Origin of the sequence: Streptomyces silvisoli (assembly GCF_029269905.1) — a bacterium.
Lineage (GTDB): Bacteria > Actinomycetota > Actinomycetes > Streptomycetales > Streptomycetaceae > Streptantibioticus_A > Streptantibioticus_A silvisoli_A.
Genome location: NZ_JARJBC010000001.1, coordinates 225823 through 283493 on the forward strand (window position 1 = coordinate 225823; position 57671 = coordinate 283493).

A 57671-nucleotide genomic window follows, 5' to 3' on the forward strand; every position below is an offset into this window, starting at 1 on the left:
CACAGCCGGTCGGCCGCCTCTACGGCGTCGGCCTCGGCCCCGGTGATCCGTCCCTGATGACCGTACGGGCGGTCGAGGTCATCGCGGGCGCCGACGTCATCGCGTACCACAGCGCCCGGCACGGCCGTAGCATCGCCCGCTCCATCGCCGAACGCCATCTGCGCCCCGAGCACATCGAGGAGCCGCTGGTCTACCCGGTCACCACGGAGACCACCGACCACCCCGGCGGCTACCGGGGTGCGATGGAGGAGTTCTACGCCGAGGCCGCCGCCCGGCTGGCCGTACACCTGGACGCCGGACGCTCGGTCGCGGTACTGGCCGAGGGCGACCCGATGTTCTACGGCTCGTACATGCACATGCACAAGCGGCTCGCCGACCGCTACCCGACCGAGGTGGTGCCCGGCGTCACCTCGGTGAGCGCCGCCGCGGCCCGCCTGGGGCGGCCGCTGGTGGAGGGCGAGGAGGTGCTGACCGTACTGCCGGGCACCCTCCCGGAGGACGAACTGGCCGCCCGGCTGGCCAGCGCCGACTCCGCCGCCGTGATGAAGCTCGGCCGCACCTTCCCGGCGGTGCGGGGCGCACTGGAGCGGGCGGGTCGGCTGGCCGACGCCCACTACGTGGAGCGCGCCACGATGGGCGGCGAGCGGATCGCACCGCTCGCCGACGTCGACCCCGAGTCGGTGCCGTACTTCTCGATGGCCGTACTGCCCAGCCGGATTGACACCCCGCCGACGACCGATGAGCGCGCCAAGGGAGAGGTCACCGTCGTCGGGCTCGGCCCGGCCGGTCCCATGTGGCTTACCCCGCAGGCCCGTTCGGCGCTCGCCGCGGCCGAGGACCTGGTCGGCTACACCACCTACATGGACCGCGTACCGCGCCGGCCCGGCCAGCGGCGGCACGCCAGCGACAACCGTGTGGAGGCCGAACGCGCCGAGTTCGCCCTGGACCTGGCCCGGCGCGGCCGCAGGGTCGCGGTGGTCTCCTCCGGCGACCCGGGGGTGTTCGCCATGGCCACCGCGGTGCTGGAGGCGGCGTCCGCCGATCCGTACCTGGACGTGCGGGTACGGGTGGTGCCCGGGGTGACGGCCGCGCAGTCCGCCGCCGCGCTGGCCGGTGCGCCGCTCGGCCATGACTACGCCGTGGTCTCGCTCTCCGACCGGCTCAAGCCCTGGCGGATCATCGAGGAGCGGCTGCGCGCCGCCTCGGCCGGCGACCTGGTGCTGGCGCTGTACAACCCGGCGTCCCACAGCCGCAGGACACAGTTGGAGAGCGCGCTGAAGGTACTGCTGGAGACCCGCGCGCCGGAAACCCCGGTGGTGGTCGCCCGGGACGTCGGCGGTCCGGAACAGGCGGTGCGGTTCCACACGCTGGACACCCTCGACCCCGCGACGGTCGACATGCGCTGCATCCTGCTCGTCGGCTCCTCGCAGACCCGAACGGTGCGCCGCGGCGACGGCACGACGGTGGTGTGGACGCCGCGCGACTACCCCTCCGAGGGGTAGCCCCGGGTTTCCGGGTGCGGGAGGTTCGGCACCGCCGGTCCGGTTCGTCGTGGTCGCTCGCCGTCGCGGCGGGTGTCGGGGCTCGCCCCCGGCTGTTCGTTCCGCCGCGACGGCGAGCAACCACGAGGTGGGAGTTCGGCGGTGCCGCACCCCGCTGAGCCGTACAAGGCCCGCCGAGGGTGCTACCCCAGGGAGCCAAGCCAGGCGACCGCCCCAGCCACGTCCGGGGCGACGGGCGCGCCGTCGGGGACGGGGGGCCGACGCACGACAACGACCGGCACGCCCGCTTCGCGGGCGGCCGTGAGCTTGGCGGACGTCGCAGGGCCGCCGCTGTCCTTGGTCACCAGCACCTCGATACGATGGCGCCGGATCAGCTCGGACTCGCCCTCGACGGTGAACGGGCCCCGGTCCAGCAGGACTTCCATCCGTGCCGGACAGGGCGGCTCGGGAGCGTCGACCGAGCGGACCAGGAACCACAGTTCGTCCAGCCCGGCGAAGGCCGCCAGTCCCATCCGGCCGGTGGTGAGGAAGACCCGCCGCCCCAGCGACGGCAGCAGGTCCGCCGCCTCGGCCAGCGAGCCGACCTCGTGCCAGCGGTCGCCGGGACCGGACACCCACCCGGGACGGCGCAGGGCGAGCAGGGGAGTATGGGCGAGGGCGGCCGCCTCGGCCGCATTGAAACTGATCTTCTCGGCGAAGGGATGAGTGGCGTCGATGAGCGCGTCAACCCGGTGTTCGCGCAGCCACTGCGCCAGGCCCTGGACGCCGCCGAAGCCGCCGATGCGCACCTGCCCGGCGGGCAGCCTCGGCTGGGCCACCCGCCCGGCCAGCGAACTGGTGACCAGCAGCCCGGGGTCGGCGGCCAACTCGGCGGCGAGCCGTCGGGCCTCCGTCGTACCGCCGAGGACCAGCACATGCCGCCGGGCGCTCATCGGACCGTCCGGTGGCTGAGGGTACGAAGCCGAAGGGCGGCCGGTCGGCACAGCTGGAGCGCACCGGTCTGCGGCACGGCTGGACCACGGGCGCCTGCGCCACGGCGGCCACCACGGCCGCGTACACCGCGCTGCTGACCGGGCAGTTCCCCGACCCGGTGACCATCACCCTGCCCAAGGGGCAGCGGCCGGCCTTCGCCCTGGCCGCCGAGGAGTTGGCGGACGGGCGGGCGATGGCCGCCGTGGTCAAGGACGCCGGGGACGACCCGGACGTCACTCACGGTGCGCTGGTCAGGGCCACGGTGCGGCACGGCGGCCCCGGCACCGGCGTGGTCTTCCGGGCCGGTCCCGGCGTCGGCACGGTGACCCGGCCGGGACTGCCGCTGCCGGTCGGCGAACCCGCGATCAACCCGGTGCCCCGCCAGATGATGCGCGAGCACATCGCCGAGGTCGCCCGGGCGCACGGTGGAACGGCGGACGTCGAGGTCGAGGTCTCGGTGGACGGCGGCGAGGAGATCGCCCGATCCACCTGGAACCCCCGGCTGGGCATTCTCGGCGGGCTGTCCATCCTGGGCACGACCGGGATCGTCGTGCCGTACTCCTGCTCCGCGTGGATCGACAGCATCCGGCGCGGCGTGGACGTCGCCCGCGCCGCCGGGCGGACCCATGTGGCCGGATGCACCGGGTCGACCTCCGAGAAGGTCGCGATCGCGGTGCACGGCCTGCCGGAGGACGCGCTGCTGGACATGGGCGACTTCGCCGGCGCGGTGCTGAAGTACCTGCGGCGTCATCCCGTGCCGCGGCTGACCATCGCCGGTGGCTTCGCGAAGCTGTCCAAGCTGGCCGCTGGCCATCTCGACCTGCACTCCTCTCGTTCCCAGGTGGACAAGGGCTTCCTCGCCGAGCTGGCCCGCCACGGCGGCGCCGACGACGAGCTGGCCGCCGCCGTGGCGGGCGCCAACACCGGCCTGGAAGCGGTCCAGTTGTGCGCCGCGCGGGGCGTGCCGCTGGGCGACCTGGTGGCCGCCGCCGCCAGGACCACCGCCCTCGGCGTGCTGCGGGAGGCCCCGGTCGCGGTCGACGTCATCTGCGTCGACCGCGCCGGAACCATCGTCGGCCGGGTGGAACCCGCCGCCTACGGCTGATCGCAGGCGTCGTGCCGCTCGCGCTCGGCCGAGTACAGATGGCTGTCGCGGAACTGCTCGGCGCCGAGCGTACGGCCCACCAGGATCACCGCGGTGCGCACGATGCCCGCCGCCTTGACCTGTTCGGCGATGTCGCCGAGCGTGCCGCGCAGTACCAGCTCGTCCGGTCGGCTGGCCATCGCCACCACGGCCGCCGGGCAGTCGGCCCCGTAGTGCGGCAGCAACTCCGTCACGACCCGGTCGACGTACCGGGCGGCCAGGTGCAGCACGAGCAGTGCGCCACTGCGGCCGAGCGTCGCGAGGTCCTCGCCGTCGGGCATCGGCGTGGCGCGGTGCGCCAGCCGGGTCAGGATCACCGTCTGCCCGACCGTGGGGACGGTCAACTCCCGTTTCAGCGCGGCCGCCGCCGCCGCGAAGGACGGCACACCGGGCACCACCTCGTACGGCACGCCCGCCGCGTCGAGACGGCGCATCTGCTCGGCGACCGCGCTGAACACCGAGGGGTCGCCGGAGTGCAGCCGCGCCACGTCATGCCCCTGCTCGTGGGCGCGCACCAGTTCCGCGGTGATCTGGTCCAGGTTGAGCTGGGCGGTGTCGACCAGCCGGGCGTCGGCCGGGCACTCGGCGAGCAGTTCGCGCGGCACCAGGCTGCCCGCGTACAGGCAGACCCCGCAGCGGGCCAGCGTGCGCTGGCCGCGCACGGTGATCAGGTCGGCGGCGCCCGGCCCGGCGCCGATGAAGTAGACCGTCAATGTTTCTCTCCTCGGGCCACGCGGACGCGGCCGATGATGGGCGGCGGCACCGAACTCTACTGAGCCGGGACGGCGAACCGCCGGTCGGGGCCGGGCTGGACCCCCTGGCCTTTCGCACATCAGCGCACGTCACGCAGCAACTCCAGGAACCGGCCGTGCAGTCGCCGACCGGTGACCAGCAGGCTGTCGGACCCGGCCGTCCACGGTGCGCCCTGGGTGTCGGTGACGCAGGCTCCGGCCTCGCGGGCGACCAGTGCGCCGCCGAGCAGATTGGTGTCGTCCGTGCCGTACATCCAGAAGGCGTCCAGCCGTCCGGCCGCGGTGTCGGCGAGCTGCCAGGAGGTGGGGCCGAGGTTGCGGACGGCGCTGACCTCGGGCAGCAGCGCGCTGTGGGACTGCCCGGCGCGGGCTGTCGCGGCGGGCTGTTCGGCGGCGAACGGGGGATGGCTGGTGGCGATGACCGTCGCGGACGTGTCGGCCTTGGCCGACGGCACGACCGGCGCACCGTCGCGGGTGGCACCGTGGCCGACCGCCGCGGCGTATGTCTCACCCAGCGGCGGGGAGTGCAGCACCGCGGCCACCGGCACCCGGTCCCGCACCAGGGTGATGGTGACGCACCACTGCGGCAGCCCCTGGAGGTACTGCACGGCGCCGTCCACGGCGTCGGTCACCCACACCTCACCCAACTCCGGGAGTCGTAGTTCGAGTTCGTCCGCCCACTGCGCTCCCGGCCGCAACCGGGCCAGTTCCACCCGCAGCGCCTCGGCCGCCGGGCCGTCCACCGCCGCGAAGGCGGCCCGCAGTTCGGGCAGGGTACGGGCGGGGGCCGGGCGCTGGCGATCCAGCAGCCGCTTGCCGATGCGCTGGGCGACGGCGGTGAGGGGCGCGAGCAGATCGACGTCCGGCATCAGTGTTCTCCTTGGGTCGGTGGACGGATCTCCACCCTCGCTGCCCGCATCCGCCGACCGGCGCTCCAGACGCTCCAAGTGAGCGAAAATGCTCCCCATGACCACAAAAACGGCGATTGACGTCCTAGATGAGCGGGACAAACGGCTTGTCGCCGCCCTGCAGTGCGACGGCCGGTTGCCGGTGGAGCGGGCAGCGACCGTACTGGGCATCAGCCCGCGCACCGTACGACGGCGTTGGTCCGCGCTGTTCGCCGACGGGACCGTCAGCGTGGTCGTCGCACCCCGACTCCCGGACGGGGCAAGGGTGATGCTGCTGCGCATCCGGGTGCTGCGCGGCCGTCTGGACGCGGTCACCGCAGCGCTGGCCGCCCGCGACGACATTCCGCTCATCGACGTCTCCGCCGGGGGCGACGAGATCAGCGCCATCGCGCTGACCGGCCCGGGGCCGCGCAACCGGCTGGTGCTGGAGCAGCTGCCCGCGACCTCGGCGGTCACCTCGGTCACCGCGCAGACCGTGCTGCATGTCTTCCGTGAAGCCGCCGACTGGCGCCTTGACGTGCTCACCGCGCGGGAGCGGGCGGCGCTCACCCCGCGCGGACGCGCCGGATCCCCCGGAGTTCCGGACGAGACCGACCAACTGCTGCTCGCAGCCCTCGCGGACGACGCCCGCGCGTCGGCGGCGTCCCTCGCCGCCCGTACCGGCCTGCCCGACTCCACTGTCCGCCGCCGGTTGACCGCCCTCACCGCCCACGGCGCGCTACGCACCCTGGTCGTGGTGGACCCCCGTCGCCTCGGCCTCGCGGTGGACGCCAACGTATGGCTCCAGGTACCACCCGACCACCTGGACAACGTCGGCCGCCGCCTCGCCCGGCACCCCGCCGTGCACGGCGCCCTGGCCACCACCGGCCAAGCCAACCTGCACGCCGCCCTCTGGCTTCCCGACCTCGAATCCCTCTACCGCTTCACCACCGAGGACCTCTCCGGCCTGGGCATCCAGTCCGCCGACACGGTCCTGGTCGGCACACCCGTCAAACGCCCTGGCCACCTGGCCTACCCCAACGGCCCCAGGCCGTCGAGCAGTCGGGCCTGATGGCCGCGCTCGTGCTGCTGTTGATGCGGCGACCAAATCGGGCCAACTCTGGGGTGGTTGGCTGAGGAGTGATGTCGGGGGCGGGACGTGATGGGTGGGAAGCGGGTAGCTTCGGCGGGCGGAAGACTTTGCGTTCCCTTGTAGATCCTTGTAGTTCACATCCCGTTAACTCGATGCTAAGGAAGCACCATTGCTCCGCCACCGGTTCCGCTGTCTGACGCCCTGTGCCGCCCTTCTGAGTGCCGTGCTGGCCGCGCTCCCCGCCGCGCCGGCGCGGGCCGCGGTGCCCACTGCGCATCTCGACGCCGTGCAGCGCAACTTGCGCGAGGTCTCGCCGGGGCTCGAAGGGCAGGTGTGGGAGCGCAGCGGTGGCAACAGCCTGGACGCACCCGCCGGCGCCCCGGGGGGCTGGCTGCTTCAGACGCCCGGATGCTGGGGCGACCCCAAGTGCGCGGACCGGGTGGGTACCCGGCGGTTGCTCGCCAAGATGACCGAGAACATCTCCAAGGCCCGACGCACCGTTGACATCTCCTCACTCGCGCCACTGCCGAACGGCGCCTTCCAGGACGCCATCGTCGAGGGACTGAAGGCGGCCGTGGCGGACGGGCACAAACTGCGGGTGCGCGTGCTGGTCGGAGCCGCGCCGGTCTACCACCTCAACGTGATACCGGCGCTGTACAGGAACGAGCTGGTCGACAGGCTCGGCAAGGCCGCCGACAACATCACCCTGAACATCGCTTCGATGACCGCGTCGAAGGCATCGTTCTCCTGGAACCACACCAAGCTCATCGTGGTGGACGGCGAGTCCGTGATCACCGGTGGCATCAACAACTGGAAGGACGACTACATCGACACCACCCACCCCGTGTCGGACGTCGACCTGGCGCTGCGTGGACCCGCCGCCCGTACCGCAGGAAAGTACCTGGACACGTTGTGGACCTGGACCTGCCGGAACTCCGGCAACCCCAACGCGGTCTGGCTGGCCGCCTCCAGCGGAGCCGCCTGCATGCCCAGCCTGGAGAAGGACGCCCACCCCGAACCCGTCAAGGCGCGGGGAGACGTCCCGGTGATCGCGGTCGGTGGACTGGGCGTCGGCATCAAGGACTCGGACCCGGCATCGTCGTTCAAGCCCACGCTGCCCACCGCGCCGGACACCCGGTGCGGTATCGGTGTGCACGACAACACCAACGCGGACCGCGACTACGACACCGTCAACCCGGAGGAGACCGCGCTGCGTTCACTGATCGCAAGCGCGCACAGCCGGATCGAGATCTCCCAGCAGGACCTCAACGGCACCTGCCCGCCGCTGCCGCGCTATGACATCCGGCTGTACGACACCCTGGCCGCCAAGCTCGCCAAGGGAGTGAAGGTACGGATCGTGGTCAGCAACCCGGCGAACCGCGGACTGGTCGGCAGCGGCGGCTACTCGCAGATCCGGTCACTTTCGGAGATCAGCGACACGCTGCGCGAACGCCTCGCCCGCATCACCGGTGACCGGCGGACCGCGGACGTGAAGATGTGCGCCAACCTGCAACTGGCCTCGTTCCGCAGCGCCCCGACGGACAACTGGGCCGACGGCCGTCCGTACGCACTGCACCACAAGGTGGTCTCCGTCGACGACTCCGCGTTCTACCTTGGCTCCAAGAACCTCTACCCGTCCTGGCTGCAGGACTTCGGCTACATCGTCGAAAGCCCGGCCGCGGCACGGCAGTTGCGGACCCAACTGCTCGACCCCGAGTGGACGTACTCGCGGGGGACCGCGACGGTCGACTACACGCAGGGCGTCTGTCCCCGCTGACGCGGACGAGAGAGCGGACCGCCCGTACGGACGGTCCGGACCGCGTCGGCCCGTACGGCCCCGTCAGGAGCGCAGCCGGAGGGTCGCCCGCTCCATCCGCAGTCGCTCCCGCTCGGTGACCGCCGACGAGAACGCCCAGGACACCGCCGTGGCCTCCGCGTCCCCGCGCCCGTCGGCGCGCTCCGCCATCGCCCGGTCCAGCAGCCGAACCGCCTCCAGCCGCCCCCGCTCGCGGTTCTCGATCTCCGTCGTGGAGTCGCCAACCGTCGCCACCCGGCTACATCGCGCGCACCACCAGCGATCCGGCGCGCTGGTGGGCGGGGACTTCATCACCGTCCGGCAGTTGGGGCACCTCACCGGAAGCTCCTCCTCGACATGGCCGCACGACGCGCACACCCAGCCGTCGCGCTGCCGCCACATGGTCCGCAGGCATCGCGGACAGCCCGCCGTGGCGATCCCGGTCGGGCCCATCACCGGTGGATCCGGCGTCGAATCCGCGTACTCGATGATCTGCGCCCGCAGCCGGGCATCCACCGTGTTCGCCATCCGCAACAGATGCGCGGTACGCGACCGTGCCTCATCCGCAAAATCCGTCATGGTTCGGGCAGGTTACGCCGGTACGACCCGGCGCAAGTGCCTTGTCCGGGGACGATCACGCGGAGGAGTGACGACGTGCTGTGGGTCACCGGTGGATCGACGGGTGCGGGACGTGGCGCGGTGTGCACGTCAGCGGTGGTGGGCCTGGACGGACGCTTTCACCAGGGATTTCGGTGCTGACGATCCGGTAGCCGAGGACGCCACCGATGCGGCGGGTCGTCAGGTTTTTCCGATTTATATCAGTTTTATGGTGATTTGCTTGTAGATGTCGTGGAAATGGGCACACCCTGGAGTGGAGGAGTGGCAACCCGCCGCGTCCATAGAGGTAAGGAGAGCGCCATGCGCAAGCCGATACGGCGCCTCGCCGTGGCTGCGGCCACCGGGGTTCTCACGGCCGGTGCGTTCGCGACCGTCGGCGGCCTGGCAACCGCATCAGCGACACCGCACACGACCCACGTCGCCACCGTGAGCGTTCGCGGCGGAGACGGGGGCTACGGCTGGGGCCACGGGCACGGCTTCGGCCGGGGGTTCGACCATGGCCGCGGTTGGGGCGGCGGCTACTGGGGCGGGGGCTGGGGTGGTGGCTACTGGGGCGATGACTGGGGCGGGGGCTGGGGCGGAGGCTGGGGCGGAGGCGACTGGGGCGGTGGTTGGGACTGACCACGGCAACTGTCACAGCCCAGGCGTTCCGGCCTGAGCAACGCTGGTGAGCGGTTGGCAGACGCGGGAAGCGCAAAGCGCCCCCGCACCGCCAACCGCTCCGCCGTGCAGGGCCCGGGGACAGCCCGGTTGCCGCATCGGCCTGATGACCCATCACGGGTGTCCGGTACTCACCCCGGATCCGGTTACGAGGTTTGCCGCGGGACCGCCTGGTCAAGGCAGCAGCTATGAATGATCACAACACGGGGCAGGCGGCGGACGCGGCGCGCGGCTACTACGAAAGCGCTGACGTCGACGCTTTCTACGCCTCGGTATGGGGTGGCGAGGACATCCACACGGGAATCTACGCGCAGCCGCACGAGGCGATCGGCGCGGCCTCCCGGCGCACGGTCGAGCGGGTGGCGGCGAAGGCGGCCGACCTGCTGGGGCCCGGCCGCAGCGTGCTGGACATGGGGTCCGGCTACGGCGGCGCGGACCGCTACCTCGCGGCGAACTTCGGCTGCCGGGTCGTCGCGGTCAACATCAGCGAGTCCCAGAACCAGCGGCACCGCGAAGCCAACGCCGCCCGCGGCCTCGACGGACTGATCGAGGTCATCACCGGATCCTTCAACGACGTTCCGGCGCCTGACCGGTCCTTCGACGTCGTGTGGTCCCAGGAGGCGCTGTGCCACAGCGGTGACCGGGCGAGGACACTGAGTGAAGCGGCACGCTTGCTCAAGCCGGGTGGCGCGTTCGTCTTCACGGACATCATGGCCACCGAGAACGCGCCCGCGGAAGAACTGGCACCGCTCGCGGAGCGCCTCGCGATGGGGCAGTTCGCCACACCCGGCTTCTACCGCGGGCGACTTGGCGAACTGGGATTCTCACCGGTCGAGTTCGAGGATCTGAGCGAGCATCTGCTGACGCATTACGTCCGGCTCGACGAGGAGGTCCGCAAGCACGCCGAGGAGCTGACGGACGTCATCAGTGCCGACTATCTGGACCGGCTGCGGGAGAACCTTCCGCTGTGGATCCGAGCCTGTGGAAACGGTCATCTGGCGTGGGGAGTCTTCCGCGCCGTCACCGCCGCTGGCGCCCAGTAGTCGTCGCAGGTCAGGCGCGTTTTTTCGGCCGGTTATGTGTACCGGAAAAGGGTATGCGCACCTCGTCAGTGCAAAGCGGACCTGGAGGACACCATGATCGTCCTCGGCATCATTCTGCTGATCGTCGGCTTCCTGCTGAAGATCGCCATTCTGTGGACCATCGGCATCATCCTGCTCGTCATCGGCGCGATCCTGTGGCTGCTCGGCTCGCTGGGGCACGCGGTGTTCGGCCGACGGCACTACTGGTAGGCGTTGCCGGCACCGGGAAGGGAGCCGACCCATCAGGGTCGCTTTCCTCGTGGCCACCGAAGGCGTCGAGCAGATCGAGCTGACGGATCCATGGGAAGCGGTGTACGAGGCCGGCGGCACGCCCTGTCGCGGCGATCTGCCACGGCCCGTGGACGCTGGTCGAGGCCGACGTCGTACGTGGCCGTACCCTCACGTCCTGGCCCAGCATCAGGACCGACATCCGCAACGCGGGTGGCAACTGGGCCGAAGTGACTGGACCGATCCGGCCAGCGGCCGGGGCCTGGCACACCCGCAGCGCGGACGGCAGCTGGTAGCCGCTATCGCGGGTCCTCCGGTCGCTGGCGGCGCGTGTTGTCGCCCGGTGCGAGCCGGGCGACGACCTCGGTCAGCTCCTCGCAGGCCTCCTGGATCCTGCGCAGGGTGCTCTGCTGCTCGGTGATCAGCGCCGCCAGCAGCAACGCGGTCAGCGCGGCGGAGCCGTTGAACGCCTGGAGGTTCACCATCACCGCGAACAGCCCGTGGTGCGCGAACGGCCCGGTCCGATGGGTCGCCGCCAACACCGCCAGCACGGACATGAACAGCACGCAGGGCGCCGCACCGGCCAGTTGGAAGCGCAGTGCCGCCCAGATGAGCACGGGAAAGACCAGGAACAGCAGCGACATCCGGGTGGTGGTCACCAGCAGCGTCACCACTGCGGCGCAGGCGAGCAGCGCCGCGGCCTCCGCCCACCGGTACACGTGCACGTCGCGGGGCCAGCGCGCCCGACGGGCGACGAGCAGCAGTGGTGTGACTACCAGGACTCCCATCGCGTCCCCGGCCCACCAGGCCGCCCATGCCCCCCAGAACCGGCTGGCCGGCAGGAAGTGGGAGGCGACCAGCGAACCGGCCCCCACGGTCGCGCTGACCAGCATCCCGGTCAGCGCGCCCAGGAACACCAGCACGACCCCGTCCCGCAGCCGGTTCAGATCCAGTCGGAACCCGGCCCGCCGGAGCATCAGGAAGGCGCACACGGGAGCCAGCGTGTTCCCCACCATGATCCCCGCGTCAACGGGCGTCAGCTGCCCGATCGACCAGGTGACCGCCAGTGCGCCCAGTGTGATGCCCGGCCAGATCCGCGGCCCCATCAGCAGCAGGGCGGTCAGCGCGATCCCGGTGGGCGGCCACAGAGGGGTGACCACCGCCCCCGCGACGATGACCCGCTGCAACAGACCGAGGCGGCCGGTCACGAAGTAGGCGGCGGCTACGACAAGGATCCGCAGGACCGTCCCCGCGAGCCGCCGGGCTTCCTCGTTGCGCACCACAGCAGCCATCAGACAGCCTCGTCAGCCGCCGTCGCCCGTGACACGCGCGGTGGGGGCGGTTACGTCACCCCGTGCCCACGGCTGAGCACCAGGACCGCGGCGTCATCCGTGTGGCCGGTGAGGTCGGCCACCTTGATCACCTGACTGGCCAGTTCGCCGGGATCGCCGCCGACCCCGTCCCGGGCCAGCCGCGCCACCTGCTCGATGCCCGCCTCGATGGAGAACGACGGACCTTCGACCACCCCGTCCGTGAAGAGTACGAGCACTTCCGTGTCCGACATCCGGCGCGTGGTGACTGGATACGCCTCCCCGGGCAGTATGCCAAGCGGTACGCCGCCGGCGGGCTCCAGGATGCCCCAGTCGCCGTCCGCGGTGGCCCACACCGCGGGGACGTGCCCGGCGCGGGCGTCGGCCAGCTCTCCGGTGGCCGGATCGAAGCGCAGGAAGCTACAGGTCGCGAAGAGGCCGCAGCTCATCGACAGCAGCAGATCGTTGGCCCGGCTCAGCACCTCGCCCGGGTCGTCGACCCCGGCGGCCACCGCGCGCAGCCCGATGCGGATCTGCCCCATGAACGCCGCCGCCTCGACGTCATGGCCCTGTACGTCGCCGATGGAGAACCCGACGGCGCCATCGGGCAGCCAGAAGCCGTCGTACCAGTCACCGCCGATGTCCAGGCCGTGCCGGGCGGGCGCGTAGCGGGCCGCGGAGCGCAGTCCGGGCACGTCCGGCAGCACGGCTGGAAGCAGTTCGCGCTGCAACGCGACGGCCAGGTCCACCCGTGCCTTCTGCAGCTCGGCCCGCTCCAGCGCCTGGGCGGTCAGCCGCCCGAGCGCGGTCAGCAGGTCGTCGGCGGACCGGGTGGGACGGCGTCGGGTCATGGACCCTCCGAGGGCTTCGGGTCATGGGCCGCAGCCCGGGATACCCCGGGCTCATCATATCCGCGCGGTGTGGCTTCCGCCGTGCCGGTCAGCCCTCCAAGGCCAGCCGCAGCCCGAGTGCCAGCAGCACCGCGCCGGAGATCCGCTCCATCCGCCGCCGCACCGACGCCCGGTCGAACAGCGACTTCATACGGTGGACGAACCAGACGTACATGCCGTAGAAGGCCACCTCGAACAGCGCCTGTACGATCGCCAGCCCTGTCACGGCGGGCAGTTGGGGCGCGCCGTGCGGAACGAACTGCGGCAGGAACGACATCGCGAAGATCGCCGCCTTGGGGTTGGCCAGGTTGACCAGCACCCCGGTGCGGTACGCCCGCCACGCCGAGAGCGTGGCCGGGGCGGACCCGGCCGCCGCGTCGCCCACGTCCTGGTGTCGGGCGGCGCGCAGGGCCTGGAAGCCGAACCAGACCAGTACCGCGGCTCCGACGTACCGCATGGCGTCGTACGCCAGCTGCGAGGCGGCCAGCAGGGCGGTGAGGCCGAGGGCGGCCGCGACGCCCCACAGGAAGACGCCGGTCTCGTTGCCGAGTACGGTCGCGAATCCGGCCCGCCGCCCGCCGCGCAGCGAGTGGCGGATGATCAGCGCTGTGCTGGGGCCGGGGACGGCGGCGATGACCACGCAAGCGCCGAGGAAGGGGAGGAGGGTGCTCAGCATCCCCTCATCCTCCCGGCCGGCTGATCGCCGGGCGACCGGATTTCCGCCGACCCGGTCCCCAACTGGGGCCGTGCGCAAGGGGGGGGTGGAGCGGGGCGCCGCGCCCCGCTCCACCGTGTGGGCAACGGCTACGCCGTGTGGCTGCCGTACGGGCGGGTGATGAGTTCCATGCCGTGGCCCGCCGGATCGAAGAAGTACACGCCGCGACCGCCGTGGTGGTGGTTGATCCGCCCCGGCTGTTCGAGGCGTGGATCGGCGTAGTACGCGATTCCGGCCCGCTGGATCCGGGCGAGGCCGGCGTCGAACTCCTCGTCGGACACCAGGAAGGCGTAATGCTGCGGAGGACGAAAGCGGTCTGCGAACGCGAAGCCACCCGCTCGCCGGGGCCGCGGCCCCCTGTGCTCGGCCGACCGGGCAGAAGCATTGGTGCGATGCTGGGAGGACCACTCGCTGGTCGGGAGCGAGCAAGCCGGGGAACGGGAGCGCCGTGCATGAACGGGTGGACGAGGTAGCGCGATGGATGCCTTCGACCGCACCACCACGCCCGGAGGGGCAGTGCCGCCCTTCGACCTGATGGGCGTGGCGATCGGAGTGGTGGACGCGAAGGGCCTCGTCGTCAGTTGGAGCATCAGCGCGGAGGCGGTGCTCGGCTATCCGTCCGCCGAGGTGGTCAGCCAACCGGTCACGCGACTGCTGGTGAACGCCGAGGACGCCGCCCGGCTGCTGGCCTCGGTGCGGGAACGGCCGACGCCGGAGGGCTGGGCGGGTCTGGTCGACGTACGACACCGGGACGGGCATCCGCTGCGGCTCGGGCTGTGGATCTGGCCGTTGGACACCCCGCGGGGCTGGCTGCTCGCCGCCATCGACATCGGCCGCACCCCGTGGTGGGAGGTCAACCGGGCGATGCTGGAGCGGTTCCTGGCCAGCTCACCGGTGGGCATGGCGGTGATGAGCCCTGACCTGCGGTTCGTCTGGCTCAACGACGCGTTGGAGCGCACCGGCGGCATCCCCCGCGAGGAGCGGCTGGGCAAGCGCTTCGCCGAGGTGCTGCCCGAGTTGGAGGCCGAGAAGGTCGAGGCGCAGATGCGTCAGGTACTGGAGACCGGTCAGCCCGCGATCGACTTCGAGTACCGCGGGCGTACCCCGGCCGATCCGAACCGCGAGCACGCCTACTCCACGTCGTTCTTCCGGCTGGACGACGCGTTCGGCAGGGTGCTGGGCGTGTGCTACATGGTCGTTGACGTCACCGAGCGGTGGCGGGCCAGGGAACGGCTGGCGCTGCTGAACGAGGCGGGGGCACGCACCGGCAGCACCCTGGACGTCGGTCGTACGGCGCAGGAGCTGGCCGAGATCGGCGTACCGCGGCTCGCCGACTTCGTCGCGGTCGACCTGCTGGACACCGTGCTGCGCGGGGACGCCCCAGGTGGCGGACCGCTGCTGGACATCCGGGAACTGCGCCGGGCCGGGCAGAAGTCGGTGCTGGAGGGCAGCCCGGAGTCGGCCGCGGCGACCGGGGCCACCGTCCGCGTCGAACCCGACTCACCGTGGGCCCGGTGCCTGGCGGACGGCACGTCCTTCCTGGAGACCGAACCGGACACCGGGCCCGGCGGCTGGATGGCCGCGGGCATCATCCGGTCGGACAGTTTCCGCACGTTCGGGCTGCGGTCGCTGATGCTGGTCCCGATCCGCGCCCGCGGCAACGTGCTGGGTGTCGCCACGTTCGTCCGCTGGCAGCGGCCGGACCCCTTCGAGCAGGACGATCTGCTGCTCGCCGAGGAGGTCGTGGCCCGGGCGGCCGTGAACATCGACAACGCCCGCCGGTTCACCCGTGAACACAGCACGGCGCTCGCCCTCCAGCGCGATCTGCTGCCGCACAAGCTGACCACCCGCACCACCCTGGAGGTCGCCTCGCGCTATCTGCCCGCGGGTGCCAGCGGGGGCGTGGGCGGTGACTGGTTCGACGTGATCCCGTTGTCGGGTGCCCGGGCCGCCCTGGTCGTCGGTGACCTGGTCGGACACGGGATCAGCGCGGCGGCCTCGATGGGACGTTTCCGTACCGCGGTGCGCACCCTGGCGGACATGGACATGCCGCCCGACGAACTGCTGGCGCACCTGGACGACCTGGTGCTGCCGCCCGGCGGTGAGGACGAGGAGGCGGCGCAGGCCGAGCCGGGGGTCGGCGCCACCTGTCTGTACGTCGTCTACGATCCGGTCACCCGCAGGTGCGCGATGGCCAGGGCGGGCCATCCGCCGCCCGCGATCGTGGCACCGGACGGCACCGTGACCTTTCCGGACCTGCCTCCCGGGCCGCGTCTCGGAATGGGCGGAATGCCGTTCCAGAGTGCCGAGTTCGAACTCGCCGAGGGCGGTCTGCTGGCCCTGTACACCGACGGCTTGCTGGAGGCCGGCGGGCGTGATGTGGCGGAGGGGCTCGACCGGCTGCGCACGGTGCTGTCGCACACGGACCGGCCGCTGGAGGAGATCTGCGGCGCGGTGCTGGACGCGCTGCTGACCGGGCCGCCCGACGACGACGTCGCCCTGCTGATCGCCCGCGCCCATGCGCTGGGGCCGGACCATGTGGCCTCCTGGCGGTTGCCGTCCGATCCGGCGGTGGTGTCGGAGGCCCGGGTCCTGGCGACCCGGTGCCTTGAGGGGTGGGGGCTCGACGACCTGGTGTTCACCGCCGAAATCATCGTCAGCGAACTGGTCACCAACGCCATCCGCTATGCCTCCGGCCCGGTACAACTGCGGTTGATCCGGCAGGCCGCGCTGATCTGCGAGGTGGCCGACTCCAGCAGCACCTCGCCGCGACTGCGCCATGCCCGCACCACCGACGAGGGCGGCCGTGGCCTCTTCCTGGTCGCCCAGCTCTCCCGCCGCTGGGGCACCCGCTACACGCCGGAGGGAAAGATCATCTGGGCGGAGCTGTCCCGCAACGCGGCGTAACGCGGCGGGAGGTGACCGGTTTTCGACACGCGCTCTACCACAGCCGTGCCGTCATCGCTACAAACTCCATGATATTGCTCAGCGTGATCGACGCCACCCCACGTGATCGACGCCAGCGAGGAGAGCCTGCATGAGCCGTAGGCGGAACCACACTCTGCCGGGCAAGAGCTGCTTCGACGACATCTACGACCAGCCCGACCCCCGCGCCTACTTCCGCAGACTCGCGCCGCTGGAATATCAAATCCCGCATCACGCCCAGCCGGTGTTCCGGCATGTGCACACGGCACGTGCCGCGATTCCCGGCCACCACGGCCCGGTGGCCATCCTCGACCTGTGCTGCTCGTACGGAATCAACGCCGCACTGCTCAACCACCACCTGACCCTGCGCGAGCTGTACGAGCACTACACCAGCCCCGACGCGCAGGCCTGCAGCCGGGACGAACTCATCGAGCGGGACAAGGAGTTCTACGCGTCCCGCCGCCGCGCCGACCCGATCCGGGTCATCGGACTGGACGCCGCGGCGAACCCCGTACGGTACGCGTTGGACGTCGGGCTGCTGGACGACGGCTTCACCGAGGACCTGGAGTCCGCGCCGCCCAGTGAACCGTTGCGCCGTGCCATGGCCGGAACCGGCCTGATCACCGTCACCGGAGGGGTCGGCTACATCTCCGCGCGCACCTTCCAGGCGCTGCTGGAGTCCGCCCAACTCCCGGTCTGGGTGGCGGCGTTCGTGCTGCGCACCGTGTCGTACGCGCCCGTGGCCAACTGCCTGGCCGGTCACGGCCTGGTCACCGAGCAGGACACCGAGCGAACCTACCCGCAGCGTCTGTTCACCGACCCGACCGAGCAACGCAACGCCATCGAGGTGCTCACCGCCGCGGGCGCGGACCCGACGGGCAAGGAGGCCGAAGGCCGCTACCACACCGCGCTGTTCCTGTCCCGCCCCGACGGGCGGCAGCCAGGCCTCGACATCCTGGCCGCCGAGGCGGTCGCCCAACTCAACGGCTGACCGGGCCGCGACGGACGAGCACCGCCACGGACGCGCCGGCCTCACGGCTGGTCGGTGGGCCGGATCAGGAGTTCGCTGACCGAGGCGTGGCGCGGGCGGGTGACGGCGAAGACGACTGCCTCGGCCACGTCGTCGGCCTCCAGGCGGTGCAGACGGCGGGCGTCCAACTGTGCCCGGATGTGCGGCGGGTTGTGGGTGCGTAGTTCGGTGACGGTGCTGCCCGGCTCGATCGCGCATACGCGCACATGGCGGTCGTGCAGTTCCTGGCGCAGCCCCTCGGTCAGCGCGCCCACGCCGAACTTGGTGCCGCTGTACACCGCGCGTCCGGCGCGGGTGCGGCGCCCAGCCACGGCGCTGACGTTGACCAGATCGGCCACCTGGCGTGCGCCGTCGGCCGCCGCCCGTACCAGATGGGGCAGGGCGGCCTGGGTGGTGTACATCAGGCCCATGAGGTTGATCTGGACCATGCGCCGCCACTGGTCGGAGGCGGCCTCCTCGAAGGGGCCGAGCAGCATCAGGCCCGCGTTGTTGACCAGGATGTCCAGGCCGCCCAGGGCCGCCACGCTCCGGTCGACGGCCGTATGGGCCTGCGCCTCGTCGGTGAGGTCGGCGGGACGCACCACGGCGGTGCCGCCCAACGACCGGATGCTGTCCGCCACTTGCTCCAGCCGGTCCCGTCGCCGGGCCACCAGGGACACCGCCGCGCCCTCGGCGGCCAGCGCCCGGGCCGTCGCCTCGCCGATCCCGCTGGAGGCTCCGGTCACCAGCGCCACGGTTCCGGCCAACCGGTTCGTCGTCGGCATGGGGCCTCCGTAACTCCTCGCAGACATACGGACTTGCGGAATGTCGCGACGGTAGGCGAGGAGCCGTGGCGGCGCGTACCCCGTGGGTGGCGGATCCGGCCAATCTGTCAACCGGTCCGCGGCTAGAGCGACGCCGTGCTGATGAACGTCAGGTACAGCCCCAACGCGGCCGAGACCAGGGCCGCGGCACCCAGCGTCAGCCCGGCCGTGCGGCGGGACCGGGCCCGGCCCAGCGCGACCGCCAGCGGAAACACCAGCGGGAAGACCGGCAGCAGGAAGCGGGCGCGGGACAGGAACGCCCCGGCGTCGCCCAGCGTGATAGTCAGCATCGCCCCGCTGAACACCACCAGTACCGTCGGTTGACGCGCGGCGCAGCAGTACCCGAACAGCACGACCGCGGCCAGCAGCACCACCGTGACCGCGACGGCGTCGACCCCCTGGGCGAGTGGCCGCCGCAGCACCTGGAGTACCTGTTCGGCGGTGCTGGCACCGAAGTCGAAGTGCGAGTTCCACGCCATCTGCACCACGAAGTACCCGTCCCATCGCCCCAGCCGGTGCCCCACCCATCCGACGAACCCGAACCACCCCAGCGGCGCGACGGCCGCGCCCAGCAGCGCCCGCCAGCACCACGGCGCCCGCCGGGCCCGTACCAGTGCGGCCGTGGCCACGGCCGCGGCCAGCGCGATACCGGTCGGCCGGGTCAGACACGCCGCGGAACTCAACGCCCCGGCGCACAGCCAACGCTCCGTCAGCGCCGCGTACAGCGTCCACGCCGTCAGCGCCGCGAACAGGGCTTCCGTGTAGCCGAGGTTGGCCTCGAACGCGTGCGGCAGCGCGGCCCACACCAACGCGGCGGCCACCCCCGTGCGATGGCCGTACAGCCGCTCGGCGACGGCGAAGATCCCGCCCGCCGCGGCGCCGGCCGCCGCCCAGGCCACCAGCAGCGCGGCTGCCGGCGGCGATACCGGCAGCACGGCGTGCGCCGCCCTGACCGCTATCGGGTACAGCGGGAAGAACGCAAGGTCGCAGTAGCGGTGGCCGTGCGCGTCCGGCGCGGGCATGGCCGTCGGATAGCCGGCCATCGCGACGCGCAGATAGGCGGCGGCGTCCCACAGCGTCGCCATCCGGTGCCACACCGGGGTGTCCCGCCAGGCGCCCCACACCGTGAACAGCGCCAGGCTCACTCCCCGGACCACGGCGTAGCCCGCGAGCGCCGGAGCGGCCCGGCGCGTTGCCGACAGCCACCGCCGTATCGGCCGTGCCGCTTGGGAGACGGCGCTCCTTGGTGGACCGCCGAGCAGGTGGGGGTGCTGGGTGAGTGTGGACATCGCGGACCGTGTGGGGGAGTGGGGGTTGTGCCGAGGCGCGTAGCGTACTCGCAGATCGCGCCGGATCCGCGCAGGCTGACGGGGGTTGACCGCGGTACGACGAAGGGTGCCGCCCGGCGGACGGCACCCTTCGTGGTGTGCGAGCGGCGATGACCTCAGTCGGTGGCTATCGCCGGGTCGCTGGTGCTCACCTGGCCGGTCTCCACATGGCCCGCCAACCGGCGCAGGTACGTGCGGTCCTGCTCACAGGCGACCGACAGGTCGTACCAGCCGTGGCTGCGGTGCGGGGTCGCCGTGTGGACGACCTGGGCACCGGGCCGCAGCCGGTAGTTGGCCGGGTGGTCGTTGCCGTAGGCGTCGGTGACGGTGAGGTGGACGGTGGTGGTGCCCTCGTTGCTGAGCACCAGCCTCACCTGTCCGCTGCCGCCGTGGTGCCGGGCGCTCACCTCGGGGCCGGTGGCGCCGGCGTGGCCCTTGAACTGCCGCAGGAAGCCGTTGGGGCCGTGCACGGTGTACTCGTACGCGGTCTGCTTGCCCGAGCCGAGGTGCCAGCTGCCGGACAGGTGCCGTCCGGCCTCCACCGTGTAGGTCCACGGACCGTCCTGCTGGGTCGAGGAGGTGATGTGGAACGTCGCACCGGCCCTGCCGTGGCTGGCGAAGTCGATCGACAGCTGGCCGTTGTGGGCGTTGACCCGGCTGTCCGCGGACAGGTCGTACGGCAGCGGCCGGGCGGGGCGAAGTCCCCGTTCCTGCTTGGGCAGTTCGGGGTTGGCCGGCAGCTTCGGCACGTAGTCGGGGTGCCGGTTGTGGTCCGGCGGGATGTAGCCGCTGGTGTCCGGCAGCGTCGGCACCTTGGGGTTGGTCTTGGAGAAGTCGAAGGCCGTGGTCAGGTCGCCGGTCACCGCGCGGCGCCAGGGGGAGATGTTCGGCTCGTGCACCCCGAAGCGCCGCTCCATGAAGCGGATGATGGAGGTGTGGTCGAACACCTGGGAGCAGACGTAGCCACCGGTGCTCCACGGCGAGACCACGAACATCGGCACCCGCTGGCCCAGACCGTACGGCCCGGCCACGCTGGTGTCGGAGCCCTTGGGGGTGAACAGGTCCCCGCTGACGTCCACGGTCGACTTGCCCTGCGCCGGGGAGGACGGCGGGATCGGCGGAACGACGTGGTCGAAGAAGCCGTCGTTCTCGTCGTAGGTGATGAACAGCGCCGTCTTGCTCCACACCTCGGGGTTGGAGGTCAGCGCGTCCAGCACCTGGGATATGTACCAGGCGCCGTAGTTGACCGGCCAGTTCGGGTGCTCGGTGAAGGCCTCGGGCGCCGCGATCCAGGAGATCTGCGGGAGCTTGTCCGCCTTCACGTCGGCCCGGAGGATGTCGAAGAAGCCCTGCCCGTCCTTGGCGTTGGTGCCGGTGCGGGCCTTCTCGTACAGCGGGCTGCCGGGGGCGGCGTTGCGGTACGCGTCGAAGTACAGCAGGGAGTTGTCGCCGTAGTTGCCGATGTAGGCGTCCTGGGTCCAGCCCCAGGAGCCGTTGGCGTCCAGGCCGTTGCCCGTGTCCTGGTAGATCTTCCAGGATATGCCGGCCCTCTCCAGCCGCTCCGGGTACGTCGTCCAGGAGTAGCCCTTCTCGGCGTTGTCGATGACCGGGCCGCCGCCGGTGCCGTCGTTGCCGACGTAACCGGTCCACATGTAGTAGCGGTTGGGGTCGGTCGGGCCGAGCAGCGAGCAGTGGTACGAGTCGCAGATGGTGAACGTGTCGGCCAGCGCGTAGTGGAACGGGATGTCCTCGCGGGTGAGGTAGGCCATCGTCGTCGCGGTCTTGGCCGGGACCCACTGGTCGTACTTGCCCTGGTTCAGCGCGTGGTGGCCGCTGTCCCAGCCGTGGTCGAGGTCCTGGAGGAACTGCAGGCCCAGGTTGTCGGCATCCGGGTGGAACGGCAGGACGTCCTTGGTGCCGTCGGACTGGTACCACACCGGCTTGCCGTTGGGCAGCGTCACCGGGCGCGGGTCACCGAACCCGCGTACGCCGCGCATCGTGCCGAAGTAGTGGTCGAAGGAACGGTTCTCCTGCATCAGGACGACGATGTGCTCCACGTCCCGCAGGGTGCCGGTACGCCGACTTGCCGGAATCTCCGCCGCGCGGGCGATAGCGCTGGTGAGCATGGTGGTGGCGGCGGTGCCGCCCGCCAGCTGCATGAATCTGCGACGGTTGATGCCGGTCATAAAGAGCTTGTCTCCTCGGTTGGTTCACGACGGAACGAAGTTCCGGGTGGAGTCTCACCAGGCGACCGGGAACGACGGTCGGCGAAGGTGGAAAGCCAGGGGAAAGCCTCCGTTAACCTCCGTCGTCCATGATCGTCGGCTCGACTCCGGCAACAGTTCTACCTCCCGCGGGCGCGAGGATCCATGGTTGTGCGGGCAACGATCTCGGCAAGAAGGCGAGCTGAAGATCACTACCATCGTCTGGTGATCAACAGAAGACGGTCCGCGGTCGGCCTGCTCAGCGTGCTGGCCGCTTTGAACATGCTCGGCGCGCCGCCTGCCGTAGCCGACGAACCCACCGCCAAGGAACCGCCCAAGGTCGAGCTGGTGCTCGACGACAGCGGCTCGATGCGCACCGCCGACATCGACGGCCGCAGCCGGATATCCGTGGCCCAGCAGGCATTTGACGAGGTCGTGGACGCGCTCCCGGAGCAGACCCAACTCGGCATCCGCGTCCTGGGTTCCACTTACCCCGGCGAGGACAAGACGGTCGGCTGCCGGGACACCCAGCAGATATCGCCGGTCGGCCCGGTCGACAAGACCGAGGCCAAGACCGCGATCGCCACCCTGCGCCCCACTGGCTGGACCCCCATCGGGCTCGCCCTGCGAGCCGCCGCCAAGGACGTGGGCACCGGCGACACCACACGCCGGATCGTCCTGATCACCGACGGTGAGGACGACTGTGCGCCCCCCGACCCCTGCGACGTGGCCCGTGAACTCGCCGCCCAGGGCACCCACTTGGTCGTGGACACCCTCGGACTCACCCTGGACGACAAGGTCCGACGGCAGCTCACCTGCATCGCCTCCGCAACCGGCGGCACCTACACCGCCGTTCAGCACCAGAACCAACTCACCGGCCGACTCAACCAGTTGGTGAACCGGGCCAACGACACCTACCAGGACACCCCGAGCCAGGTGTCGGGTGCCGACGGCTGCGCCAACGCCCCGATCCTGGCCCCCGGCGTCTACGCCGACCGGGAGCGGTTCGCCGAGCACCGCTGGTACAGGGTGCCGGTGCGACCGGGTCAGGAACTGCGCGCCTCGGTGAGCATTTCGCTGGACCGCACGCTCAACCCGGACTACGGGGTGCTGCTGCGCGCCACCGCCGGGGATGGCCGGGAGCTGGTACGCGGTACGGACGCGGGCAGCGGGCGCACCGACGTGGTGTCCACCGGGCTGCGGTGGTCCGACACCGAGGCGACGCCCTCCCCTTCGCCGTCCGCGTCCGGCCCGGGGGCTTCCGGGACGTCCGGGGCGGACGTCGTCTGCCTGGTGGTCAGCAACTCCTTCTCCGCCCCGGCCGGAGTGCAGACCACCCCCGGCATGCCGCTGGAGCTGACCGTTGACGTGGTGGACTCCTCGGCCGCTCCGCACGGCCCCGATCTGGGCCGTGGCTGGGCACTGCTCGCCCTGCTGACCGTGGTCGGACTGCTCGCCGGTCTGGTCACCGGCTGGTTGGCCCGCTGGCGGATCGCCGTCTGGAAGGAGAACTGACCATGCGCGCCAAGCGAGTTGCCGCGCTGTCGGCCGCGGGCGCCGTCCTGCTGCTGACCGCGGGACCGGCCGCGGCCGACGGCTCCGCCTCACCGAGCCCGTCCGACACGGTCGGCACCGCCGGTACGTCCTTCCTCACCGCGACCACCGTGCGGCCCGGGCAGACGGCGAAACTGTCCGCCTCCACCGGCGACTACCTGTACTGGTCGTTCGCCGCCGCGGCCGGTCAGACCGACCGGGTCGAGGTGACGCTCACCATGCCACCCGCCAGCAGCCGCCACGGCAACGCCACCTGGACCGTGGAGGCGTTCGACGGACTGCGCCGCCGCCAGGCCTGTACGGCGGGCGCGCAGACCGTCACCGCCGCGACCGGGGACACCACCGTGTCGCTGGACTGCACCCTGCGCCAGGTCCGCTCGTGGGCCGAGTCCTGGTCGGGCGATCCGCTGCCGGGCACCTACTACCTGCGGCTCTCGGCGAGCGATCTGCCGGAGCAGGACCTGGGGTTGCCGATCCAGGCCGAGTTGCGGATCACCGCCCACAACGGTGACGCCCAGCCGGACGGCGCGAGCCTGAAGGCCCCGCTGTCGCCACCGGTCAACCCGGGCGCGACGGTCGCGCCGGACGCGGTCGCCTCGGCCGCGCCGTCCGCCGCCGCGTCCGCGCCGCGGCCGGTGGAGCGGGCCAAGGGCTGGTTCTCCAGCCTGTCCACGCGGTGGCTGTGGACGATCGGGGGCGGTGTGCTGGCGGCCGTCGCGGGAGTGTTCGGCTACGGCCTGACCCGCCATCCGCGTCGCTGGTTCTCCGCGGCCCGCTGAACGGCACCGGCCAGGGGGCTTGGGCGCCCCCTGGCCGGGTCGGTCGTCTCAGCTGGAATTTGCGGTTCCAGTAAGCCAGTCGGCCATTGCCCGGGAGATGGGAAGTCCTGCGGCCAACTCGATGAACCCGAACTGACCGGAGGCGTTGCACTCCAGAAAGTGCCAGGTTCCGTCGGCCGCGACCGCGAAGTCGAACGCCCCGTACACCAGCCCGGTCAACCGCATAAACCCCTCGGTTCTCGCCCTGATGTCCGGCGGTACCGGAACCGGGTACCAGCGCACCGATTCCGGGTCGGCGTAGCGCCAGTCCAGTTCCGGCTGCCCCGGGGCGAGTTGGTCGGCGCGGGCGCAGAACATTTCGGAGCCGACCACGGTGAGCCGAATGTCACTTCGTTTGTCGACCAGGGTTTGCAGACAGGTGGGTGCCTCGGCGACGGCGGTGAAATCCGTGCCGGCGGGTACCGGGGTGGTGGGCAGTGCCAGCGGCGGATCGTCGGGCGCGTGGCCGGAAATCGACTTGCACACCAGCGGTCCATGGGTTTCCGCGAAACCCGTGGCGTCACCCGGCACACTGGTGAACAGCGTCGCCGGGACATGGAATCCGACTGATTGGGCGAGGACGAGTTGCCGCATTTTGTAACGGCACGCGGTGTGCGCGTCGGGATGGTTCATCCACCGGACGTCCGGGAGCGCGCGCAGCGTTCCGTACCAGGCGTGATCCGATTCCAAAGCCACCCAGGCCGCCTGGGTGCGCGCACCGGCGCCCGGCTGACCGGGACGGCGCACCCAGATCGCGCGGATCTCGCGCAGATCGGTGGAGCGGTGTCCGGTGGTGATCCTTCCGGAAAGGGCCCCGGACGCGAACGTCGCGGACAGCGAGGCCCTTTCCGGAAAGTCGGCCGGATCGACACGCAGCACCGGGGTGCCCATCGTGTTGAGATGGTCCACCACCATGTCGGCGGTCACGTCCCCGGGACCGGTGAGGATCAGGACCGTCATCAGTCGTCGAAATGTGTCTTGGACCCGGCGGTCGAGGTCGTGGAACCGGCTTCCAGCAGCACCTTGGGGCGCCGTACGGCCGGAGTGCCGTCGGCGAGTACGTTCAGCTGCTGCTCCGGGTCGTAGGCGAAGGACGTCTCCGGCTCAGGTATGGGGCGCCGGGCGTAGGTGAGGGCGAATGGCTGCATGGCCTTTCCAAGGTGTGTAGGTGGGGCCCCGCGTACTCGTGGGGTTCGGCTGGGGCTCCGGGAGGTTCCTGGCGGTGGGTCAGTCCGCGGGACTGCGCTGCGGGGGTGGAGGATCGGGTATACCGGTCACCGCGACAAGAACCGCCTCATTGACGCGGAACTCCGCCTGCAGGACCTGGAATTCGGCGAGCCCGGCAGCCACGGACACCGGGCTCCAGGTGATGACTATGTCCACGGACCCGCGGGCGAGGGCCGCCTTCACCCGCTGCCATCCTTCGCGTTGCTGCAACGGGGCGTCGGGCGTCGCCTCGATCACGGTGTCCACCACCCACCACGCCCGGTGTGCGGCGTGGATTCGGCACAGATCCGCGAGCTGTTCCGCGGTGGCGGAATCCGGTTCACAGACATAGACGAGCGTCGGGATGGGGCCATGCTTGCCCGGAACACCGTCGGTCGCCGGTGAGTAGCCGTTAGTTGCCATCAGTCGCCAGTTCCTGCGTCTCGTTGTGCGCGGCTGCGTCACGAGCCCTCGGGCGCGCACAGTCAATGGAACATACGGGGAAGCGGGGGAACGGGTTCGAAGGCGGCATCACGGATCGGTGCTCCTTCTTCTCCACCGCCACCGGGGCGGTGTCCGGGGCAGTGCGGGGAATCCACCGGCGGCCGTTACACCGAGCACCCGCTTGGTACCGGGCGGTGGAATATAACGGCCGTCGGCAGGGGCTCTGCCAGGCGTGCGGGGGGATCGAGGCTGACACGACAGGAATGACGACGCCAGGGCCGATACGGTTGCGAAGGCCAGCCGGGGAATGCGGAGGTCCCGAATGGTGGTGAATTCCCCGGTACACCGGGGAGGCGCAACCGAGTTGACGGATCGCAGCCAGCTGCCCACCACGAGTGATGCGCCTCGGTGGAAGTCGGTGGACTTCCGCGGTAGCGGCGGAACCATGCGCTACGCGTGCCCCGGGCGACTCATGACTAACGGTATTCGGAACGGCGATTTCCGTCATGGTCGTTGGTCCCATGAGTGAGATCTTTACGACGGGGACGTGAGTTTCCACAGTGCTGACCAGTGCGCTGACGACACATCACATCTTGACATCACAGGAGGCTTCATGCACCACCTCGGCATTGTCGCGCACAGTGCGGAAGGGGCCGCGCTGTGCTTCCGGACCTTCTGTCAGGAAGGGTTCCGTGAACTGGGCCCGCACGAACATCCCGATGTGACACTGGACTTGATCGCCCTGGCGCGCTCCATGCCCGCCTGGGAGAACGGGGACCACGACACGATCCGGCGGACGCTGTCGGTGAGCGTGGACCGACTCGCGGGCGCGGGCGCGGACTTCTTCGTCTGCCCGGACAACACCGCACACGAGGCCCTGGAGCGCCCAGGCCCGGAACTTGCGCTTCCGGGGCTGCACATCGCCGAGGTGGTCGCCGACCGCGCCGCCCGCGACGGCCGTGCCCGGGTGGGGGTGCTCGGCACCGGCTTCCTGATGAAGGGCCCTGTGTACCCAAGGGCGTTGGCCGAGCGGGGGATCGCCTGCGAGGTACCGGACGCACGGGACCGGGAGACCGTCAGCCGGGTCATCTTCGAGGAGCTGGTGAACGGCGTCCTCACGGACGCCTCGCGCGCCGACTACGTCCGGGTCATCGAGCGGCTGGCCGCCCGGGGCTGTGACGCGGTCGCCCTGGCCTGCACGGAGATCCCGCTCCTGGTGACGCCCGACGTCTCCCCGCTGCCCACGCTGGACTCCACGCGGCTACTGGCCCGCGCGGCCTTCGACGCCGCCGTAGGCCACCGCCCGCCGCCGAGCTGGCGGGGCGGCCCGGTGGCTGGCTGAAGCGCGACGGCGGTACGCGGGCCGTCCGGCCCGCCTACCGCCGTCCAGGGGTCCGTTCTCAGCCGGTCTTCGGGGCCGCGTGCTGAACGACCTCGAAGGACCACAGCGTGGCGTCCGTCGCGGCGGGCTTGCGCTGGCCCTCTCCGGGGGCGCCGCTGTGCGCGGGCCCCATACGCTCGGAGGCCCACTTCTGGTAGTCCTCCTCGGTGCGCCAGCGCGTGTACACCAGGTACTGGTCGGTGCCCTCGACCGGGCGCAGCAGTTCGAACCACTCGAAGCCGTCCGAGCTCTCCACAGCCCCGGCCCGCGCCGCGAAGCGCTGTTCGAGGGTCTCCCGCATCTCCGGCGGGACGGTGAGTACGTTGATCTTGACGACGCTCATGGCGTCATCCTGCCGTACCTCAGTGCCCGGCGGGACGACCGGGGCCGGTCGTGGTGTCGGGCAGTGCCTGCCGGGCCAGCCGGGTGGCGAAGGGCAGGGCGAGCTGCACCAGTAGCCCGGCGCCCGCGGCGCCGGCCGCGCTGTCCACGACGGGCCGGGCGTAGGTGGCTATCCGCCGCGCCGTCGAGGGGGTCCAGGCCCGGCGCGCATGGTGCAGCAGCCCGGCGACAGGGACGTCGGGTACGGGGACGGTCAGGGTGCGGTCGGCGGCGCCGGTGCGCGGCCAGGTCAGTTCGATGCGCATGGCTGTCTTCCTCATGGAGCGGGCCGGATCGCGTGCGGTGCGCACACCGGGACCAGCGCGGGCCGCGCGGGGCGGCGTCTCGGGCGTGGTTCAGCGGGCGCGCGAGCCGCGATCGGACGGGAACGGGGAACGCGGGTCGGGCTCTGGACTGGGCCGGGAACTCATTCCCCTCACCTCCTCGCGGCCAGGACACGCGCGGGTGCCATCGAACGGGCCGGCAGCCCCACCACGGGGCGCCACTGCTCATGAACATCAGTACCGAGCGAAGCATTCAACCTAACGCGGTACTTACATATGACGAGATTTGCGGTTATTGCCGTAGGTTGTCAAGGAGAGTTCTGATGAACAAAAGGGGAGGGAAAGTTGAACGACGGTGGGCCGCCGGTTGAGGCACGGCGTGTCCCGCCCCGCAGCCGCGATCGGAGACACCATGAGTGAGAGTGCCGATACTCCCTCGACAGTGATGTCGAGATTGTCACATCCGATGCAGACGGTGACCGAGGCGGTGAACCACGTTCCCGGCGCTCCTGTCGTCAAGGGTGTCGTGGACGGCGTACTGGACACCGTCGGTGTCATGTCACCGCACGCCCGCCGGGTCGCCGCCTACGCCGGGGCCGGCCTGCTGGGAGTCGCGGGCCTGGTCGAGTGGCCGGTGGCAGCCGCGGGCGCCGCCGTCGTATGGCTGACCCAGCCGCGCCCCGAGCACAACGGCGGAGCCACCGCCCAGCAGACCGGGCGGCCCGCCGCCGCGGCCCGGCCCAAGGCGAAGACGGCGTCCGAGCGCACCGCGACCAAGCGCGGCACGGCGGCGAAGAAGCGCACCACCGCCAAGAAGACCACTCCCAAGAAGAAGTCCACCCCCAAGCGGACCGCCTCCGCCACCCGCACCCGGCGTACCTCGTCATCCGCCACAAGCAGGCAAAAATCCTGATACCGCGCGTCATGTCCGGTCCGATCGCCGGATCCCCGCCAAGGTGAGGCATGGTTCTGCGCCTTCTGCCCCGTCTTCCGCTGATCGGGCTCGAACTCGCCGTGGCCGCTCCGGCCCGGATCACCCGGCGCGTGGCGGCGCCCGCCGGGGCCGCCGTCCGGATCGCGGCCGAGGTCGCGGGCGCCGGCGCGCACGCCACGGCGAGCGGCGCGGCGGCGCTGACCGACACCGCCGTACGCCTCGGTCGGGTCGCCCGGCACGCCATGGCGCCGGGCACCGGCTACTGGCGCGCCGGATCCCGGCTGCACATCGCCCTGCGGCCGTCGCCTGAGGCGGCGGAGCGCGGCCTGAAGGACCTGGAGACCGCGGCGAAGAAGATCGCGGTCGCGCTGGCCGAGCACCCCGATGTGCTGACCGCCTACTGGGACGGCGGCCTGGCCCGACTGGTGGTGCAGGCCAGCGAGGACGCGGCCGTCGAGAATGTCGCACAGGAGGTGTACCGGCTGGCCGAGCAGCACGGGCTGGCGCACCCCGGGGAGCGGGTGCTGGAGCGTGTTCATCCGGGGGACGTCGGCAGCGTGCGCACCGGGGCGCTGGCGCTCGCCTGCGACCTGGCGGGCATCACCACCGCGTTCACCGCCCGCACCGTCGGCCTCCAGCGCTCCCCGCAGATGGTCACCGCCGTGGTCACCCTGCTCCGCGAGGACTCCCGGGTGCGCCGCCTGCTGCGCCGCCGACTGGGCACCGCTCCGGCGGACCTGCTGCTGGCCACCGCCAACGCCGCCGCCCACGGTTTCGGCCAGTCGCCGACCGCGCTGGTGCTGGACGCGGCACTGCGCACCGCCCAGCTGGCCGAGGCGTTCGCCCGCGCCGCCGCATTCGACGCCGTGCATGACACCGTCTGCGCCCCCGATCGGCTCAGCCTCGCGGGCCAGGTGGAGCGGCCGGAGATCCGGCCCTACCCCGGCGAGGAGTACGCCGACCAGGCGGTCACCGGCAGCCTGGTGGGCGCCGCCGCCACGCTGCTGTTCACCCGCGACACCCGGGAGGCCGCCGAAGCCGTGCTCGCTGGGTCGCCCAAGGCCGCCCGCTACGGCCCCGCGGCCTTCACCGCCGTACTGGGCGGCGCACTGGCCCGCGAGGGGGTGCTGGTGCGCGACGGCGAGCGGCTGCGGCAACTGGAGGTCGTGGACACCGTGGTGCTGCACCCGCAGGCGCTGCGCGGCGACCGCCGTACCGTGCTCGACGTCCACCCCAGCGCCGACGACTGGGACCACGACCGGCTGTGGCGCGCCGCCGCCGCGGCGCTGCGGCCGCCCGACGAATGGGCGCTGCCCACCGCCGAGTTGGGGCTGCGGCTGCGGCCGGTGCCCGGCCAGGAGACGTCGGACACCGGCCTGATGGTGGCGTCGGCGCACGACAGGGACGTGGGTACGGTACTGGTCGGCTGGGAGGTGGACCCGCTGGCCGAGGCCGGGCTGGACGCGGCTCGCCGGGCCGGACTGCGGGTCGTGGTGGTGGACGACGCGTCGCTCGGCGAGTTCGCCGCCCTGGTCGATGAACTCGTGCCGTCGGACCGGCCGTTGGCCGACGTGGTGGGCGAACTGCGGCGGGAGGGACGGGTGGTGCTCACGGTGGCCCGCGTGCCCTGCCAAGGCGGCGACGGCCAACGGGAGTTGGCCGAGGACGGCCGCGAGGTGCTCGCCGGTCTGCTGAGCAGCGATGTCGCGGTGGCGGTCATCGACGAGGACAGCGCGGTGGTCTGGGGCGCGGACCTCCTCGCGTTGGACGGACTTGAGGGAGTGTGGCGGCTGTTGGCCGCCGTACCCGCCGCGCGGACCGTCGGGCGGCACTCCAAGGTCCTGGCCGAGGCGGGTGCCGCGCTGTCCGGGCTGCTCGTGCTCACCCGGGGCTCGCGGGCCCAACGCACCCCGTTCAGCCTGGGGTTCCGGCTCAGCCCGGTCAATGTGGCCGCCGCCTCCGCCCTGGTCTCCGGCTGGCGCGCCGCGGTCCGGGTCAGCACCCGCCCCGCACCGCACCCCCGGCCGCGGGTGGCCTGGCACGCACTGCAACCCGAGGAGGCACTGGCCCGGTTGGCCAGTATGCCGCGCACCGCGCCGAGCGCGCTCCAGGTGCTGCGCCGCCGGGCGGGCGCCGTGGGACGACTGCCGGTGTTCGCCCCGGCACGCCTGACAGCGCGTCTGACGAGGGCGGTACGGTCCGAACTTGACGATCCCTTCACGCCCGTGCTTGTGGTCGGCGCCGCTGCGTCGGCACTGCTCGGGTCCACCGTGGACGCGCTGCTGGTGGCCAGCGCGATGGGGGTGAACGCGCTGGTCGGCGGGGTGCAACGACTGCGCGCCGAACGGGCGTTGTCCGCGCTCGTCGAAGGCCAGCGGCGCACCGCCCGCCGGGTGGCCGATCAGGGAGCGGGCGCCACCAGCATCGTCGAGGCGAAGCGGCTGGCCCCCGGTGAGGTGATCGAGCTGCGGACCGGCGACGTGGTCCCGGCCGACGCACGGCTGCTGGAGTCCGACGACCTGGAGGTGGACGAGTCCTCGCTCACCGGGGAGTCGCTGCCCACCCGCAAGGAAGTGGACGCCTGCCCGCGGGCGGCGGTCGCCGACCGGTGGTGCATGGTGTTCGAGGGCACCACCGTGGTGGCCGGCCAGGGCCGGGCCGTGGTGGTGGGCACCGGTGAGCAGACGGAGGCGGGGCGGGCCGAGCACCTCGCCTCGCATGTGCCGCCTGCGGCCGGGGTGCAGGCGCGACTGCACGAACTGACCAGCCGGGTACTGCCCTTGACCCTGGCCGGTGGCGCGGTGGTCACCGGACTGTCGCTGATCCGCGGCCGGCCGGTGCGCGAGGCGGTCCGCGGCGGCCTCGCGGTCGCTGTGGCCGCGGTGCCGGAGGGGCTGCCGCTGGTGGCGACGGTCGCGCAGATGGCCGCGGCGCGACGGCTGAGCAGGCACGGCGTCCTGGTGCGTACTCCGCGCGCCCTGGAGGCGCTGGGCCGGGTGGACACCGTCTGCTTCGACAAGACCGGCACCCTGACCGAGAACCGGCTGCACGTCGTCCGCACGGTCTCCGCCGACGGTGCCGCGTACCCGGCCGACGCCCCCGAAGCGGCGCCCGTGCTGCGGATCGCGGCACGAGCCTGCCCGCGCGTCGCCGAGGACACTGGTATCCACGCGCACGCCACCGACGAGGCCGTCCTCGCCGCCGCCCCCGAGGACCCCGGCTGGACGCCCGTCGAGGTGCAGCCGTTCGAGGCGAGCCGGGGGTATGCCGCCGCCGCGGGGATCGACGACGACGGCGCCGAGGTCCTGGTGGTCAAGGGCGCACCGGAGGTGGTGCTGCCGTGCTGCGTGGGCGTCGACCCGGATGTCACCGCGAAGGCACAGTCGCTGGCGGCCGAGGGACTGCGCGTACTGGCCGTAGCCCGACGCCGGTTGGCCCCCGGTGAGGCAAGTGACGTACTGGACAGGCCGCTTGAGGAACTGGAACCGGTCGGCTTCGTGGCCCTCGCCGACGCCCCGCGGGCCAGCTCCGCCCCGCTGGTTGCCGGGCTCGGGCGGGCCGGGGTGCGGCCGGTGATGCTCACCGGCGACCATCCGCAGACCGCTCGGGCGGTGGCGATCGCACTGGGCTGGCCGGCGGACGTCACCGTGGTCACTGGTGACGAACTGGCCGACCTGGACCGTGCGGGGCGAGCCGAGCGGCTGCGGGACTGCGGGGTGGTGGCGCGGGTGGCGCCGGAGCAGAAGCTCCAGGTGGTGGAGGCGCTCAAGGAGGCCGGACGGGTCGTGGCGATGGTCGGCGACGGCGCCAACGACGCCGCCGCGATCCGGGCCGCCGACGCCGGTATCGGCCTCGCGGTACGCGGCTCGGCCGCCGCCCGCAACGCCGCGGACCTGGTGATCACCACCGACGAACTGTCGGTGCTCATCGACGCCATCGCCGAGGGCCGGGCGCTGTGGAGCAGCGTGGCGGACGCCATCAGCATCCTGATCGGCGGCAACGCGGGAGAGGTCGGCTTCACCGTGTTCGGCACCCTGCTGTCCGGCGCCTCGCCGCTGTCCACCCGTCAGCTGCTGCTGGTCAACCTGCTCACCGACATGTTCCCGGCGATGGCGGTCGCGGTCACCCCGCAGGACCCCGAACAGGCCACCGGCGACGGGTCGTTCGACGCGCGGTCCGCCACCACCGGGACCGCACCGGTGGGCATCGCCGCCCTCGGCGAGCCGCTGTCCCGGCAGATCCGGCACCGTGGTGTCATCACCGGCCTCGGCGCCGGTACGGCATGGCTGATCGGCACCCTCACCCCCGGCAGCGCCCGGCGCACCAGCACCATGGCGTTGTGCGGCGTGGTGGGCGCCCAGTTGACCCAGACGGTCATCGGCCGCCGCCACAGCCCGCTGGTGCTGTTGACCGTGCTCGGCTCGGCCGCGGCACTGGTCGCCCTCGTGCAGACGCCCGTGGTCAGCCACTTCTTCGACTGCACACCGCTCGGCCCGGTGGCCTGGGCGGGCGTCACCACCGCCATCGGTGTCGCGGCGCTCGGCCCGCGGGTGCTGCCGGCCGCGGAACGGGTGGTGGCGGACCTGGAGTCGCGGCTGCGCCCGATGGTGCGGGTGGTCCGCTGACCGCGCCGTGGCGGCGGTGGGATCCCACCGCCGCCACGGACCTTCCGGTCAGGCGGACCGCAGCGCGGCGATCAGCCACTCGACGGCGGGTGTCAGGCTGGGCGCGGGCGGCCAGCCGTTGATCACCGCGACCAGCTCCCAGTACCGCTGGTAGCCCGAGTCATGGCCGATCCGCATACGCTCCAGCAGCCAGGCGCGGAACTCCGGGCCGTCCGCCCGGCCGCACAGCCGCGCGCACTCGGCGACCAGCTCGTCGGCCACCGGCCGGGCCGCCGCGGAGTCCGGCTCGACACCGGCGTCCCGCGCCGCGGCGGTGCGTTCCCGGATCAGTTCGGCGAGCCGGCGGGCGGCGTCCTCGTCGGGCTGCCCGACCTCCTCGCGGGCCCGGACCTGGTCGGCGGCGGCCCGGCGCATCGCGGCGCGGAAACCGTCGTCCTGTACCAACTCGGCCAGCTCCACCCACGCGGTCAGTTGCTCGGCCGTCGGCTCGTCCGGCAGGTCGGGCATCGCGTCCCGCATCATCGTCAGGAACGTGGCGTCCACGTCCAGGCCGCCGAAGGCGCTGTCGATGAAGTCATTGATCAGGCGGCGGCGTTCCCGCTCGGAGAGGGTGGCGAGCTTGTGCATCAGTTGCGTCTCCTTCGGTGTGGACCCGCGTCCGGCGACCGTGCGCAGCACGGCCCGGTGCAGCCGCAGGGTGCGGATCTGCACGTCCAGGGCCTCGGCGTGCGCCCGCGCGACCTCGGCGACGCTGATCTCGCGGTCCAGCACCTGCTGGATGGTGGCGAGGTCGATGCCGAGGTCGCGCAGCGTACGGACGAGACCGAGCCGGGCCAGTGCGTCCTGGCCGTAGAGCCGGTAACCCGCGGGTGTGCGGTCGGTCGGCGGCACCACTTCGGCGTCGGACCAGAACCGGATGGTCTTGACCGTCAGGCCGGTCATCCGGGCCAGTTCCCCGATCGTCCACAGGGCGTCGTCGTCCATGCCCGTCACCTTGGAGCCTCCCGTCAGGGGAGACTCAAGCCTAGCGATGCCCGGCGCGCGATTCTCGCGCGCGCCGTGGCGCCGAGCGGCCCCTCATGGGCCGGTGCGGAGCGCGATCTCGGCGCGCAGGCGGGCCAGGTTGGTCGCGGCGGGGTCCGCGGCGCCGCGGAAGCGGGCGCTGTGGCGCTGCCAGTCGAGCATCAGGGTCAACCGGTCGGTCGCGCTGGCCACCAGCCGTGCGCAGGCGGCCTGTTCGGCGGGGTCGGCGCTGATGGTGCGGACCAGCGCGGGAGCGTAGGTGCAGGTGGCGTGCAGCAGGTCGAGGTGCTCGCGGGCCTGCTCGCGCACCGTTTCGACGGCCTCCTCGCGGGTGCAGCCGGTTTCCTGGCGCACCGCCCGCACCAGGTTGTACGGGCTGCCTGCGGCCTCGTCCCGGTCGAGCGTCTCCAGGTCGTTCCGGGCGAGCCCGGCCAGGGCGGCGAGTTGCTCGATGCGGCGGACGAAGGGGTGGTCCCGCACGGATGGCGGAATCTCCTCGTCCAACGTCAGGTCCAGCACGTCCACCGCGAGGTCCCAGCCACTGGCCGCCATGCGCAGTGGCAGGTAGTCCGCCACGCCTGGCAGGTATCCGCTGACCCGGTGCTCTGCCTCGCACGCGCAGGCGGCGAACCACTCCTCGACATGACCGATCATGCGCTGCCGCCAGGCCGTCGACCGGTTCCGGCACAACCGCGGCAGCAGCTCCGCCCAGGCGCGGGCGATGGCACCGTGCGCACCGGCGTCCTGGTGCAGCATCACGGTGAGCCCGCGGTGCAGCGCCGCGATGTCCTGCGGCTCCCGCAGCGCGGGATCGTCGAAGAGGTCGTCCAGCACGGCCGCCCACGTCACCAGGCAGCTGAGCGGTTCGAGCACGTCGGCGTCGGCGTCCGGGAACCACCGTGCGCAGCCGTCGACCACGTCCACCCAGCGGTGATGGTTGAGTTCCTCCGGGGTGACGGCCAGTCCGGTGTCCCGCAGCCATCCGGTCACATGCTTCCGGGCCCGCTCCTGGTGCGCGTTGACGCGTGGTGGGGGTGTGCGCACGGGCGTACGCGGTGGTGGGACGTCGCCGCTCGGGGCGGGCGGCGACAGCACCGCCCGTGCGTAGTCGGCGAGGGCCGCTCGGACCGAGAAGCGGTCCGGCATCGTACCCAGCAGGTCGAGCGACTCCCGCAGCAATTCGTTCGCCCGCGCCTGGGCGTCTGCGACGGCGCCGCAGGCCAGCACGAGGTCGCGTGCCCGGGCCGCCTCGTGCCGGGTGATGCCGCGGCGCAGCAGCGGCGCCAGCCGCGGCTCGCGGGTCAGCGCCCACAGCACGGGGAGGGTGTAGACGCCCTCGACCAGATCGTTGTTGACGGGCTTGCCGAGTTGGCCGGGCGCCGCGGTCAAGTCCAGGATGTCGTCGCGCAGTTGGTACGACAGGCCCAGGCGATGACCGAAGCGCGCCAGCGCCTCCTCCTGTTCGGTGCCCTGTCCGGCCAGCATGGCTCCCAGTCGGCACGACAGTGACAGCAGTGCGGCGGTCTTTCCGCCGATGGCCCGCCAGTACGAGCCTTCGCTTCGGGAGCGCAGATAGCGGTCGGCGGCCTCGGCCACCATGCCCGCGCACATCTCCTCGCCGGCCAGGACGCCCGCGAGCGTCACGCGGGAGTCATGTTCCGCCAGCAGCCCCAGGGCGTGCAGCAGCACGAAGTCGCCGCCGAGCACGGCCAGTCCGCTGCCCCACAGGGCGTTGTGGCTCGGCTCGCCCCGGCGCTGCTTGGCCTGGTCGATCACGTCGTCGTGGTAGAGCGAGCCGACGTGGATCAGCTCCACGGCCGCGGCGCACCTGACCACCCGCTCGTCGGCCGGGCGGTCGGGCCCGCTGAGCGCGTAGTACGAGAGCAGGGCCAGGGTGGGCCGCACCCAGCGGCGCGTGGACTCGGACCGTTCGCCGACCAGCCCCGCCAGATCGGGGCGCCCCGGGATGCGCACCGGGCCGATGACCTCGCGGACGCGGCGCAGATCGGCGGCCAAGTGCGGAAGACTACGGGCGTCGGCTGACTGTGTCACAGGCGAACTCCTCTACGGCGCAGGGTGGTTGGACCAGGGCTCGCCGTCGTGCCGAGCCGTTACCGGTAACGACGTCCGGGCGGCAACGGGCGCTCGTCGGGCGCGCGGCATTTCACAGCACAATATGCCTATGTTTATATGATTGTTTGTGGGGCTGGATAGCTGAGCGCCACTACGGGTAGTGCTGTTGCGACCGAGTGGCACGGCATGGGGAGGGGCGGTCGACGCAGACGCCGTCGAACTCTGCATGCCTCGAAACCCCGTCCCCGGCCGCTTGTTTCCGGCTTTTTCCGCGAATCGAACCGGCCCGGTGGGTGGTTACCCCTGGCTGGCCGCCCATATCCGTTTCCTTGGCCATGGAATTCCAGAGAGGGCGCCGAAGTGACCCAGTCCCAGCCTTTTGAACTTCCCGACTTCTACATGCCCTATCCGGCGCGGCTGAATCCCCAACTGGAGGAGGCCCGTGCGCACTCCAAGAAGTGGGCCCGTGACATGGGGATGCTGGAGGGCTCAGGTATCTGGGAGGAACGCGACCTCGACTCCCATGACTACGCCCTGTTGTGCTCGTACACCCACCCGGACTGCGACGGCCCGGAACTTTCGCTGGTGACCGACTGGTACGTGTGGGTCTTCTTCTTCGACGACCACTTCCTGGAGGTCTTCAAGCGGTCGGGGGACCGGGAGGGCGGCAAGGCGTATCTCGACCGCCTCCCGGCCTTCATGCCGATGGACCCGACCGCGGCGACACCGGTGCCCACGAACCCCGTTGAGGCGGGCCTGATCGACCTGTGGCGCCGCACCGTGCCGACGATGTCCATGGACTGGCGGGCCCGGTTCGCCGAGAGCACCGAGAACCTGCTGAACGAGTCGCTGTGGGAGCTGTCCAACATCAACGCGGGTCGCGTGCCCAATCCCGTCGAGTACATCGAGATGCGCCGCAAGGTCGGCGGAGCGCCATGGTCCGCAGGTCTTGTGGAACACGCGGTGGGTGCCGAGGTGCCCGCGGTGATCGCCGAATCCCGGCCGATGCGGGTGCTGAAGGAGACCTTCTCCGACGGAGTGCACCTGCGCAACGACCTGTTCTCCTACCAGCGGGAGACCGAGGAGGAAGGCGAACTGAGCAACGGTGTCCTGGTACTGGAGAAGTTCCTGAACTGCACCACCCAGCAGGCCGCGGACGCCGTCAACGACCTGCTCACCTCCCGGTTGCAGCAGTTCGAGTCCACGACCCTGACGGAACTTCCCCCGCTCTTCGCCGAGAAGGGAATCGACCCGCAGTCCTGCGCCGGTGTCCTGGCTTATGTCAAGGGACTTCAGGACTGGCAGTCGGGCGGCCATGAATGGCACATGCGCTCCAGCCGCTATATGAACGGCGGCGGGCAGACCGCCCCTTCCGCCCGCTGGTCCGCGTTCCTTCCCAGTGGACTGGGCACTTCGGCGGTGGACGTCAGGCTGGCTTCGGCAGGGGCCGAGGCCCAAAGGGCCCGCGGCTTCACCCATGTTCCGTTCCAGAAGGTCGGGCCGTCCCGAATTCCCGACCTCTACATGCCGTTCGGCACCACCCTCAGTCCGCATCTGCAGTCGGCACGCCGGAACGTGGTGGAATGGGCGCACCGAATGGGGCTGCTCAAGCCGCAGCCCGGTGTTCCCGGCTCGCACATCTGGGACGAGCACAAACTCATCGCCTTCGACTTCCCGCTGTGCGCGGCGGGCATCCATCGGCAGGCGTCACCCGATGAACTCGACCTGTCGTCACAGTGGTTGGCGTGGGGCACCTACGCGGACGACTACTACCCGGCGGTCTTCGGCCGGGCCCGCAACCTGGCCGCCGCCAAGATCTGCAACGAACGGCTGTCGGCCCACATGCCGATCGACCCCGACACCGCCCCCGCCCCGACGAGCCCGCTGGAGCGGGCCCTGTCCGATCTGTGGTCGCGCACGGTACGCCCGCTGTCCTCCGACGCGCGGCGCAGGTTCCGTACCGCCGTCGAGGGCATGATCTCCAGTTGGCTGTGGGAACTCGCCAACCAGGCGCAGAACCGCATTCCCGACCCGGTGGACTACATCGAGATGCGCCGGTGGACCTTCGGTTCTGAACTCACCATGAGCCTGAGCCGGTTGGCACACGGAAAGGAAGTGCCACCGGAGATCTGCCGGAGCGGGCCGATGCGTTCGCTGGAGAACTCCGCCACCGACTACGCCTGCCTGGTAAACGACGTCTACTCGTACCAGAAGGAGATCGAGTTCGAGGGCGAGGTGCACAACGGCGTACTCGTCGTCCAGAACTTCTTCAACTGCGACTATCCCACCGGACTCGGCATCATCCAGGACCTGATGAACTCCCGGATGCGCCAGTTCCAGCACGTCGCCGCGCACGAACTCCCCGTGCTGTACGACGACTTCCGGCTCGGGAAGACCGCCCGCCAGGCTCTGGACGACTATGTCCGGGAGCTTCAGGACTGGATGGCCGGAATCCTCACCTGGCACCGGAACTGCAACCGGTACCAGGAATCCGAACTGCGCTACAAGGTGGGCGCCGCGTCCCGCTTCGGGGCCCCCACCGGCCTGGGGACCTCGGCCGCGCGCATCCCCTTCACCGAACCCACCCGAACGGCACGCTGAGGCGGCACCTCAGCCGAGCGCACCCGCCGACCTGCGCGGCGGGGGGCAGCTTCCGCGCCCCGGCGGGCACCGGCACGGAGGCGAAGACCGCCTCCTGCCGTGCCTGGAGTTCCCGCGCCCGCTGCGGCGAGGTGCCGCCCCTGCGCAGGTGGCCAGAACCCTGCGTCAGCGCTGGTCAGGGACTCGGACGGACGGCCGGGGCGGCGTTGCGCTCGCCGTCCGGCGGGCGACGTAGCACCCTGGAGGTGCGGCGGTGGGCAGGTGAGCGCGGGACTGGCGGTTTCTTGGCAATGCACCGGTACGAGTCGCAGAACGCGGCAGGGGCGCGGCTGGAGGGGCATCGGCTGCTTCCCCTGGCGACCGCGTTGCTCGACTCGGACGGGCGGATCCTGCACTGGAGCGAGGACGCCGAGAAGCTGGTCGGCTACCCGGCGAGCGAGGCGGTGGGCCAGTTCGCCGCCCGGCTGCTGGTGAACGAGGAGCAGTGGCCGCAGGTGCTGTCGATGTTCGACAGCATCACCTCCGGGCGCGGCTGGTCCGGGACCTTTCCGGTCAGGCACCGTGACGGCCGCAACGTCGAGCTGGAGTTCCATACCTACCCGATCGTCGGCCCGGAGGGACGGCGGTTCGTGCTCGCCACCGCGTCCGAGGTCGCCGCGCTGCGCACGGTCGAGCAGAACCTGGCCATCCTGGACGGCTTCTTCAGCCAGTCCCCGATCGGCCTGGCCGTCTACGACACCGAGCTGCGGTTCATGCGGATCAACGACGCGCTGGCCCGGATGAACGGCCTGTCGTCCGAGCAGCACATCGGCGGAACGCTCAGCGAGGTGCTGCCGGGCATCAACGCCAAGGAGATCGAAGAGGTGATGCGGCGGGTGCTGGCCACCGGCGAGCCGGTGGTCGACGCCCGGTCGCACGGCCGTACACCGGGTGATCCGGAGCACGACCGGGCCTGGTCGGCCTCGTACTTCCGGCTGGAGGCGCCGTCCGGCCAGGTGCTCGGCGTCTGCTCCTCGATCATCGACGTCACCGAGCGGTTCCACGCCGAGGCCCAGGCGGAGCAGGCCCAGCAGCGGCTCTCCCTGCTGGCCGAGGCGGGCGCCCGGATCGGCGCCACCCTGGACCTGCGCCGGGCCGCCCGGGAACTGTCCGAGGCGATGGTCCCGCAGCTCGCAGATGTATGTGCGGTGCATGTACTTGACCGGCTGGTGGGCGGGATGGACCCGGAGCCGGTGGGCGGTGCGCAGTCGGTCTATGTGCGGCGGCTGGCGCTCGCCTCCTCCAGCACCGAGTTCCCCGCCGCCGACCTGCCGACCGAGGGCGTGTACCGCATACCGTCCGGCTCACCGTACGAACAGGCGATGACCGGGCGGCGTACCGTGATCGTCCCCGGCGCCGAGCTGCCGCCGCTCACCGACGTACGGGCCGACCGGGTGAGCGGCTATCTGGCCCGCAGGGCCCAGCCGGTGCGGGTGGCGCCGCTGGTCGCCCGGTCGACGGTGCTCGGCATCGTGGTCTACGGCCGCAGCGTCGACCGTGAGCCGTTCGACGCCCAGGACAGCACGTTCGGCGACGAGTTGATCTCGCGGGCGGCGGCCTCGATCGACAACGCCCGGCTCTATCTGCGGGAACACGAGAACCTGATGGAGCGTCAGGCTGCGTTGCGCGAGGCCAACGCCGCCCGGGCACAACTCGCCCTGATCAACGAGGCCAGCAGCCGCATCGGCACCACACTGGACCTCCAGCGCACCGCGGAGGAACTGGTCGAGGTGGTCGTCCCACGGTTCGCCGACTTCGTCACCGTCGACCTGCTGGAGCCCGTACTGAGCGGTGAGGAACCCGACAAGCTGCGCGGTGACAAGGAGTTGGTGCTGCGCGCGGTCGCGGTCGGCGAGTCGGGTGACTCGGGGATGACCAACGTCGCCGACGCGGTGGGTGAGGTCTCCCGTTTCGAGTCCCGCAAGCTCTACGCGAAGGCGCTGCGCAGGAGACGCTCGGTGCTGGTGCCGGAGGTGGACGAGGAGAGCCTGTCCGCCATCGTCAGCTCGCAGGACCGGGTGGCGCCCGGCCTCGCCGCGGGCGTCCACTCCTATCTGATGGTGCCGGTGCTCGCCCGTGGCGCGGTGCTCGGCGGCGTGGAGTTCGTCCGTACCCGCCACCCCGAGCCGTTCACGCCCGCCGACACGGCGCTGGCCGAGGAACTGGTCGCCCGCGCCGCGGTGTCCATCGACAACGCCCGGCTGTACCGGCGCGAGCGGGAGACGGCGCTCACCCTGCAACGCAGCCTGCTGCCCCAGGAGACCCGGCACACGCTGGGCATGGAGATCGCCCACCGCTATCTGCCGAGCAGCGTGGGCAGCGAGGTCGGCGGCGACTGGTTCGACGTGGTCCCGCTGTCCTGCGGGCGCGTCGCGCTGGTGGTGGGGGATGTGATGGGCCACGGCATCCGGGCCGCCGCCACGATGGGCCAACTACGCACCGTGGCCCGTACGTTGGCCACCCTGGAGATGCAGCCCGACCAGGTGCTGACCCGGCTGGACGAGACGGCCTCCGGGGTCGGCGACGGCCAGTTCGCCACCTGCGTGTGCGCCGTCTACGACCCGGTCGACCGCAGCTGCACCCTGGCGTGCGCCGGACACCTGCCGCCCGTCGTGGTGGCCCCCGGCGGCGGCAGCCGGCCGGTCGACCTGCCCGCCGGGGTTCCGCTGGGTGTCGGGGGAGTGGACTTCGAGAGCGTGGAGATCACCATTCCGGAGGGCGGCATCCTGTCGCTCTACACCGACGGCCTGATCGAACGGCGTGGCCAGGACATCGACGAGGGCCTGGAGCTGCTGTGCCGCACCCTCGCCGACCGGGGCCGCGATCTGGAGGAGAGCTGTGACGCGGTGCTCACCGCGCTGGTGCCCGAAGGATCCGAGGACGACATCGCGGTGATCATGGCACGGGTGCTTCCGGTCCCCGAGGACAAGATCGCCACGCTGCCGCTGGCCGAGGACGTGGCCCTCGCGGGCGAGGCGCGCCGGTTCACCCGCGGCACCCTTGCGTCCTGGGGGCTCTCCTCACTCGCCGAGATCACCGAACTGCTGGTCAGCGAGCTGGTCACCAACGCCCTGCGGCACGCCGGCCCACCACGGCAGTTGCGCCTGTTCCGGGACCGCACACTCACCGTGGAGGTCGCCGACACCAGCCGCCAGATCCCGTTGCTGCGCCCCGTCGAGGAGGACCTGGAGAGCGGTCGCGGCATGCGGCTTGTCAACGAGCTCGCCCACCGCTGGGGCAGCCGCATGACCCGCCACGGCAAGGTGGTCTGGTTCGAACTGGAAATCCCACCCGGCACCGGCGCCTGACCCGCCAGCGGGGAGCGCTCGTCACGCGAAGGCGCTGTGGCCGGTGATGGACTTGCCGACGATGAGGGTGTTCATCTCACGGGTGCCCTCGAAGGAGTAGACGGCCTCGGCGTCGGCGAAGAACTTGGCGATCTCGTATTCGAGCACGATGCCGTTTCCGCCGAAGAGTTCGCGGGCCCAGGCGACGCACTCGCGCATCCGGGTGGTGGTGAACGCCTTGGCCAGAGCGGCCTGTTCGGCGCTGCCGCGGCCCGCGGCCGACAACTGGTGGAGGCGGACCACCATGCCGAACATGGCGGTGACGTTGCCGAGCATCTTCACCAGCAGGTCCTGGATCAGCTGGAAGGCGCCGATGGGCTTGCCGAACTGCACCCGGGTGACGGCGTATTCACGGGCGAGCTCGTAGGCGCGTACCGCGACCGCCAGCGCCTGCCAGGCGACCCCGCCCCGCGTGCGCGCCAGGATGGCGGCGGTGTCGCGGAAGCTGTCGACCCGCTGCAGGCGGTTGGCCTCGGGGACACGCACCTCGTTGAGGGCGATGTCGGCGTTCTGCACGGTCCGCAGCGCGATCTTGCCTTCGATCTTGGTGGTGGTGAATCCGGGAGTGCCCTTCTCCACCACGAAACCCTTGACGTTGTCATCGGCCGTATCGCGCGCCCAGACCACGACGAGATCCGCGAAGGTGCCGTTGCCGATCCACCGCTTGGCGCCGTTGAGGATCCATGTGTCGCCCTCGCGCCGGGCGGTGGTGCGCATTCCGCCCGCGACGTCGGAGCCGCCCTCGGGCTCGGTCAGGGCGAAGGCGCCGATCTTCCTCATCGCGGCCATGTCCGGCAGCCAGCGGTCACGCTGCTCCTGGCTGCCGCCTCCGTGGACGCTGCCCATGGCCAGGCCGGTGTGGACTCCGGAGAACACCCCCAACGACGGGTCGACGCGATTGAGTTCGAGGCTGAGGAAGCCCGAGAACAGTTCGCTGCGGTGGCGGCCGTCGCCGTATTCGGGGTAGGAGTATCCGGCCAGTTGGAGCTTGGCCATCTTCTCGATCACCGCGAAGGGGAACTCCGCCCGGTCCCAGGCGGCGTTGGCCAGCGGCTTGACCTCGTTTTCCAAGTAGTCGCGGATGGTGGCCAGTTCGGCCCGCTCGGCATCGCTGAGCAGTTCGGCGTAGCCGAAGAAATCGGGAGTGGGGTTGGCCGGCTTGGGCATGGCTGACTCCTGTGAGATGGGTATCGAAGGTTTTTGTGCGCTGAACGCGGCGGAGGGGGCTCAGGCCTGTTCGGCCCGGCGCAGCGCGGCGTTCAAGGCGAGCTGTTTGCGGTCGCGGAGCATGGCGCGCTTCTGGTACGCCTCGGGGCCCTTCCCGTACGCGGCCTCGGTCTGGGCGACCAGCGTGGCGATGCCATCGGCGTCCAGCACCGGATGGCCGAGGCTCTGCCAGCTCTCGGCGAGGCCGGGACCCAGGTGCCGCATCATGTGCCGGATGCCGCCGGGGCCGCCGCCGAGGTGAAAGCTCTCGAAGGGACCGATGGCGGCATATCGGCCGCCCAGCGACGCCTTCATCACCGTGTCGAGTTCCCTGGCCTCGACCACACCGCTGAGGACGAGATGGATCGCCTCCTGGAGCACCGCGCCCTGCAACCGGTTGGCCGCGAACCCGGGGACCTCCTTGCGCAGCCGTACCGGCGTCCTGCCCAGCGCCTGGTAGAAGGCGATGGCCGTCTCGATGACCTCCTCCGCGGTGCGCTCGCCCGGAACGATCTCCACGAGCGGGACGATGTGCGGCGGATTGAAGGGGTGCGCGACCAGCAGTCGCGCGGCGACCTCGTCCGGCAGCTGCGCGGCGATCAGGGAGGCTACGATGCCGGAGCTGGAGGTGGCCAGTACCGCGTCGGCCGGGGCATGGCTGGCGATGTCGGCGAACAGCCGCTGTTTGAACTGAAGGTTCTCCGGGCCGTTTTCCTGCACGAGCCGTGCGTCGTCCACGGCCTCGGCCAGGTCGTGGGTGGTGCGGATGCGGTCGCGCAGGACCGCCGCTTCGCTGCCGGGCAGCCCGGCGGCGAGCATCGGCATCGCCTCGTCGACGGCCTGGTCCAGGTCGTCGCGCGGGTCGGTGACGGTCACCTCGATTCCGTGGGCGGCGAACAGCGCGGCCCACGCCAGGCCGATGGTGCCGGCGCCGACGACGGCGACCGACGTCAGAGCCGTGGGCGGTCGGGGTGTCAGGGCACGGGGTGTCACGAGGGATCCTCCTCGGTCAGGTAGTCGTGGACGGGAACGGCCCTGTCCAGCGTGAGATCCGTGACGATGTGGCTGGCCGAGACGATCTCGCGCACCGGCAGATCCGCCAGCGGCGCCAGTACGTGCTCGAACAACTGCAGCCGCGCGGGCCCGGTGTGGGCCTCCTTGACCACGAGATCGGTGATCTGGGTGCGGACGAGCTCGCAGACCCGTGGGGTGCCGTCGTAGCCGGGAACGATCTTGAGCATGTAGGTGGGTACCGCGATCTGCTCGCGGGCGAGCCCCGGGTCGAGCGGATGGTGCTTGTAGCCCATCGTCGCGGTGGCGACCCGCACGCTCCCGTAGTCCAGCGTCCCGACCAGCGCGGCGTGCTCGGCGTACAGGGCGGGTGCGCCCATCGCCTTCGGATAGGCGCTCACCTCGCGGCCAGCGGCGGTGGCGGCGAAACTGTCCAGGTACATCGCGTGCAGATACTCGCCGCGCTCGTCCCCGTAAAGCACCGGGATCGCCTGTCCGGCCTCGACATACGGGCCGTATGCCGTGACGTCCGCCATCTTCATCACCTCGAACCGCACCAGCGGCTCGTCGACGCGCAGCGGCTCGGGCACCACTGCTCGCAGTGCGTCGGGGTCGGTGCGATAGACGATGTTGAGGTACTCGCGATCGGTGAAGCGGGCCGTGGCGGGGGCGTACGCGGGCGCCGTGAGGGGGGTGTTGAGGGCACGCACGAGATGTGCCCGGCCCAGCCGAGGTGCGGGTGCGTGCTTCATCGCCCGCTCCACTCAGGCGCGCGCTTCTCACTGAAGGCGCGTACCCCTTCGGTGAAGTCGGCCGAGCGCAGCAGCGCGCCGACCTCGGCGGCCTGCTCGGCGAACGCCTCCGACTCCGGTACGCCATCGGCGAGTTGGACGGTCCTCTTCACCGCCGCCAGAGCCAGCGGCGCGTTGGCCGCGATCTCCTCGGCGAGTTCCAAGGCGGTGGACAGCGCCTCGCCGTCGGGGGTGAGGCGGTTCACGAGGCCGAGTTCGCGGGCGCGTTCGGCGGTGACCGTTCGGCCGGTCAGCAGCAGCTCCATCGCCAGGTGGTAGGAGATGCGCTTGGGAAGCCGTACCACTCCGCCGCCACCGGCGATCAGCCCGCGCTTGACCTCCGGGAGAGCGAAGCGGGCCCCCTCGGCGGCCACCACCAGGTCGCAGGCCAGGGCCAGTTCGAAGCCTCCGCCCAGGGCGTATCCCTCGACGGCCGCGATCAGCGGCTTGGCCGTACGGGCCTCGGCGAGCCCGGCGAAGCCCTTGCCGGGGATGTTCACCTGTTCGCCGCGGGCAGCGGCCTTGAGGTCCATACCCGCGCTGAAGGTGCCGTCCGCGCCGGTGAGAACGCCCACCCGCAGGCCGGGGTCGGACTCCAGGCGGTCGACGGCGGCGGCGATGCCCTGGGCGACCTCGGCGTTGACGGCGTTGCGGGCCCGCGGCCGGTTGATCGTGATGACGAGGACACCGCCGACGTCGCTTGTGCCGACGACGGGGACCGCTGGCGTGGTCGCGGGGGTTTCGGGTGTGCGGGTCGTGGGCGTGGGAATGCTGCCGCTCATCGGTTCTCCTCACCGAACTCGGCGGTCTGATTGGCCTTCGTCTTACGGGGGTTGGTCCCCCGCGTACCGGCGAGTTCGCCGAGCACCTCCTCGGTGTGCTGGCCGGCCAGCGGCGCGTGCCGACGCACCGACGCCGGGGTGGCGGAGAAGGCCAGCGGTATGCCGATCACCCGGTAGGCGCCCTCACTGGGGTGTTCGGCGACATCCAGCAGATGGCCCCCACGCACGTACGGGTCCTCGGCGGCCTCTTCGAGCCGCAGCACGGGACCGACGGGGATGCTGTGCTTGGTGCACACCTCCGTCCACTGCGCCGAGGTCAGCTCTGGCGTCACCGTCTCCAGCAGCTCGGACAGCGCCTCGCCGTCGCGCGCGGAGTCGATGAACTCGCCATTGACGCGCGGGTCTTCGGCCAGATCGGGGCGTCCCGCCGCGGCGAACAGATCGCGGAAGTTCTGCGGGCTGTACGGGATGACCATCGCCAGGCCGTCCTTGGTCGGGCGGGCCCGGTGCCCCTTGTTCATGGACGGCGGGAAGCCGGTCGGGCCCATCGGAGGCTCGAAGGTGCGGCCCTGCAGATGCTCGACCAGGTTGAACGCCAGCAGGGTGTCCACCATCGGCACTTCGATGTGCTGCCCCTGGCCGGTCGCGCGCTGGTGGACGAGAGCGGCCAGCGCCGCGTACACGATCGTCAGTGCGGCGACCTTGTCGGCGAAGATGCTGGGCAGCACGACCGGTGCGCCCACGTCGCCCGAGCGCTGCGCCAGGTCCAGCAGCCCGGAGGCGGCCTGCACCGTCTCGTCGTACGCCGCCAGTTGGGCCCGGTCGGAGTCCGGGCGGAACCCCTGGGCGTGGGCGTAGACCAGCTGGGGGTTGGCCGCGGCGAGGCTGTCGTAGTCCATGCCCAGGCGGCGCAGGGCGCCGATTCGCATGTTGGTGATCAGGATGTCCGCGGTGCCGATCAACTCCAGCGCCTTGGCGCGCTCCGCATCGTCCTTGAGGTTGAGCTTCACGCTGCGCTTGTTGCGGTTGACGTTGAGGTTCAGCGGCGTCATGCCGGGCGTACGGTGCAGCGCGCCGACCCGCACGGTGTCGTTCGGTGACTCGATCTTGATGACGTCGGCACCGAGGTCGCCGAGGATCTGCGCCGCGTACGGCCCCATCACCACCGTGGCCATGTCGATGACGCGTACTCCGGCCAGCGGGCCGCCCCGCTCGTTCGCTTCGGCCGGCCTGTTCGCATCGGCGGAGCATGCCGGTTCTACCTCGGCCATTTCAGCGGGTTCCATCACCACTCCAGTACGGGAAACGGGACAGGAAGGGGAAAAGCGCCACCCTCTTCGGGGGCATTCCCGGCTCTATGGAAAACGCTAGTCCGGTGCGGTGGAGAGACCCAAGCGATCAGTGACACCAATACGCGAAAAACGGCGTGACCGCAGCGGTCACGCCGTTTTTCCGGCCTTGCACGGGCGCGGGGTCACCCTGGTCAGGACGGATCTACGGGAGGGGAGAACACCTCCTTGGCCTCCCTGACCAGGCCGTGCAGATCGCCGTCCGGCTCGGCCCGGTCCCGGCGCCAGACCAGCCCGGTCGGCAGGGCGGGCGAGAAGTCCCGGAACGGCAGCACTACACTCGCCTCATTCCCGTAACCCCTGGAAGTGCCTTCCGTGCTCCCGCCGCCGGAATTCCCGGAACTGAGCAATGTGATGGCGAATATCGAACCGTTCGCCACGATCTCGCGTACGCTCGCGTAATCGCCGATGTTGAGCGTGGTCTCCTTGTGGATTCCTGCGGCTTTCAAGCGCACCTTGAGCTGGTCGAAATATGTCGGGAGCGTCCCGGGTGCCGACGTCACATATGTGTGGTCCCTGAGTTCGCTCAACGACACCGAGCTCCGCGAACCGAATTCGGCGGCGGGCAGCAGCGCGCCCAGCGGCTCGCGCAGCAACTCCAGCACCTCGATTCCCTCGGCGTGCACGGGCAGATGGAGCAGCGCCATGGCCAGATCACCGCGCTGTACCGCACTCAGGAGGTTCCCGCTGTTCCCGGGCCAGCGCTTGACGTCGAAATCCTCGGCACAGCGCCCCTCGAGCTGCACAAGCCGCTCCCGCAGCCTCGGGTGCAGGGCCGGTACGACGCCCACATATGCCGCCCGCCGCTCGGGCCCCAGGGCTCGGCGCAGTTGCCAGGGAATGTCGTCGAACCGGCTCAGGACGTCCTTCGCCACGGGCAGCAGTGCCGCACCGGCGCGCGTCAGCGCCACATGGTGCGAATCCCGGTCGAACAGCCGCTGGTCGAGTTCCCGCTCCAGATCCCGTACCCGCTGGCTCAACGGCGAGGTGGCCATGTGCAGTTGACGCGCGGCCCGGGAAAAACTGAGGTTCTCGGCGACTGCCACGAAGTAGCGCAGATGGAAGATCTCCATCGCCAAACCCTATCCGGGCGTCGTGGAACCTCCCCGAAAGGGACACCCCGCCGTCGGCGCCCCTGACCATCGATCACGTTGACCCGCGTGCGCTTGTCGGGGCCGCGGATGAGGCGGTGGCGCCGGGAATGCGCGTGGTTGGTCCCCGGCTACCGGCCTGACGCACCGACACGTCACTGTCGGGGGTTGAGGTGGTCCTTCCACAGTTCGCGCTCGTTGCCGTGCGGGTCCCGCACGACCTCGTTGCCTGGTTGGCCGTTCCGGTGGAAGACCATGACGGGGCGTTGGCTGGTGTCGTAGGGTGCCCAGCCGCTCAGCTCTCCCGCCCGCGCGAACTCCACCCAGCGGCTGTGCAGTGCGTCGGCGAGTTCCCGTGGCGGGTTGGGGCCGGTGAACTCCCGGCTGTCGGGGTTGTCGAGGGTGTCCCAGACGAACGGCAGCGGCAGGCTGTGGCAGGCACCGAACTCGACACCGGGGGCGTTGGGCGCGCTGTCGGTGCGCCATCCGAACTCGAAGAGATGGGTGGGGGTGGGGGCGGGGGCTTGGGCGCGGGCTTCGGCGACTCGGATCGTGGGGATGCGGAAGACCCGGTCGGTGAGTACCGCGCAGGCGATGTCCAGCGGACTGTCGCGCACGTACGGCGGGACGTTGGTCTCGGCGTAGCGGTCGTAGAAGTCGGCCGGTACGCCGTACGCCCGCAGGCTGTCGCGGAAGGGCCTCTCCTCGGGCCGGGCGGCCAGCGGGGTGGGCGCCAGGAAGAGCCGGAACTCCTCGGTGGCGGTGCCCATGAGGAGGGGGATGCCGTGCCCGGCGCCCTCTGCCATCGCGTCGATCGGCGCGCGGTGCAGAAGGGTGTCGTCGATGACGGGCATGAAGGCCAGACCGCAGGCGGCGATGGTGGATGCCCCGAAGCGCCGCGCGTTGACCGTGGTGGCGACGTCGTCGCAGACGGCTTCCTGGGCGAGGAGGAGTTCACGCACCGGCACGTCGGCCAGGGCGTGCACGGTGGGCTCGACGCGCAGGCGTTCGGCGACCTCCGCGGTGACCAGCGCGGCGTCCTGGCGGGTCTGGACGATGTGGGCGGAGCCGCTTTCCACGATGGCCTTGTGGAACAGGCCAAGGTCCAGGGAGAGCAGCGTGAGCACGCTCATCGCACCGGCGGACTCGCCCGCGACGGTGACGTCGTCCGGGTTTCCGCCGAACCGTTCGATGTTGTCCCGGACCCATTCCAGGGCGGCGATCTGGTCCAGCAGGCCGCGGTTGGCCTGGGCGGGCGCGTCCTCGACGTAGGCGAAACCCTCCACGCCGAGCCGGTAGTTGACGGACACGCACACCACATCGTCGCGGGCGAACGTGGCACCGTCGAAGGCGGTCACGGCGCTGGAGCCGGTGATGAAGCCACCGCCGTGGATCCACACCAGAACCGGCAGGGATCGTGTCGCACCGGGGGCGGGAGTCCACACGTTCAGGTTCAGGTGCTCGTCCCCCCTGACCACAGGGTTGCGGATGAGTTCGCCCAGCTTGCCCCGCACAGGCAACTGCGGCGCGGTGGCGCCGAACTCGTGAGCCGCCCGCACACCGGTCCACCGCGCGGGCGGCCCAGGTGCCGCGAACCGCTGGACGCCCTGCGGCGCGGCGGCGTACGGGATGCCGAGGAAGCGGGCGATCCCGCTTTCGACGATGCCGGACACCGGCCCGTAGGCGGTCTCGACGTCGATGGTGGTGGTCTCGGACATGCGGCTCCCAGGACCGGATGCGGGCGACGCGACCCGCGCCTTGGCGCCCTGCCGAGCGGACGCCCCAGGGGGACGACGAGCCCCCATGCAACCCCGACGCTACCCGGCAGGACTTTGACACAGGCCGTGGTGACCAGAAGGAGTCGTTCCTTGACTGGAAGCCGCCCGGACGGACAACCGCCAAGGGGCGCGGGTGGTGAGACGGCGACCGTCAGGGCGCGGGACGATCCGCTGCCGAGCAGCGTGCAGATACGGCCTGGCCGCTGCGGGCTTCAGAGGAAATTGAATCGCACTGCGTTGGGGTACCTCCCCCAGACCCTGTCTGACTTCGGGGGAATTCGGTCCAGGACGGCGCCGCTGCAGTCGGTGTTCTCGTAGACGGTCGCCGTGGCGTTCGTTTCGTTGTCCGCGCTGACCGCGGGCAGGCCGAAGCTGATGCACTCACCGTTCGGCGGGTCGGCCCAGGTGTGCGGCACTCCGTCAGTGTCGGTGTAGGTGAAATTGCCGGCGGCGGCGTGGCCTTCGGCGGAGACCCCAGTCACCAGCGCGAGCGCGGCGCAGGCGGCCAGGGCGAGTCGGCCTGCGCTCCTGAAGGCGTTCATAAGAGCCTCACCCTTCTTCGACGAGTAGGACCTCGGACGTCAGGATCAGCCTTTTTCAAGATCTTCAGTGCGAAATAGCCCTTTGTCACTCGATAGAGTGGCAAGTCGGCTAGTGATCAAGGGTCGGTATCCCGTGGATGTGCGGTTGCGCGTGGACGACTGGAGCGGTCATGCAACCCCGGATCGCCTTCGGCTCGCCAGCGCCGGACCCATTTGTGGGCTGTGTTGCGGGAGTTGCCCATTTCCTCGGCGATGTGGGCGATGGACCTGCCAGCGCGCCCCACTGGATCTACTCGGCCCAGGCACGCTCCAGCTGGGTGCGGAAGGTGGCGGGCTTTCGCCCGATCAGCTCGGCCAGTGTCGAGTCGACAGCGGTGAACTCGCCGTTCCGAGCCGCGGCGAAGATGCTCAGTATCAGGTCGGCGATCGGGGCCGGGGCGCCGTGCGCCAGGGCTTGTTCGCGGAAGACGTCGTCGGGGACGACGGTGCGGGTGAAGGGCCGTCCGGTGGTCTGGGACGCGATCTCGGCGATGGTGTCGAAGTCGAGCGCCGCCGGGCCGGTGAGCGGTGGGGTGGGCCCCTCGAAGCGGGCCTCCTCGGCGAGGATCACCGCGGTGGCCTCGGCGAGGTCGTCGTGGCCGGTCCAGGCGACAGGGCCGTCGGCGGGGAGGGCGATGTCGCCGGTGTGGCGGGTGGGCTCAAGGAACTGCAGGGCGCTGGAGGCGTAGAAGCCGTTGCGCAGCGCGGTCCAGGGCAGACCGGTGGCGCGCAGCATGTCCTCGGTCTCGGCGTGGTCGCGGCATGCCTGGAAGCGGGCGTCGTGGGCGGCGCCCATCTGGCTGGTGTAGAGGATGCGGCCGACGCCGGCCTCCACGGCGGCGTCGATGGCGGCGCGGTGGCCGCTGACGCATTCCGGGCCTGTGCGGTCGAGGGAGACGAGGAGCAGTTGCTCGGCGCCCTCGAAGGAGCACGCGAGCGAGGCGGGGTCGTCGAAGCTGCCCTGCCGGACGCGGACGCCGCGGTCGGCGAGGTCCTGGGCCTTGCGGGGGTCGCGGACGCTGACACCGACGCGGTCGGCGGGGACGTGTTCCAGGAGGCGCTCGACGGTGCGGCGGCCGAGCTTTCCGGTGGCTCCGGTAACGATGATCATTGGGTTCTCCCGACACTGTTTCCGGTGGAATCGCAATGATGGTATCACCGGAAATTCCGGTGGAAGCAGATTCTCGATATCATCGGTTCATGGCTACGCGCGACTCAACCGACAGCCCTCGGCGCCGCATCGTCGAGGCGGCCGTCGAGCTGCTGGAGAACGGCGGCCCTGACGCGGTGAGCACCCGCGCGGTCGCCGCCGCAGCCGGAATGCAGCCGCCAGCGATCTACCGCCTCTTCGGCGACAAGGAAGGGCTCCTCGAAGCCGTCGCCGAGCACGGCTACGCGCAGTTCCTGGAGAGAAAGCGCGCGCAGCTCGACCCCCTCCCGCAGGACCCGGTGGAGGAGCTGCGCCGCGGCTGGGACACGGTGGTCGAGTTCGGGGTCGCCCGCCCCGAGTTGTTCGCGGTGATGAACCGGGCCATCGGCCGGGGAACGGACGCAGCACACCGCGCGGGCCTGGAGATCCTCCATGGGCGGGTACGTCGGCTGGCGGCCGGGGGGTGGCTGCGGGTCGACGAGGAACTGGCCGCCCAGATCATCCAGGCAACCGGCCAGGGCGCGGTCACCACCTGGCACTCCACTCCCGCAGACCGCCGCAATCCGGCGCTGTTGACCGTCCTGCGCGAGTCCATGGTCGCGGCCGTCACTCGCGCCGAACCGACGGTTCCCGCCGCGGAGTCCGGTCCCGCCGCGGCGGCCCGCGCGCTGCGCGCCGCCCTCCCCGACGACGCCGATGTCCTGAGCGACGCCGAGCAGCGCCTGCTGCGTGAGTGGCTCACGCGCCTGGCGGCGGACGGTGGCGCGCCGCACGCCTGATCGCGTGTCAGGCGCCCTCGCGGAGGTTGAACCTCCCGAGGAGAGATTGTGCGATGAAGCGGCGTCCACGAGACAAGACAGTCGGCGACCACACGGCTCCGACTGGCTTCCTCTTGCCCATAACGCGCCGCCACCTCGACCACGTCTCCGCCGCCCACTGTCAACAACGCTCGCGGTCAATACGGCTAGCATGCCTCGGTGCACCCGGATCTGAATCTGCTGATCGCACTCGACGCACTTCTGGAGGAGCGTGGCGTGGGCGCCGCGGCGGACCGCCTCGGCCTGTCCCAGCCGGCGATGAGCCGGACCCTGAGCCGTATCCGCCGCGCCACCGGCGACCAGATCCTCGTGCGCGCGGGACGCGACATGCTGCCGACGCCGTACGCGGAATCGGTCCGCGACCAGGTGCACACGCTGGTGGAGGAGGCACAGGCGGTGCTGCGGCCGCCCCGAGCCCTGGAACTGGCCGCGCTCGACCGCACGTTCACCCTCCGGTGCCACGACGCCCTCACCGACAGCGCGGGCCCGGCACTGCTGGCGGCCGTACGTGAGGACGCCCCGGCGGTACGGCTGCGCTTCCTGGCGGAGTCCGCGGCCGACACCGAGGATCTGCGGTTGGGGCGGGTGGACCTGGAGCTGTCGGCCAGCGAACCACGGCAGCAGGACCTGCGCAGTGAGGTGGTCGGGAGCGGCACGCTGGTCGCGGTGGTGCGCGCCGACCACCCCGCCGTAGCGCTGACGCCGACGTCGTACGCGTCCGCCGACCACGTCACCGTCTCGCGCCGGGGTCGACTGCGCGATCCGGTCGACGACGCCCTGGAGGCGCTGGGCCTGGCCCGCCGCGTGGTGGCCTCGGCGCCCACGACGGCGGCGGCACTGCGCATGGTGGCGGCCGGCGACCTGATGTCGGCCGTGCCGATGGTGCTGGCGGATGCCGGTCTGGCGGCGGCCGGACTGCGTACCCTCCCGCTGCCCCTCGACCTGCCGCCGGTCCCGCTGGTCATGAGTTGGCACCACCGCTACGAGGGCGACCCCGCGCACGCCTGGCTGCGCGCGAGGGTCAGGGAAGCGCTCGCCGGGGCCGGCGTCCCAGTCCCCGCGGCCGACTGAGCCGAATTCCGCCCTCCTGTGCGCTGGGGTAATGCCGTGCATCACCTGGCGACATCCGCTCGCCCTGACGTCGCACGAGGCGGCCCGCCGCCCGCGTTGCGGGGAGGTCCGCCGCCTCCCCCTTGGCGGTCGAACAGGCCGCCACCGCGCGGGAGTACGCGCAGCGTGCGCGGCCTTCACCCACTGGACGCTCGGCACCCGGCAGACGAGTGAGCCCGCCGTGGGCAGGCCCCGCGACCCTCTGCTGCTACAAAGGCACTTCCTCCAACTGCCCGTGTAGAACACGGAGTTGGCCCCGACGAGCGGAAGTGATCTGTTCATGAGTACTGATGGTGAGTTCGTCACGCGTTACGGGCCCTGGGCGCTGGTCGCGGGGGCATCCGAGGGAACGGGTGCCGCCTATGCCCGGCATCTCGCCGAGCGGGGATTGAACCTGCTGCTCCTGGCCCGTCGCGAGGAGCCGCTGACCGGCTTGGCCGCGGAACTGGTCGAAACGTTCGGGGTCGAGGTGAGAACCGCGAGCGTGGACCTGACCAGCGGCTCACTGCTGGACGACCTCGAACCGCACACCGACGGCATCGAGATCGGTCTGCTCGTCTACAACGCCGGGGCTTCGCCGAACATCGGCAAGTTCATCGACCGCCCGATAGACGAGGCCATGTACCTCGTCGACCTCAACTGCCGCGGACCGCTGCTGATGGCGCATCATTTCGGTGCGGCGATGGCCGGACGGTCCCGTGGCGGAATCATCTTGACGACGTCCACCGGGTCGATGGCGGGCTGTGCGTACGTCGGTGCCTACACCGCGTCGAAGTCCTTCGTTCACATGCTCGGCGAAGCGTTGTGGGTTGAACTCGGTCAGCACGATGTCGATGTGCTGGTAGCGATGGTCGGACCTACCGACACACCGGCCCTGCGCGCTACCGAACCGCACCTCGACGGTCTGCCCGTCGCTTTGATGGACCCGAACGAGGTCGTAGCGGAAGCCGTCGCGGCTCTGGGATCCGGTCTTCCGCTGGTGCCCGTAGGACCGGCCAACCATGCCGCGGTGCGGCAGGCTTGGCCGGTCCCGCGCGCCGATCTCGTCATGGGAATGAGCGCCGGCTGCGCCCAGATGTACGGCCTACCCGTCCCCGCGCGCCCCCGAGCGGCGCAGTCCGACTGAAGCGCGGAGCGCGACGCCGCTCGTCGGTGCCAGCCCCTGAGGGCTGCTGCCGACGAGCCGAGCGCTCAGGCGCCATCGACGTGCCCACGGCCGCCGAACGCCCGGCTCGCGGTAAGGCGGCCGACCGGTTCTGGTTCGTGGACATCAACGGACTGCTGGTGCGCTCCCGCACCCGTCGACGGCCCGGCGCCGTTGCTTCCGCCGCTGCGGTGCATGAGGGAGGCGGCCCATGAGATCGCGGTCGCCGCCGCACTGGCCGCCGTCGAGGCGGCGTCGCCCGACGGCGGACCGAGCAGGAGTGCGGGCGGTGGTCGCGGCGACGCAGTGGGATCCGGCGTATCCGGACTGACCGGTTGGTGGATTTCGGTACGTTCGGGCGCATACCCCTACGTCGCCGGTACACCGCAGTGTCCTGAAGTGCCCAGGTTTGTCAGGGCATATCGTCCCATCTTTTCTGATGGGGTGTCAGTTTGTGGTGTTCCCATGTGATGTGCGCGACACATGCTTGTGAGTCTTGATCCCAGCTGCCTAGCGTGCGGGGTGTTCGCACACGCGTACCCCGCGGCCGGGACGCCGAGTCCTGTCCACCGACCGACGGGCAGCCGATCAACGCAACGGGCAGGAGCGGGGGAACCAGGTAAGTCGCCGTCCCATGCCCTGCCCGGTGCCCGGGTACACGCTCGGACGGCTCGGGGTGAAGCCGCATGCGCGGCCGGGCCACCTCACCGCCCGAACCCGACAGCTCACCTCGCAGGCGTCGTGGAGGAAGCCTGCATGCTGATACCCGGTTCCGGGCGGCACCGCCGCCCGCACCAGAGCTCCACCCGTCGTCTCGCCGCCACCGGAATCGCCGGTGCCGGTCTGATGCTTCCGCTGGTGGGCGCCAGCGGAGCCATCGCCGCACCCACCGGACACCAGTCCGCTACCGCGGACCAGTGGCAGTCGCGGCACCACGAGGGGCGCGCGCATCACGAGCACGCGCGCCAGCAGCACCACGTCGCCCACCACACGCAGCACGCCGCCCATCCCCACCCGGCCGCCCCCAGCGCCACGCAGCCCTCGGCCACCCCCGTCCAGGCCGCCCCGGTCCAGGCTGCCTCCGCCCAGCCTTCGGTCGCGCCGTCGCACTCCGCGTCCGCCGCGGCGTCGGCCACCCCCACCGCCAGCGCCACTCCGGCTCCGCAGGCCGGCGACACCTCCGACGCGGTCCAGCAGGTGCTGGCCCTGATCAACAAGGCGCGCGCCGCGCAGGGGCTGCCCGCCTACACCATCACCGCCGGACTGACCCGCAGCGCCGAAGGCCACAACCAGGTCATGGCGAACGGCTGCGGACTGTCCCACCAGTGCCCGGGCGAGGCCGCGCTGGGTGACCGGGAGACGGCGGCGGGCGTGCAGTGGAGTTCGGCCGGGGAGAACATAGGCGAGGGCGGCCCGGTCAGCTCCTCGCCGCAGGACGTCGCCGCCATGGCCGTGCAGTTGACCCAGGGCATGCTGAACGAGCAGCCGCCGAACGACGGCCACCGGCGGAACATCCTGAGCAGCGGCTTCACCCACATCGGCATAGCCGTGCACCGGGACGCCCAGGGCACCGTCTGGCTGACGCAGGACTTCTCCGACTGAACCGCCTCCGGTCCGCCCGTGAGCGCCATGGGCGGACCGGACTGTAGGCCGAACGCGTTAATTATCCTTTTTGGTTAAGAATTAAGCCACCTGGCCGGTTAAGGATTCCTCCAGCAGCTCACGCCCAGCCCAGCAGCGAGGAAGAATCCCATGGCCCAGCAGGTTTCCGCGCGCCACCGGCACTCAATGACCAGGCGGCTGGTGGCTGCCACTGTGGCCCTCAGCGCCCTGGGAGCCGCCTCCCTCGCGACACCGGCCGCCTCCGCGCAGCCATCGCGCCAACGGGACCGTGGCTACCGGGAGTTCGACTTCGTCTCCAACGTGCCGGGCAAGGCGACGGCCACAGACCCCAACCTGGTCAATCCCTGGGGACTGGCCCAACTCGATGGTGTGATCTGGGTTTCGGACAACGGCAGCGACAAAGCGACGACCTACACCGGCGCCCGGCCGGGTAAGCCTGCCACAGTACTGCGCCGTGTGGAGTCCCTCCCCGGCTCCGGGGCTCCGACCGGCAGCGTGCCCAACGACACGGGATACTTCCGGTTCCACGCCTTCGGGAAGTCCGCTTCCGCCCGGCTCATCTTCTCCGGAGAGGAAGGGGACCTGTTCG

The 57671-nt window shown here is 71.2% G+C and carries 47 protein-coding genes, 3 pseudogenes and 1 riboswitch (2 of these 51 only partly in view); of the genes and pseudogenes, 22 read left to right on the plus strand and 28 right to left on the minus strand.

Annotated elements, in window-relative coordinates; genetic code table 11:
- Positions 1-1502: the 3' portion of a precorrin-2 C(20)-methyltransferase gene (locus tag P3G67_RS01045; RefSeq protein WP_276091721.1), read on the plus strand. 16 nt of this gene lie to the left of the window's left edge; only the last 1502 of its 1518 coding nucleotides appear in the window; its start codon lies off the left edge, out of view; the stop codon is at positions 1500-1502.
- Positions 1503-1684: 182 nt separating this feature from the next.
- On the opposite strand, the gene P3G67_RS01050 is transcribed toward P3G67_RS01045, so the two are convergent.
- Complete coding sequence (locus P3G67_RS01050; protein ID WP_276091722.1) at positions 1685-2434, minus strand: cobalt-precorrin-6A reductase; 750 nt, start codon at positions 2432-2434, stop codon at positions 1685-1687.
- 11 nt (positions 2435-2445) lie between these two features.
- Between P3G67_RS01050 and P3G67_RS01055 the strand changes: the two genes are divergently transcribed.
- Entirely contained in the window at positions 2446-3579 is a 1134-nt protein-coding gene (locus P3G67_RS01055) for a cobalt-precorrin-5B (C(1))-methyltransferase (RefSeq protein ID WP_276091723.1), read from the plus strand.
- Here the strand turns inward: P3G67_RS01055 and cobM are convergent.
- Both cobM and P3G67_RS01065 read right to left on the minus strand, forming a co-directional pair.
- Complete coding sequence (gene cobM, locus P3G67_RS01060; protein WP_276091724.1) at positions 3570-4331, minus strand: precorrin-4 C(11)-methyltransferase; 762 nt, start codon at positions 4329-4331, stop codon at positions 3570-3572. The genes P3G67_RS01055 and cobM overlap by 10 nt on opposite strands.
- A gap of 119 nt (positions 4332-4450) precedes the next feature.
- On the minus strand, positions 4451-5239 hold the full coding sequence (locus tag P3G67_RS01065) for an inositol monophosphatase family protein (RefSeq protein WP_276091725.1): 789 nt from the start codon (positions 5237-5239) through the stop codon (positions 4451-4453).
- Between the two features lie 97 nt (positions 5240-5336).
- Between P3G67_RS01065 and P3G67_RS01070 the strand changes: the two genes are divergently transcribed.
- On the plus strand, positions 5337-6329 hold the full coding sequence (locus tag P3G67_RS01070) for an Lrp/AsnC family transcriptional regulator (RefSeq protein WP_276091726.1): 993 nt from the start codon (positions 5337-5339) through the stop codon (positions 6327-6329).
- Between the two features lie 190 nt (positions 6330-6519).
- Entirely contained in the window at positions 6520-8127 is a 1608-nt protein-coding gene (locus P3G67_RS01075; protein ID WP_276091727.1) for a phospholipase D-like domain-containing protein, read from the plus strand.
- A gap of 63 nt (positions 8128-8190) precedes the next feature.
- Here the strand turns inward: P3G67_RS01075 and P3G67_RS01080 are convergent, their stop codons facing one another.
- Positions 8191-8724, minus strand: a complete 534-nt coding sequence (locus P3G67_RS01080) for a hypothetical protein (protein ID WP_276091728.1) — start codon at positions 8722-8724, stop codon at positions 8191-8193.
- A 339-nt stretch (positions 8725-9063) separates the two neighbouring features.
- On the opposite strand from P3G67_RS01080, the gene P3G67_RS01085 reads away from it, so the two are divergent.
- The 4 genes and pseudogenes from P3G67_RS01085 to P3G67_RS01100 all read left to right on the plus strand — a co-directional run.
- Positions 9064-9384 carry a hypothetical protein gene (locus tag P3G67_RS01085; protein WP_276091729.1) on the plus strand — a complete coding sequence of 107 codons (321 nt, stop codon included), beginning with the start codon at positions 9064-9066 and terminating at the stop codon, positions 9382-9384.
- Between the two features lie 227 nt (positions 9385-9611).
- On the plus strand, positions 9612-10466 hold the full coding sequence (locus P3G67_RS01090) for an SAM-dependent methyltransferase (protein ID WP_276091730.1): 855 nt from the start codon (positions 9612-9614) through the stop codon (positions 10464-10466).
- A gap of 93 nt (positions 10467-10559) precedes the next feature.
- Complete coding sequence (locus P3G67_RS01095) at positions 10560-10715, plus strand: DUF6131 family protein (protein ID WP_269856854.1); 156 nt, start codon at positions 10560-10562, stop codon at positions 10713-10715.
- A gap of 31 nt (positions 10716-10746) precedes the next feature.
- Positions 10747-10963: pseudogene (locus tag P3G67_RS01100) on the plus strand (DJ-1/PfpI family protein); the annotation flags it as partial.
- 69 nt (positions 10964-11032) lie between these two features.
- Here the strand turns inward: P3G67_RS01100 and P3G67_RS01105 are convergent.
- From P3G67_RS01105 to P3G67_RS01120, 4 genes and pseudogenes are all read right to left on the minus strand, one after another.
- Complete coding sequence (locus P3G67_RS01105; RefSeq protein ID WP_391858174.1) at positions 11033-12016, minus strand: MASE1 domain-containing protein; 984 nt, start codon at positions 12014-12016, stop codon at positions 11033-11035.
- Between the two features lie 59 nt (positions 12017-12075).
- Positions 12076-12894 carry a PP2C family protein-serine/threonine phosphatase gene (locus tag P3G67_RS01110; RefSeq protein WP_276091732.1) on the minus strand — a complete coding sequence of 273 codons (819 nt, stop codon included), beginning with the start codon at positions 12892-12894 and terminating at the stop codon, positions 12076-12078.
- A gap of 88 nt (positions 12895-12982) precedes the next feature.
- Positions 12983-13609, minus strand: a complete 627-nt coding sequence (locus tag P3G67_RS01115; protein WP_276091733.1) for a LysE family translocator — start codon at positions 13607-13609, stop codon at positions 12983-12985.
- 128 nt (positions 13610-13737) lie between these two features.
- Positions 13738-13947: pseudogene (locus P3G67_RS01120) on the minus strand (VOC family protein); the annotation flags it as partial.
- Between the two features lie 178 nt (positions 13948-14125).
- On the opposite strand from P3G67_RS01120, the gene P3G67_RS01125 reads away from it, so the two are divergent.
- On the plus strand, positions 14126-16555 hold the full coding sequence (locus P3G67_RS01125; RefSeq protein WP_276091734.1) for a SpoIIE family protein phosphatase: 2430 nt from the start codon (positions 14126-14128) through the stop codon (positions 16553-16555).
- 130 nt (positions 16556-16685) lie between these two features.
- Positions 16686-17564, plus strand: a complete 879-nt coding sequence (locus tag P3G67_RS01130) for a hypothetical protein (protein WP_276091735.1) — start codon at positions 16686-16688, stop codon at positions 17562-17564.
- A 41-nt stretch (positions 17565-17605) separates the two neighbouring features.
- Here P3G67_RS01130 and P3G67_RS01135 read toward each other — a convergent pair whose 3' ends face one another.
- The 3 genes from P3G67_RS01135 to P3G67_RS01145 all read right to left on the minus strand — a co-directional run bounded on the left by P3G67_RS01135 (position 17606) and on the right by P3G67_RS01145 (position 21920).
- Entirely contained in the window at positions 17606-18367 is a 762-nt protein-coding gene (locus tag P3G67_RS01135; RefSeq protein WP_276091736.1) for an SDR family NAD(P)-dependent oxidoreductase, read from the minus strand.
- A gap of 122 nt (positions 18368-18489) precedes the next feature.
- Entirely contained in the window at positions 18490-19695 is a 1206-nt protein-coding gene (locus P3G67_RS01140; protein WP_276091737.1) for a glycosyltransferase family 39 protein, read from the minus strand.
- Positions 19696-19850: 155 nt separating this feature from the next.
- Positions 19851-21920 carry a phosphocholine-specific phospholipase C gene (locus tag P3G67_RS01145; protein ID WP_276091738.1) on the minus strand — a complete coding sequence of 690 codons (2070 nt, stop codon included), beginning with the start codon at positions 21918-21920 and terminating at the stop codon, positions 19851-19853.
- Positions 21921-22163: 243 nt separating this feature from the next.
- Between P3G67_RS01145 and P3G67_RS01150 the strand changes: the two genes are divergently transcribed.
- Positions 22164-23453: a VWA domain-containing protein gene (locus tag P3G67_RS01150; protein ID WP_276091739.1), complete on the plus strand. Its 1290-nt coding sequence runs from the start codon at positions 22164-22166 to the stop codon at positions 23451-23453.
- 2 nt (positions 23454-23455) lie between these two features.
- A complete protein-coding gene (locus P3G67_RS01155) occupies positions 23456-24271 on the plus strand; it encodes a peptidase (RefSeq protein ID WP_276091740.1) in 816 nt (271 codons plus the stop codon).
- A gap of 48 nt (positions 24272-24319) precedes the next feature.
- On the opposite strand, the gene P3G67_RS01160 is transcribed toward P3G67_RS01155, so the two are convergent.
- The 3 genes from P3G67_RS01160 to P3G67_RS01170 all read right to left on the minus strand — a co-directional run bounded on the left by P3G67_RS01160 (position 24320) and on the right by P3G67_RS01170 (position 25939).
- Positions 24320-25270: an MvdC/MvdD family ATP grasp protein gene (locus P3G67_RS01160; RefSeq protein ID WP_276091741.1), complete on the minus strand. Its 951-nt coding sequence runs from the start codon at positions 25268-25270 to the stop codon at positions 24320-24322.
- Positions 25270-25458 (minus strand): putative ATP-grasp-modified RiPP, encoded by a 189-nt coding sequence (gene tgmA, locus P3G67_RS01165; protein WP_269856840.1) that lies wholly within the window; start codon positions 25456-25458, stop codon positions 25270-25272. Before tgmA ends, P3G67_RS01160 begins: the two co-directional genes overlap by 1 nt.
- A gap of 79 nt (positions 25459-25537) precedes the next feature.
- The gene (locus P3G67_RS01170; protein ID WP_276091742.1) at positions 25538-25939 is read right to left on the minus strand and encodes a hypothetical protein; all 402 of its coding nucleotides are present in this window, start codon (positions 25937-25939) and stop codon (positions 25538-25540) included.
- A 742-nt stretch (positions 25940-26681) separates the two neighbouring features.
- On the opposite strand from P3G67_RS01170, the gene P3G67_RS01175 reads away from it, so the two are divergent.
- On the plus strand, positions 26682-27302 hold the full coding sequence (locus tag P3G67_RS01175) for an aspartate/glutamate racemase family protein (protein ID WP_391858155.1): 621 nt from the start codon (positions 26682-26684) through the stop codon (positions 27300-27302).
- Between the two features lie 58 nt (positions 27303-27360).
- On the opposite strand, the gene P3G67_RS01180 is transcribed toward P3G67_RS01175, so the two are convergent.
- A complete protein-coding gene (locus P3G67_RS01180; RefSeq protein ID WP_276091744.1) occupies positions 27361-27684 on the minus strand; it encodes an antibiotic biosynthesis monooxygenase family protein in 324 nt (107 codons plus the stop codon).
- A gap of 19 nt (positions 27685-27703) precedes the next feature.
- Positions 27704-27988 carry a hypothetical protein gene (locus tag P3G67_RS01185; RefSeq protein WP_276091745.1) on the minus strand — a complete coding sequence of 95 codons (285 nt, stop codon included), beginning with the start codon at positions 27986-27988 and terminating at the stop codon, positions 27704-27706.
- 484 nt (positions 27989-28472) lie between these two features.
- On the opposite strand from P3G67_RS01185, the gene P3G67_RS01190 reads away from it, so the two are divergent.
- Together P3G67_RS01190 and P3G67_RS01195 are read left to right on the plus strand one after the other, a co-directional pair.
- Positions 28473-28919 carry a hypothetical protein gene (locus tag P3G67_RS01190; protein WP_269856835.1) on the plus strand — a complete coding sequence of 149 codons (447 nt, stop codon included), beginning with the start codon at positions 28473-28475 and terminating at the stop codon, positions 28917-28919.
- Positions 28920-28969: 50 nt separating this feature from the next.
- Positions 28970-33565 carry a cation-translocating P-type ATPase gene (locus tag P3G67_RS01195; protein ID WP_276091746.1) on the plus strand — a complete coding sequence of 1532 codons (4596 nt, stop codon included), beginning with the start codon at positions 28970-28972 and terminating at the stop codon, positions 33563-33565.
- A 48-nt stretch (positions 33566-33613) separates the two neighbouring features.
- Here the strand turns inward: P3G67_RS01195 and P3G67_RS01200 are convergent, their stop codons facing one another.
- The gene (locus P3G67_RS01200; protein ID WP_276091747.1) at positions 33614-34549 is read right to left on the minus strand and encodes a helix-turn-helix domain-containing protein; all 936 of its coding nucleotides are present in this window, start codon (positions 34547-34549) and stop codon (positions 33614-33616) included.
- A gap of 93 nt (positions 34550-34642) precedes the next feature.
- Positions 34643-36604 (minus strand): polyprenyl synthetase family protein, encoded by a 1962-nt coding sequence (locus tag P3G67_RS01205; RefSeq protein ID WP_276091748.1) that lies wholly within the window; start codon positions 36602-36604, stop codon positions 34643-34645.
- A gap of 456 nt (positions 36605-37060) precedes the next feature.
- On the opposite strand from P3G67_RS01205, the gene P3G67_RS01210 reads away from it, so the two are divergent.
- Both P3G67_RS01210 and P3G67_RS01215 read left to right on the plus strand, forming a co-directional pair.
- Positions 37061-39262 (plus strand): family 2 encapsulin nanocompartment cargo protein terpene cyclase, encoded by a 2202-nt coding sequence (locus P3G67_RS01210; RefSeq protein WP_449343247.1) that lies wholly within the window; start codon positions 37061-37063, stop codon positions 39260-39262.
- A gap of 290 nt (positions 39263-39552) precedes the next feature.
- Positions 39553-42609, plus strand: a complete 3057-nt coding sequence (locus tag P3G67_RS01215; RefSeq protein WP_276092047.1) for a SpoIIE family protein phosphatase — start codon at positions 39553-39555, stop codon at positions 42607-42609.
- A gap of 21 nt (positions 42610-42630) precedes the next feature.
- Here the strand turns inward: P3G67_RS01215 and P3G67_RS01220 are convergent, their stop codons facing one another.
- From P3G67_RS01220 to P3G67_RS01265, 10 genes and pseudogenes are all read right to left on the minus strand, one after another.
- Complete coding sequence (locus P3G67_RS01220; RefSeq protein WP_276091750.1) at positions 42631-43815, minus strand: acyl-CoA dehydrogenase family protein; 1185 nt, start codon at positions 43813-43815, stop codon at positions 42631-42633.
- A gap of 60 nt (positions 43816-43875) precedes the next feature.
- Positions 43876-44847 (minus strand): 3-hydroxyacyl-CoA dehydrogenase NAD-binding domain-containing protein, encoded by a 972-nt coding sequence (locus P3G67_RS01225; protein WP_276091751.1) that lies wholly within the window; start codon positions 44845-44847, stop codon positions 43876-43878.
- The gene (locus P3G67_RS01230; protein ID WP_269856828.1) at positions 44844-45617 is read right to left on the minus strand and encodes an acetoacetate decarboxylase; all 774 of its coding nucleotides are present in this window, start codon (positions 45615-45617) and stop codon (positions 44844-44846) included. Before P3G67_RS01230 ends, P3G67_RS01225 begins: the two co-directional genes overlap by 4 nt.
- Entirely contained in the window at positions 45614-46438 is an 825-nt protein-coding gene (locus P3G67_RS01235) for a crotonase/enoyl-CoA hydratase family protein (protein ID WP_276091752.1), read from the minus strand. Before P3G67_RS01235 ends, P3G67_RS01230 begins: the two co-directional genes overlap by 4 nt.
- On the minus strand, positions 46435-47613 hold the full coding sequence (locus P3G67_RS01240; RefSeq protein ID WP_391858175.1) for a CaiB/BaiF CoA transferase family protein: 1179 nt from the start codon (positions 47611-47613) through the stop codon (positions 46435-46437). The genes P3G67_RS01235 and P3G67_RS01240 overlap by 4 nt, the downstream gene beginning before the upstream one ends.
- Before the next feature lie 308 nt (positions 47614-47921).
- Entirely contained in the window at positions 47922-48860 is a 939-nt protein-coding gene (locus tag P3G67_RS01245) for a LysR family transcriptional regulator (RefSeq protein ID WP_276091754.1), read from the minus strand.
- A 173-nt stretch (positions 48861-49033) separates the two neighbouring features.
- Entirely contained in the window at positions 49034-50596 is a 1563-nt protein-coding gene (locus tag P3G67_RS01250; protein ID WP_276091755.1) for a carboxylesterase/lipase family protein, read from the minus strand.
- Positions 50597-50868: 272 nt separating this feature from the next.
- Entirely contained in the window at positions 50869-51198 is a 330-nt protein-coding gene (locus P3G67_RS01255; RefSeq protein WP_276091756.1) for a hypothetical protein, read from the minus strand.
- Positions 51199-51320: 122 nt separating this feature from the next.
- A pseudogene (locus P3G67_RS01260) lies at positions 51321-51500 on the minus strand (helix-turn-helix domain-containing protein); the annotation flags it as partial.
- Complete coding sequence (locus P3G67_RS01265; protein ID WP_276091757.1) at positions 51488-52348, minus strand: SDR family oxidoreductase; 861 nt, start codon at positions 52346-52348, stop codon at positions 51488-51490. The pseudogene P3G67_RS01260 and the gene P3G67_RS01265, both read right to left, overlap by 13 nt.
- Positions 52349-52437: 89 nt before the next feature.
- Here P3G67_RS01265 and P3G67_RS01270 point away from each other — a divergent pair, with 89 nt between their 5' ends.
- The 5 genes from P3G67_RS01270 to P3G67_RS01290 form a co-directional block, all read left to right on the plus strand.
- A complete protein-coding gene (locus P3G67_RS01270; protein ID WP_276091758.1) occupies positions 52438-53166 on the plus strand; it encodes a TetR/AcrR family transcriptional regulator in 729 nt (242 codons plus the stop codon).
- Between the two features lie 198 nt (positions 53167-53364).
- Entirely contained in the window at positions 53365-54276 is a 912-nt protein-coding gene (locus P3G67_RS01275) for a LysR family transcriptional regulator (RefSeq protein ID WP_276091759.1), read from the plus strand.
- Between the two features lie 319 nt (positions 54277-54595).
- Positions 54596-55441: an SDR family NAD(P)-dependent oxidoreductase gene (locus P3G67_RS01280; protein ID WP_276091760.1), complete on the plus strand. Its 846-nt coding sequence runs from the start codon at positions 54596-54598 to the stop codon at positions 55439-55441.
- A gap of 600 nt (positions 55442-56041) precedes the next feature.
- Positions 56042-56213, plus strand: a riboswitch (cyclic di-AMP (ydaO/yuaA leader).
- Positions 56214-56215: 2 nt separating this feature from the next.
- A complete protein-coding gene (locus tag P3G67_RS01285; protein ID WP_276091761.1) occupies positions 56216-57061 on the plus strand; it encodes a CAP domain-containing protein in 846 nt (281 codons plus the stop codon).
- Between the two features lie 150 nt (positions 57062-57211).
- Positions 57212-57671, plus strand: the 5' portion of a protein-coding gene (locus P3G67_RS01290; RefSeq protein WP_276091762.1) for a TIGR03118 family protein. The gene runs 665 nt beyond the window's last position; only the first 460 of its 1125 coding nucleotides appear in the window; it begins with the start codon at positions 57212-57214; the stop codon falls past the right edge of the window.

Coding starts and splice junctions, on each gene's coding strand:
- P3G67_RS01140 (WP_276091737.1), bottom strand. CDS start 19,695: ATGTCCACACTCACCCAGCACCCCCACCTGCTCGGCGGTCCACCAAGG.
- P3G67_RS01145 (WP_276091738.1), bottom strand. CDS start 21,920: ATGACCGGCATCAACCGTCGCAGATTCATGCAGCTGGCGGGCGGCACC.
- P3G67_RS01185 (WP_276091745.1), bottom strand. CDS start 27,988: ATGCGCATCGAACTGACCTGGCCGCGCACCGGCGCCGCCGACCGCACC.
- P3G67_RS01270 (WP_276091758.1), top strand. CDS start 52,438: ATGGCTACGCGCGACTCAACCGACAGCCCTCGGCGCCGCATCGTCGAG.
- P3G67_RS01050 (WP_276091722.1), bottom strand. CDS start 2,434: ATGAGCGCCCGGCGGCATGTGCTGGTCCTCGGCGGTACGACGGAGGCC.
- P3G67_RS01155 (WP_276091740.1), top strand. CDS start 23,456: ATGCGCGCCAAGCGAGTTGCCGCGCTGTCGGCCGCGGGCGCCGTCCTG.
- P3G67_RS01235 (WP_276091752.1), bottom strand. CDS start 46,438: ATGAGCGGCAGCATTCCCACGCCCACGACCCGCACACCCGAAACCCCC.
- P3G67_RS01255 (WP_276091756.1), bottom strand. CDS start 51,198: ATGAACGCCTTCAGGAGCGCAGGCCGACTCGCCCTGGCCGCCTGCGCC.
- P3G67_RS01090 (WP_276091730.1), top strand. CDS start 9,612: ATGAATGATCACAACACGGGGCAGGCGGCGGACGCGGCGCGCGGCTAC.
- P3G67_RS01170 (WP_276091742.1), bottom strand. CDS start 25,939: ATGGCAACTAACGGCTACTCACCGGCGACCGACGGTGTTCCGGGCAAG.
- P3G67_RS01115 (WP_276091733.1), bottom strand. CDS start 13,609: ATGCTGAGCACCCTCCTCCCCTTCCTCGGCGCTTGCGTGGTCATCGCC.
- P3G67_RS01110 (WP_276091732.1), bottom strand. CDS start 12,894: ATGACCCGACGCCGTCCCACCCGGTCCGCCGACGACCTGCTGACCGCG.
- P3G67_RS01240 (WP_391858175.1), bottom strand. CDS start 47,613: ATGGCCACGGTGGTGATGGGGCCGTACGCGGCGCAGATCCTCGGCGAC.
- P3G67_RS01230 (WP_269856828.1), bottom strand. CDS start 45,617: ATGAAGCACGCACCCGCACCTCGGCTGGGCCGGGCACATCTCGTGCGT.
- P3G67_RS01160 (WP_276091741.1), bottom strand. CDS start 25,270: ATGACGGTCCTGATCCTCACCGGTCCCGGGGACGTGACCGCCGACATG.
- tgmA (WP_269856840.1), bottom strand. CDS start 25,458: ATGCAGCCATTCGCCCTCACCTACGCCCGGCGCCCCATACCTGAGCCG.
- P3G67_RS01195 (WP_276091746.1), top strand. CDS start 28,970: ATGGTTCTGCGCCTTCTGCCCCGTCTTCCGCTGATCGGGCTCGAACTC.
- P3G67_RS01200 (WP_276091747.1), bottom strand. CDS start 34,549: ATGGACGACGACGCCCTGTGGACGATCGGGGAACTGGCCCGGATGACC.
- P3G67_RS01095 (WP_269856854.1), top strand. CDS start 10,560: ATGATCGTCCTCGGCATCATTCTGCTGATCGTCGGCTTCCTGCTGAAG.
- P3G67_RS01265 (WP_276091757.1), bottom strand. CDS start 52,348: ATGATCATCGTTACCGGAGCCACCGGAAAGCTCGGCCGCCGCACCGTC.
- P3G67_RS01085 (WP_276091729.1), top strand. CDS start 9,064: ATGCGCAAGCCGATACGGCGCCTCGCCGTGGCTGCGGCCACCGGGGTT.
- P3G67_RS01180 (WP_276091744.1), bottom strand. CDS start 27,684: ATGAGCGTCGTCAAGATCAACGTACTCACCGTCCCGCCGGAGATGCGG.
- P3G67_RS01220 (WP_276091750.1), bottom strand. CDS start 43,815: ATGCCCAAGCCGGCCAACCCCACTCCCGATTTCTTCGGCTACGCCGAA.
- P3G67_RS01250 (WP_276091755.1), bottom strand. CDS start 50,596: ATGTCCGAGACCACCACCATCGACGTCGAGACCGCCTACGGGCCGGTG.
- P3G67_RS01130 (WP_276091735.1), top strand. CDS start 16,686: ATGAGCCGTAGGCGGAACCACACTCTGCCGGGCAAGAGCTGCTTCGAC.
- P3G67_RS01245 (WP_276091754.1), bottom strand. CDS start 48,860: ATGGAGATCTTCCATCTGCGCTACTTCGTGGCAGTCGCCGAGAACCTC.
- P3G67_RS01285 (WP_276091761.1), top strand. CDS start 56,216: ATGCTGATACCCGGTTCCGGGCGGCACCGCCGCCCGCACCAGAGCTCC.
- P3G67_RS01125 (WP_276091734.1), top strand. CDS start 14,126: ATGGATGCCTTCGACCGCACCACCACGCCCGGAGGGGCAGTGCCGCCC.
- P3G67_RS01210 (WP_449343247.1), top strand. CDS start 37,061: ATGCCCTATCCGGCGCGGCTGAATCCCCAACTGGAGGAGGCCCGTGCG.
- P3G67_RS01215 (WP_276092047.1), top strand. CDS start 39,553: ATGCACCGGTACGAGTCGCAGAACGCGGCAGGGGCGCGGCTGGAGGGG.
- P3G67_RS01190 (WP_269856835.1), top strand. CDS start 28,473: ATGCAGACGGTGACCGAGGCGGTGAACCACGTTCCCGGCGCTCCTGTC.
- P3G67_RS01065 (WP_276091725.1), bottom strand. CDS start 5,239: ATGCCGGACGTCGATCTGCTCGCGCCCCTCACCGCCGTCGCCCAGCGC.
- P3G67_RS01080 (WP_276091728.1), bottom strand. CDS start 8,724: ATGACGGATTTTGCGGATGAGGCACGGTCGCGTACCGCGCATCTGTTG.
- P3G67_RS01135 (WP_276091736.1), bottom strand. CDS start 18,367: ATGCCGACGACGAACCGGTTGGCCGGAACCGTGGCGCTGGTGACCGGA.
- P3G67_RS01280 (WP_276091760.1), top strand. CDS start 54,596: ATGAGTACTGATGGTGAGTTCGTCACGCGTTACGGGCCCTGGGCGCTG.
- P3G67_RS01070 (WP_276091726.1), top strand. CDS start 5,337: ATGACCACAAAAACGGCGATTGACGTCCTAGATGAGCGGGACAAACGG.